44 protein-coding genes (1 of these 44 running past the window's edge) are annotated in these 57,671 nt (G+C 72.4%); 16 read left to right on the top strand and 28 right to left on the bottom strand.

The window, feature by feature from the left end:
* From ACFYZ4_RS22775 to ACFYZ4_RS22710, 14 genes are all read right to left on the bottom strand, one after another.
* Positions 1-141 carry the beginning of an FHA domain-containing protein gene (locus ACFYZ4_RS22775; RefSeq protein ID WP_351298930.1) on the bottom strand. 903 nt of this gene lie to the left of the window's left edge, so only the first 141 of its 1,044 coding nucleotides appear in the window; it begins with the start codon at positions 139-141; its stop codon lies off the left edge, out of view.
* Positions 142-185: 44 nt separating this feature from the next.
* Positions 186-1,511 (bottom strand): VWA domain-containing protein, encoded by a 1,326-nt coding sequence (locus ACFYZ4_RS22770; RefSeq protein ID WP_351298910.1) that lies wholly within the window; start codon positions 1,509-1,511, stop codon positions 186-188.
* A gap of 34 nt (positions 1,512-1,545) precedes the next feature.
* On the bottom strand, positions 1,546-3,018 hold the full coding sequence (locus tag ACFYZ4_RS22765) for a protein phosphatase 2C domain-containing protein (RefSeq protein ID WP_390784670.1): 1,473 nt from the start codon (positions 3,016-3,018) through the stop codon (positions 1,546-1,548).
* Positions 3,019-3,150: 132 nt separating this feature from the next.
* Positions 3,151-5,958 (bottom strand): tetratricopeptide repeat protein, encoded by a 2,808-nt coding sequence (locus ACFYZ4_RS22760; protein WP_390784669.1) that lies wholly within the window; start codon positions 5,956-5,958, stop codon positions 3,151-3,153.
* Positions 5,955-7,244, bottom strand: coding sequence for a hypothetical protein (locus ACFYZ4_RS22755; protein ID WP_351298902.1), 1,290 nt, complete (start codon positions 7,242-7,244; stop codon positions 5,955-5,957). The genes ACFYZ4_RS22760 and ACFYZ4_RS22755 overlap by 4 nt, the downstream gene beginning before the upstream one ends.
* 128 nt (positions 7,245-7,372) lie before the next feature.
* Positions 7,373-8,377 carry a glutamate ABC transporter substrate-binding protein gene (locus ACFYZ4_RS22750; RefSeq protein ID WP_351298927.1) on the bottom strand — a complete coding sequence of 335 codons (1,005 nt, stop codon included), beginning with the start codon at positions 8,375-8,377 and terminating at the stop codon, positions 7,373-7,375.
* A gap of 80 nt (positions 8,378-8,457) precedes the next feature.
* Positions 8,458-9,843, bottom strand: coding sequence for a hypothetical protein (locus ACFYZ4_RS22745; protein ID WP_384344843.1), 1,386 nt, complete (start codon positions 9,841-9,843; stop codon positions 8,458-8,460).
* A 207-nt stretch (positions 9,844-10,050) separates the two neighbouring features.
* Complete coding sequence (locus tag ACFYZ4_RS22740; RefSeq protein WP_390784668.1) at positions 10,051-11,046, bottom strand: N-acetylglucosamine kinase; 996 nt, start codon at positions 11,044-11,046, stop codon at positions 10,051-10,053.
* Positions 11,037-12,302: a 6-phospho-beta-glucosidase gene (locus ACFYZ4_RS22735; RefSeq protein ID WP_351591711.1), complete on the bottom strand. Its 1,266-nt coding sequence runs from the start codon at positions 12,300-12,302 to the stop codon at positions 11,037-11,039. The genes ACFYZ4_RS22740 and ACFYZ4_RS22735 overlap by 10 nt, the downstream gene beginning before the upstream one ends.
* A gap of 5 nt (positions 12,303-12,307) precedes the next feature.
* A complete protein-coding gene (locus ACFYZ4_RS22730; RefSeq protein ID WP_390784667.1) occupies positions 12,308-13,147 on the bottom strand; it encodes a carbohydrate ABC transporter permease in 840 nt (279 codons plus the stop codon).
* Positions 13,144-14,085, bottom strand: coding sequence for a carbohydrate ABC transporter permease (locus ACFYZ4_RS22725; RefSeq protein ID WP_390784666.1), 942 nt, complete (start codon positions 14,083-14,085; stop codon positions 13,144-13,146). The genes ACFYZ4_RS22730 and ACFYZ4_RS22725 overlap by 4 nt, the downstream gene beginning before the upstream one ends.
* Positions 14,086-14,127: 42 nt before the next feature.
* Positions 14,128-15,462, bottom strand: coding sequence for an ABC transporter substrate-binding protein (locus ACFYZ4_RS22720; RefSeq protein WP_390784665.1), 1,335 nt, complete (start codon positions 15,460-15,462; stop codon positions 14,128-14,130).
* Positions 15,463-15,593: 131 nt separating this feature from the next.
* Entirely contained in the window at positions 15,594-16,829 is a 1,236-nt protein-coding gene (locus tag ACFYZ4_RS22715; RefSeq protein ID WP_390784664.1) for an ROK family protein, read from the bottom strand.
* A 136-nt stretch (positions 16,830-16,965) separates the two neighbouring features.
* Positions 16,966-18,048 carry a mechanosensitive ion channel family protein gene (locus ACFYZ4_RS22710; RefSeq protein WP_384344823.1) on the bottom strand — a complete coding sequence of 361 codons (1,083 nt, stop codon included), beginning with the start codon at positions 18,046-18,048 and terminating at the stop codon, positions 16,966-16,968.
* A gap of 260 nt (positions 18,049-18,308) precedes the next feature.
* On the opposite strand from ACFYZ4_RS22710, the gene ACFYZ4_RS22705 reads away from it, so the two are divergent.
* Positions 18,309-18,845, top strand: a complete 537-nt coding sequence (locus ACFYZ4_RS22705; RefSeq protein ID WP_189737015.1) for an HNH endonuclease — start codon at positions 18,309-18,311, stop codon at positions 18,843-18,845.
* A gap of 174 nt (positions 18,846-19,019) precedes the next feature.
* Here ACFYZ4_RS22705 and ACFYZ4_RS22700 read toward each other — a convergent pair whose 3' ends face one another.
* A complete protein-coding gene (locus ACFYZ4_RS22700) occupies positions 19,020-22,046 on the bottom strand; it encodes a beta-N-acetylglucosaminidase domain-containing protein (RefSeq protein WP_390784663.1) in 3,027 nt (1,008 codons plus the stop codon).
* Positions 22,047-22,239: 193 nt separating this feature from the next.
* Here ACFYZ4_RS22700 and ACFYZ4_RS22695 point away from each other — a divergent pair, with 193 nt between their 5' ends.
* Together ACFYZ4_RS22695 and ACFYZ4_RS22690 are read left to right on the top strand one after the other, a co-directional pair.
* Entirely contained in the window at positions 22,240-24,264 is a 2,025-nt protein-coding gene (locus ACFYZ4_RS22695; protein ID WP_390784662.1) for a 4-alpha-glucanotransferase, read from the top strand.
* A 20-nt stretch (positions 24,265-24,284) separates the two neighbouring features.
* Positions 24,285-24,524 carry a hypothetical protein gene (locus ACFYZ4_RS22690; protein WP_351302508.1) on the top strand — a complete coding sequence of 80 codons (240 nt, stop codon included), beginning with the start codon at positions 24,285-24,287 and terminating at the stop codon, positions 24,522-24,524.
* A gap of 183 nt (positions 24,525-24,707) precedes the next feature.
* Here the strand turns inward: ACFYZ4_RS22690 and ACFYZ4_RS22685 are convergent, their stop codons facing one another.
* Positions 24,708-25,547 carry an SDR family oxidoreductase gene (locus tag ACFYZ4_RS22685; RefSeq protein WP_390784661.1) on the bottom strand — a complete coding sequence of 280 codons (840 nt, stop codon included), beginning with the start codon at positions 25,545-25,547 and terminating at the stop codon, positions 24,708-24,710.
* A 91-nt stretch (positions 25,548-25,638) separates the two neighbouring features.
* Between ACFYZ4_RS22685 and ACFYZ4_RS22680 the strand changes: the two genes are divergently transcribed.
* Positions 25,639-26,010, top strand: a complete 372-nt coding sequence (locus tag ACFYZ4_RS22680; protein ID WP_390784660.1) for a winged helix-turn-helix transcriptional regulator — start codon at positions 25,639-25,641, stop codon at positions 26,008-26,010.
* Between the two features lie 41 nt (positions 26,011-26,051).
* On the opposite strand, the gene ACFYZ4_RS22675 is transcribed toward ACFYZ4_RS22680, so the two are convergent.
* Positions 26,052-26,543 (bottom strand): MarR family transcriptional regulator, encoded by a 492-nt coding sequence (locus ACFYZ4_RS22675; protein WP_351597366.1) that lies wholly within the window; start codon positions 26,541-26,543, stop codon positions 26,052-26,054.
* Between the two features lie 108 nt (positions 26,544-26,651).
* Between ACFYZ4_RS22675 and ACFYZ4_RS22670 the strand changes: the two genes are divergently transcribed.
* Genes ACFYZ4_RS22670 through ACFYZ4_RS22655 form a run of 4 tightly spaced genes read left to right on the top strand, consistent with a single transcriptional unit; the run spans position 26,652 to position 30,894 of the window.
* Positions 26,652-27,971 (top strand): MFS transporter, encoded by a 1,320-nt coding sequence (locus ACFYZ4_RS22670; RefSeq protein WP_390784659.1) that lies wholly within the window; start codon positions 26,652-26,654, stop codon positions 27,969-27,971.
* A 52-nt stretch (positions 27,972-28,023) separates the two neighbouring features.
* A complete protein-coding gene (locus ACFYZ4_RS22665; RefSeq protein WP_351302523.1) occupies positions 28,024-28,959 on the top strand; it encodes an EamA family transporter in 936 nt (311 codons plus the stop codon).
* Between the two features lie 53 nt (positions 28,960-29,012).
* Positions 29,013-29,984, top strand: a complete 972-nt coding sequence (locus tag ACFYZ4_RS22660) for a DMT family transporter (protein WP_390784797.1) — start codon at positions 29,013-29,015, stop codon at positions 29,982-29,984.
* 10 nt (positions 29,985-29,994) lie between these two features.
* The gene (locus ACFYZ4_RS22655; protein WP_390784658.1) at positions 29,995-30,894 is read left to right on the top strand and encodes a LysR family transcriptional regulator; all 900 of its coding nucleotides are present in this window, start codon (positions 29,995-29,997) and stop codon (positions 30,892-30,894) included.
* 188 nt (positions 30,895-31,082) lie between these two features.
* Here ACFYZ4_RS22655 and pepN (ACFYZ4_RS22650) read toward each other — a convergent pair whose 3' ends face one another.
* Positions 31,083-33,668, bottom strand: a complete 2,586-nt coding sequence (gene pepN / locus ACFYZ4_RS22650) for an aminopeptidase N (protein WP_390784657.1) — start codon at positions 33,666-33,668, stop codon at positions 31,083-31,085.
* A 139-nt stretch (positions 33,669-33,807) separates the two neighbouring features.
* On the opposite strand from pepN (ACFYZ4_RS22650), the gene ACFYZ4_RS22645 reads away from it, so the two are divergent.
* A complete protein-coding gene (locus tag ACFYZ4_RS22645; protein WP_384344798.1) occupies positions 33,808-34,308 on the top strand; it encodes a DUF1203 domain-containing protein in 501 nt (166 codons plus the stop codon).
* Between the two features lie 58 nt (positions 34,309-34,366).
* Here ACFYZ4_RS22645 and ACFYZ4_RS22640 read toward each other — a convergent pair whose 3' ends face one another.
* The gene (locus ACFYZ4_RS22640) at positions 34,367-35,398 is read right to left on the bottom strand and encodes an aspartate-semialdehyde dehydrogenase (protein WP_351304853.1); all 1,032 of its coding nucleotides are present in this window, start codon (positions 35,396-35,398) and stop codon (positions 34,367-34,369) included.
* Positions 35,399-35,658: 260 nt separating this feature from the next.
* Between ACFYZ4_RS22640 and ACFYZ4_RS22635 the strand changes: the two genes are divergently transcribed.
* The gene (locus ACFYZ4_RS22635; protein ID WP_351304850.1) at positions 35,659-37,140 is read left to right on the top strand and encodes a M28 family metallopeptidase; all 1,482 of its coding nucleotides are present in this window, start codon (positions 35,659-35,661) and stop codon (positions 37,138-37,140) included.
* Positions 37,141-37,234: 94 nt separating this feature from the next.
* Here the strand turns inward: ACFYZ4_RS22635 and ACFYZ4_RS22630 are convergent, their stop codons facing one another.
* Entirely contained in the window at positions 37,235-40,558 is a 3,324-nt protein-coding gene (locus ACFYZ4_RS22630; RefSeq protein ID WP_390784656.1) for a S8 family serine peptidase, read from the bottom strand.
* A gap of 262 nt (positions 40,559-40,820) precedes the next feature.
* Positions 40,821-41,381, bottom strand: a complete 561-nt coding sequence (locus ACFYZ4_RS22625) for a CGNR zinc finger domain-containing protein (RefSeq protein ID WP_351304225.1) — start codon at positions 41,379-41,381, stop codon at positions 40,821-40,823.
* 133 nt (positions 41,382-41,514) lie between these two features.
* On the opposite strand from ACFYZ4_RS22625, the gene ACFYZ4_RS22620 reads away from it, so the two are divergent.
* A complete protein-coding gene (locus ACFYZ4_RS22620) occupies positions 41,515-42,396 on the top strand; it encodes a pyridoxamine 5'-phosphate oxidase family protein (RefSeq protein ID WP_384353191.1) in 882 nt (293 codons plus the stop codon).
* Here the strand turns inward: ACFYZ4_RS22620 and ACFYZ4_RS22615 are convergent.
* Together ACFYZ4_RS22615 and pepN (ACFYZ4_RS22610) are read right to left on the bottom strand one after the other, a co-directional pair.
* Positions 42,372-43,334 carry a hypothetical protein gene (locus ACFYZ4_RS22615; protein ID WP_351304219.1) on the bottom strand — a complete coding sequence of 321 codons (963 nt, stop codon included), beginning with the start codon at positions 43,332-43,334 and terminating at the stop codon, positions 42,372-42,374. The genes ACFYZ4_RS22620 and ACFYZ4_RS22615 overlap by 25 nt on opposite strands.
* A gap of 241 nt (positions 43,335-43,575) precedes the next feature.
* Positions 43,576-46,134: an aminopeptidase N gene (pepN, locus tag ACFYZ4_RS22610; protein ID WP_390784655.1), complete on the bottom strand. Its 2,559-nt coding sequence runs from the start codon at positions 46,132-46,134 to the stop codon at positions 43,576-43,578.
* 139 nt (positions 46,135-46,273) lie between these two features.
* Between pepN (ACFYZ4_RS22610) and ACFYZ4_RS22605 the strand changes: the two genes are divergently transcribed.
* On the top strand, positions 46,274-46,918 hold the full coding sequence (locus ACFYZ4_RS22605) for a DsbA family protein (protein ID WP_351303809.1): 645 nt from the start codon (positions 46,274-46,276) through the stop codon (positions 46,916-46,918).
* A 151-nt stretch (positions 46,919-47,069) separates the two neighbouring features.
* Here the strand turns inward: ACFYZ4_RS22605 and ACFYZ4_RS22600 are convergent, their stop codons facing one another.
* The 3 genes from ACFYZ4_RS22600 to ACFYZ4_RS22590 form a co-directional block, all read right to left on the bottom strand.
* Positions 47,070-47,726, bottom strand: a complete 657-nt coding sequence (locus ACFYZ4_RS22600) for a superoxide dismutase (RefSeq protein WP_351303812.1) — start codon at positions 47,724-47,726, stop codon at positions 47,070-47,072.
* 185 nt (positions 47,727-47,911) lie between these two features.
* Positions 47,912-49,333 carry an amino acid permease gene (locus tag ACFYZ4_RS22595; protein ID WP_390784654.1) on the bottom strand — a complete coding sequence of 474 codons (1,422 nt, stop codon included), beginning with the start codon at positions 49,331-49,333 and terminating at the stop codon, positions 47,912-47,914.
* Positions 49,334-49,588: 255 nt separating this feature from the next.
* Positions 49,589-50,980 carry an amino acid permease gene (locus ACFYZ4_RS22590; RefSeq protein WP_351303817.1) on the bottom strand — a complete coding sequence of 464 codons (1,392 nt, stop codon included), beginning with the start codon at positions 50,978-50,980 and terminating at the stop codon, positions 49,589-49,591.
* 285 nt (positions 50,981-51,265) lie between these two features.
* Here ACFYZ4_RS22590 and ACFYZ4_RS22585 point away from each other — a divergent pair, with 285 nt between their 5' ends.
* Positions 51,266-51,850 (top strand): biotin transporter BioY, encoded by a 585-nt coding sequence (locus ACFYZ4_RS22585; RefSeq protein ID WP_390784653.1) that lies wholly within the window; start codon positions 51,266-51,268, stop codon positions 51,848-51,850.
* A gap of 80 nt (positions 51,851-51,930) precedes the next feature.
* Here the strand turns inward: ACFYZ4_RS22585 and ACFYZ4_RS22580 are convergent, their stop codons facing one another.
* Positions 51,931-53,364 carry an amino acid permease gene (locus ACFYZ4_RS22580; protein WP_351304411.1) on the bottom strand — a complete coding sequence of 478 codons (1,434 nt, stop codon included), beginning with the start codon at positions 53,362-53,364 and terminating at the stop codon, positions 51,931-51,933.
* A 219-nt stretch (positions 53,365-53,583) separates the two neighbouring features.
* Between ACFYZ4_RS22580 and ACFYZ4_RS22575 the strand changes: the two genes are divergently transcribed.
* Both ACFYZ4_RS22575 and ACFYZ4_RS22570 read left to right on the top strand, forming a co-directional pair.
* Positions 53,584-54,069 (top strand): ribose-5-phosphate isomerase, encoded by a 486-nt coding sequence (locus ACFYZ4_RS22575; protein WP_351304408.1) that lies wholly within the window; start codon positions 53,584-53,586, stop codon positions 54,067-54,069.
* 68 nt (positions 54,070-54,137) lie between these two features.
* A complete protein-coding gene (locus tag ACFYZ4_RS22570) occupies positions 54,138-54,944 on the top strand; it encodes an Fpg/Nei family DNA glycosylase (RefSeq protein ID WP_390784652.1) in 807 nt (268 codons plus the stop codon).
* 13 nt (positions 54,945-54,957) lie between these two features.
* Here the strand turns inward: ACFYZ4_RS22570 and ACFYZ4_RS22565 are convergent, their stop codons facing one another.
* A complete protein-coding gene (locus ACFYZ4_RS22565) occupies positions 54,958-56,193 on the bottom strand; it encodes a GNAT family N-acetyltransferase (RefSeq protein ID WP_390784651.1) in 1,236 nt (411 codons plus the stop codon).
* 117 nt (positions 56,194-56,310) lie between these two features.
* Here ACFYZ4_RS22565 and ACFYZ4_RS22560 point away from each other — a divergent pair, with 117 nt between their 5' ends.
* Positions 56,311-57,453, top strand: a complete 1,143-nt coding sequence (locus tag ACFYZ4_RS22560) for a PP2C family protein-serine/threonine phosphatase (protein WP_384353213.1) — start codon at positions 56,311-56,313, stop codon at positions 57,451-57,453.
* Positions 57,454-57,671 lie beyond the last annotated feature (218 nt).

The raw sequence follows: 57,671 nt of genomic DNA, 5'->3' as shown, positions 1-57,671 counted from the left end.
GGTCGGCTCACCGGCGGTCGGGGGGAAACCGTAGCCGTAGGAGGGCACCGCGGGAGGCCCCTCCGGGGCACCCATGCGGTGGCCGCAGACCTCGCACCAGTCGTCGGAGGCGGACTGGTGCCCGTTCGGGCAGGTCGGCATGGCGGCGCTTCCCCCTTCTTCTCCCTGCGTCTTCACGTCAGGTCTCAGGACTTCTTCACTCGGACGGTCTGCGTCGATCGCGTTTCGAGAGTCATCTCGTCGGCATCGGCGACCCTGGCTTTCAGCCGCACAGTACCCGCCACGGCGTCCACGACATCCACCACCTTCGCCAGGAGTCTGGCTGTGTCGGCGTTGCCTGAGGCACTCGCCAGTTGTACGGCGCGCCCCAGTTTGGCCGTGGCCCCATCGACATCGCCCAGTTTGCGGGCTTCCAGGCCCTGTTGGATAGCCTGCGCCAGCTCCGCCTGCCCGGTGTAGTGGGCGACCTGCGGGCTGATGGCGGTGGACGCGGCCAGGTCGGTCGTCCACACCGCGCGCACCAGGCCCTGGGCGAGCACGGTCTCGGACCCGCCCGCCGACCCCGGCAGGACGAGCGTCGCGCGGGCGGCGAGCATCTCCTGGCCGACGGCCGCGCCCGGTACGCGCACGCACACGTGGTACTCGCGGGACTCGTCGCCCCATGAGCCGGTCGGGTAGTCGCCCGCGCGCGGGCCCGCCGTGACGCGGCGTTCGGTCAGGTCCTGCACCGTGGGCGCGACCTGCTTCACGTACTGGATCTCCGCGCCGACCGGGGTCCACAGGCGCAGGGCGACGTCCGCGACCTCCTTGCCCATGACGTTCTCCATCATGCGCGTGAAGTCCTCGGTGAGGTGCGCCGGGTCGGCCACGATGTCGGCGGTGCCGAGCAGCGCGTTCGCGATGCCCGTGACCTCCTTGACCTCCCAGTCGGTGCCCACCCCGCGGGCGTCGCAGGTGAAGCGGCCCGCGCAGGCGTCGAGGGTGGCCCGGAGCACGGCCGGCTCCTCGTGCTCGTTGCGGCCGTCGGTGAGCAGGATCCCGTGCCGGATGACGGCCGTCGAGCCGCGCAGCAGGCCGTCGGCGAGGCGCAGCCAGGTGCCGATGGCGGTGCCGCCGCCGGCAGTGAGCCCGCGCAGGGCCTCCTTGGCCTGGGCCCGGGTCGTCGGGTCGGCCACGGCGAGGCGGCCCTGGCCCGGGTAGACCTCCTTGGCCACGTGCGTACCGGCGACCACGGCGAAGGCGGTGCCGTCGCGCAGGGTGTCGACGGCCGCGGCCGTGGCCTCGCGGGCGCCCCGCATCTTCTCCGCCGGGTACTCCATGGACCCCGAGCAGTCGACCATGATCACGACGGCGGCCGTGCCGTCGGCGGTCGCCGTCCGGGTGGCGGCGGCGCCACCGGTGGCGGTGACGGTGACGATGGCATGGACGTCCCGCCCGCCCTCCGGGAGGAACTCGTTCTGGTACACCTCCACGGCGAAGTGCGGGGCGCTCGGTTTGGCGAAATTCGCCATGGGTGGGACTCCTCAGGGTGCTCGGGCAGGCGGGTCAGACCTGCGGGCGCGCTTCCGGTTCCGGTCGTGCTGCCGGGCCCGGCTCCGCATCGGGGCCCGGTTGCTGCTCGGGGTGCGTGGCGAACGGCACCACCGCCACGGTGACGTTGTCGTGGCCGCCGCCGTCGAGGGCGTGTCCGACCAGGACCTGCGCGCTGTGCAGCGGGCGGGTCGCGGCGTCGGCGGGCAGCACCTGGGCCATCTCCCGTGCGGACTCCGCGTAGTTCCACAGTCCGTCGGTGCAGACCACCACCACCCCGGGGTGGTCGGGCTTGAAGGTCGCGGTGTGCGGGTCGAGGTCGTACGCGTCGGCCCCCAGCCAGCCGGTGATGGCGTGCGCGCGGACGTCCGCGTACGCCTCGGCCTCGCCCATCAGACCGGCGGCGACCATCTGCGCGGCCCACGAGTCGTCCTCGGTGAGCCGGCGCGGCAGCGCGGCACGGTCGTCGGGCACCCAGTACGCACGGCTGTCGCCCACCCAGCCGATGGTCAGCAGGCCGCCGCTGACGACCGCGCCCACCAGGGTGCAGGCGGGGGCGTTCTGCGCGCCCGGGGTCTCCGGGGCCAGGGCGTTCACGGCGGCGGCGGCGGCCAGGATCGCCTCGTGCATGGCCTCCTGCGGGTGGGCGCCGCGGGGCAGCGCCTCCAGCAGCGCCTCGTTGGCGGCGGCGGCCGCGGCGGCCGAGGCCTCGTCGGGGCGGCTCGCGGAGGAGACGCCGTCGCAGACGATGGCCACGGTGGCGGCGGATCCGTCGGGCAGGGCGGTGGCCGCCACGGCGAAGGAGTCCTCGTTGCGGTGGTGGCGCAGCCCCCGGTCACTGACCGCGGCGACGCTCCCGAGCTCCTCCTCCAGGTGGTCGCGCTCGCGCGGCTGGGCGTGCCCGCAGTGCTCGCAGTACCCGTCGGTGTCCACGTGTCCGGCCCGGCAGGCGACGCAGGTCTTGCCGCCGGCCGCCGCACCCGGCTGGGACGCGTTTTCGTAGGAGGCCGCCTCGTAGGGCGCCGCCTCGTACGGGGCCGTCTCGTACGGGGCTTCGCCCGTGCCCCAGGGCGTCCCCTCCGGGGGCGTGTCGGGGCTGCCGCCGGGACGGTCGTGGCGGGTCTCGGGTCCGTCCGCGGCGCTGCCGCGGGGCCGGCCGACGTGCCCCTGCTCCGGGGCGGACCCGGGGGCGTACGGGCCGTCGCCCGATCCCCACACGGTCCCCTCCGGGGGCGTACCGGTGCCGTACGGGCCCTCGGCAGGGTCCGGACTCCCGTACGCGGCCGCGCCCGGCTGCGGCAGGAGCCCGGGCTCCGCCGCGGCGCTCCAGCCGGCCGGCTCGTCGATCAGCGTCGGCGCGGCCGCGGCCACGCTGCCCCAGCCGGGCGCCGGTTCGGCGGCGCCGTCGTGGTGCGCGCCGGGCGCCGGGGTCCCGTAGCCGCCCGCGGGGGCGGCCGACGGGGCCGGTGGAGCCGGTGGGATGGGCATGGTCGGATGGTCCGCCGAGGCAGCCGGGGGAGGAGCGGTCACGGCGTAACCGCAGACGCCGCAGAAACGGTCACCCTCCTCCAGGGGTTCCGCGCAGCTGGGGCAGCCCGACAGCCGATGCATCGACATCACTCACACCCACGTCCGGGGACGGAAACGGTTTGCCCGCTCCACCAGTTCGATCCTCTCCTCGCCACGCCGCGCCAGCCGTGCGAGGACGCGGTACGAGCGCTCCAGTCCGAAGCGCAGGCCCCGCTCGTCCAGTTGACTGCCGAGCAGCGAGGTCCGGCCGGGGTCGGAACCCCGGCTACCCGACAGTACCCAGTCCAGGGCCGAGCCCAGAACCTCCGTCGCGAGCCGCTCCTGCCGCTCCGGGTCCAGCCCAAACCGCCGCAGGGCCTCCACCTGGTCGGCTGCCGCCGCCAGGTCGGCCAGCAGCGCCTCCTCCGGGGACCTGTCGTGCAGACGTGCGCGTACCGCCGCCACCCGGGCGGCGGTGTAGTGGATGGACGCCTCCGGTACGGACTCCAGCGTCCGCACGGCCGCGTCCCGGTCGCCGGCGGCCAGCTGGACCCGGGCCAGCCCGAAGGCCGCGCTCACGAACCCCGGATCGGTGATCCACACGAGCCGGTAGTACTCGGCGGCGTTGTCCAGCTGGCCCAGCACCTCCGCGCACAGCCCGAGGGCCAGCTTCGGCGCGGGCTCGCCCGGGAAGGCGTCGTAGATCGCGTCGAAGGACAGGGCCGCGACCTCGTTGTCACCGGTGGCCAGCGAGGCGATGCCGCGGGCCCACACCACCCGCCAGTCGTCCGGATGCCGGGCCTCCAGCTCCACCAGGGTGCGCCCGGCCGAGGACAGCTCGCCCAGCTCCAGCCGGGCCCGCAGCTCGCGCAGCCGCAGCTCGGCCGAGTCGGAGGGCGCCGCGGCCAGCGCACCCAGCAGATCGCCGGGCGCGGAGGCCAACAGGCCCGTCAGGAAACCGGCGTTCGGATCGCCCGCGTCCACCAGCGGGACGGGCAGCGCCAGCGCGCTGTCCCGGGCGTCGAGGGTGGTCGTTCCCGCCGGGGCCGCCGCCGTGGCAGCGGCCGGGGACACCGGATCCGGTACGGGCCCCGGGACCGGAGCCTGACGGGGCCGGGGCACGGGTGCCGCCGCCACGCGCGTGGCGGTGGTCCCGAGCGCGGGCACGTGTGCCGCGCCCGGCAGGGCGGTTCCCGCCGGCCCGGCCGCGGCGCCGTACGCGGGCGAACCGGCAGCGCCGGAGAGCGCGTGACCCTGCGGGGCGAAGGCCCCGGCGGGCGCCGCCCCGGGCAGGGCCGCGCCGCCCGGCGCGTGCGTTCCCGTGGGCCGGGCCGGACCGCGGCCGAGCGCCCCGAGCAGCCCGCCAGCCCGCCGGGAGGCCGGCGGGCGGTGGCCCAGCCGGGACGCGACCGTGCCCGGGGCGTCGGCGAACAGCTGAGTGTCCGGAACGCGAAGTTCCGGGCCGAAGAGGGTCGACAGCTGCGGCCGCGGCCGGCCCGTCTGGAGCGCGACCACCTCGCGCAGCACGCCCGTCAGCTGGTCCGCCATCTCCTGCGCGGACGAGAACCGCCGCCCCGGGTCGGGGTCGGTCGCCCGGACGAGCAGCCGGTAGAAGGACTCGTACCGTCTGAACACCTCGATGTGCTCGGGATCCGGCAGCGAATCCACGAACACGTTGGTGTAGCCCTGGAAGTCGAAGGTCAGGACGGCCAGCGTCCGCGCCACCGTGTACAGGTCGGAGGCGACCGACGGGCCCAGCTCCGCGACCTCCGGCGCCTGGTAGCCCACCGTGCCGTAGATGGCCGACTCCTCGTCGTCCATCCGGCGCACCGCGCCCATGTCGATCAGCTTCAGCTGGTCCTGCTGCTGGATCGCGTTGTCGACCTTGAAGTCGCAGTACAGGAGGTTCCTGCTGTGCAGGTGGCCCAGCGCCTCCAGCGCCTCGATCCCGTACGCGCACGCCTGCTCCACCGGCAGCGGATCGCGCCGCCCGTCCGGCCGCCGCCGCTCGTTCGCGATCTCCTTCAGCGACTTGCCGCCGACGTACTCCATGACGATGTACCCGTCCAGCGAACCGGTCCGCTGGTCCAGGTGCTCCACGAAGTTGTAGATCCGCACGATGTTCGAGTGCTCGATCTCCGCGAGGAAGCGCCGCTCCGATATCGCGGCCTCCATCGCGTCCTGGTCGCCCGTGTCGAGCAGGCCCTTCAGGACCACCCACCGGTCCGCGACCGCCCGGTCCACCGCCAGATACACCCAGCCGAGACCGCCGTGCGCGAGGCAGCCCGCCACCTCGTACTGGCCGCGCACCACATCGCCCGAGTTCAGCTTCGGCACGAAGGAGTACGGGTGCCCGCACTTCGTGCAGAACCCTTCCGTCCGGCCCGGCCGGTCCCCACGGGAGCGGCCCACCGGAGCCCCGCAGTCCGAGCGCGAGCAGAACCGCTTGCGCTCCGGCACCTCCGGGTTCTCCAGCACCGCCGCCGAAGGATCCGGACGCGGCACCTCCGGAACGTTGACCAGCCCGGCTCCCAGCCGACTGCGCCCCGACGACGCCGCCGAGCCCGAACTGCGCACCGACACCGACCGGGTGGACGCCGTCCCCGACAGGGACCGCGACAACCGCCCCGACACCGAACGGCGCGAGGAGGAGGACCGGGAGGAGCGGGCCGAGGCCGAGGAACGCGCCGAGCCGTGCGAGCCCTGCGACCCCATCGACCCACGGGACCCGTTCGATCCCAGGGAACCCCGGGCCGCGCTCGTCATCCCCGTCGGAGGCGACACCAGTTCGTCCGCGCCCGCCGCGACCGAGCCGACCGGCGCCAGCCCGCAGGTGTCGCAGTACAGCTCGCCGCCGCCCATGTCCTCGTACGTCCCCGTGCAGCCGGGGCGAACGCACGCGGTTCCGACCAGACTCATGCCTCCTCCTTCCCCGGCCCCACGGGCCGGAACTGCTCGGGTCGATGATCTTCGTGCCTCGGCTGCTGCGGCACAAGTGATTCCGCCGCCGCCTGCTGGTAACGCAGCACGGCCTGCTCGGCGGCCCGCAGGTCACAGGGCGCGCTCCACAGCATCCGGCGGGCCGCGTCATACCGCTCGACCAGCACCGGATCCTCCGCCATCCCATGGCGGGCCACCTTCGCCTTGTACGCGTCGAGCCGCCCCCGCAGCTCGGCCCGCACCGCCAGTGGCGCCGTCACCGCTGTCAACGATTCACGGGCCCGTCGCAGTTCCTCCTCGGCCCGCACCTCCAGCGATTCCAGCAGCGGCGAGAGCCGGTGCCAGCGCGACTGGCGCCGGTGCTCGGCCGCCGCCGCCAGCTGCTCCTGCAGCACCGTCGGCGGGCCGCTCACCGCCGGCACCTCGGACGCGGCGATCTTCGCCAGCACCTCGCCGCGCGCCGTCCGCGCCTCCGCCAGCGTCCGATCGGCCCGCGACAGCACGTCCCGCAGGCTGATCAGCCGCTGCTCGGCGTCCTGCCGCACGTCCAGCACCGCCTCGACCTCCCGGCGTACGTCCTCCAGCGCGAGCGCCGCCCGGTCGTAGCGCCCGGTGTCCGGACGGCCACCGCCCGGCGCCGCGCTCCCCGCCGCCGGCAGCCAGAACGCCAGGGGGTCCGCGATCACCTGCGCCCGCAGCTGCGTCAGCTCCGCGGTGATGTCCTCCAGGTCGTCGCCCGACGGGTGCTCACCCGGGCGCACCCCCACCGAATGGGCCAGCGAGCGGGTCCGGTGCAGCTCCGCGGCCAGCAGGTCGATCCGGGCGGGCAACGCCGACCACACCGCGTCGGCGGCGACCACCACGTCCAGCGAACGCGCGTACAGATCGTTCATCCGGGCCACCAGCTCGGCGAGCGAGAGCCGCTCCGCCAGCGCCACACCCTCCGCCGCCGCCCCCGCGATCAGCACCCCGGGCCCGCGCAGCCGCTCCGTCAGCTCGATCAGGTCCTCGCGGTTCGGCCAGCGGCGCCGCTCCCGGACCTCCCGGGCAGCCGTCAGCGCCCCGCTGTAGGCGTCGAAATACGTCCACAGCCGGGTGATGTCCGCGTCGGCGGCCGTCCACCGGTCCTTGGTGATCCCGCTCAGCGCGGCACCCTCCAGCAGCCGGCGCCCCGCATGGTCCTGGAGGGCGAGCAGTGAGGTCTCGACTGCCTCGTGCTCCGCGCCCAGCCTGGCCAGGGCGCGGTCGACGCCGTCCCGGTCCATCACTGCCGAACCCGCCTCCACCGACTGTGCCTCCGCTTCCGATGTCGCCTCTGTGTCCCCCTCCGCGTGTTCCGCGTGCTCCGTGTCCGGGCCGACGCCCGGTCCCGTGCCCGAAACCGCCACCGGCCTCAGCCGTCCCGGTACTTGGGAGCCGGCGGCCCGGTCACGCCGGGCAGCACCGGCTGGAGGTGCTTGAGGTACGCCTTCATCCAGGGGCTGTCATTGCCGCCCGCGCGGTAGTTCTCCAGCACCCTGTTGACCCGGCGGACCAGGTCGGAGGCGTCCTTGTTCATCGCCACCCCGTAGAACTCCCGGGTGAAGGGCGAGCCCACCAGCTTCACCGACGGGTCCTGCGCGGCCTGCCCGGCCGCGAGGGCGTTGTCCGTGATGATGCCGTCGACCTCGCCCAGCTGGAGCCGCACCAGGCAGTCCAGCTGATTGGCCACGGTGACCGGGACCGAACCGTACGACTGCGACGCCAGCGCCGCCTCCGCCGTGGAACCGGCCGCGAAGCAGATCCGCTTGTCCTTCAGCGAGGTGTCGTACCCGGTGATCGCCGAACCCTTGGGGGCCAGCACCTGCTGCCCGGCCTCGAAGTACGCCGTCGAGAAGGCGACGTCCTCCAGCCGCTTGCAGTTGATGGTCATGGTCCGCACGACGATGTCGACACGGCCCTCCTGGAGGGCCGGGACGCGCTGACTGGTCGGGATGGCCCGGTAGATCACCGCGTTCTCGTCGCCGAGGATGTCCCGGGCGATGGCCTTGACCAGGTCGATGTCGAAACCGTCGAGACGGCTGCCCTCCGCGGTCTGATTGCGGTAGCCCCAGCGGAAGCTGTTCTGGTCGACGCCGGCGACGAGCTTGCCCGCCGCCTTGATCCGCGCGATGGCCGCCCCGTCCACATCGGACGGGCGCAGGCTCGCCTCCGGGTCCTGGCAGGTGTCCGTCAGGGCCCACGGCGCGGCCGGGGCCACCGCCATCGAGGCCGGCTTGCGGACCGCCGGCCCGCCGGTGTCGGGCGTCGCGTGGGCCAGCGGCAGCAGCACCACCGCGGCCGTCACCGCGCAGGCGACGGCCATCGCGCTCACACCGCCCCAGCCGCGCAGCCGGCCCGCGCCCCGCCTCAGCCGCATGCCGGACACGGCACCGCCCTCGTGGCTCCCGTACTCCTCGTGACCTTCGGCGGCCCGCCTCGCTCGTATCCGCATCGCCTTCACCTGTACTCCGAAAGCCTGCGCCCGATACCGAGCACCGCCGCCGCCGCGCCGATGACCACCAAGGCGGCCGAGCCCGTCACCAGACCGCCCAGCGCGCCGAGCCCGTCCCGCGCCGCCCGGGTGAACTCCCGCTGCTCGTGCGCCACGGCCTGGTCCAGGGAGGCGTCCACCGTGTCGAAGGCGGCCCCGCTGCTCTCCTTGTGCTGCGCGTCCCCGACGACCTGGGGCAGCGCGGCTTCGTAGTCGCCCTTCAAGTCCGCCTCCCTGGCCGCCGTGTGCCGCTGCTTCCACTGCCCCACGCCGTCCGCGGCGCGGCTCACCGGGCCCCGGCCGGCCTCGTCGTCGGCCAGCCGCAGCGCGGTCGCCAGCCCGGCGTCCAACTGCTTCATGTTGTTCGTGAAGTCCACGTCGTACTTGTCGGACTTCTTGTCCTCCGCCAGTACGGCGCCCCGCGCGATCAGGGTCAGGTTCTCACCGGCCCGCGCCTGCAAGGAGGCGATCCGCGCGTCGTTGAGCACCTTCATCGACTCCTGCCCGTCCGCCCGCGCTTCACTCAGCGAGGACCGCGCCACCGTGTGACCCACGGCCAGCCACAGCAGCACCACCACCGACGCGGCCGTCGCGGCCAGCAGCCCGTGGTTGAAGACCCGGTTCGTGTGCCGGTAGTTGCGCCGCTGCGCCCACACCAGGCCGGCGACCGCGAGCAGGCCCGCGCCGAGCGAGGCCAGCGGCCAGGACCGGGCGTCGTCGTAGTCCTCGTAGAGCCGGCCGGTCTCCGCCTCGTACAGCCGCTGCGCGGCGGGCAGCAGCTGCGTGGTCATCTGCTCGTTGGCGTACCGGAGATAGGCGCCGCCCAGCGGCAGCCCCTGCCGGTTGGTGGCGCGGGCCTGCTCGATCAGGCCGGTGTAGCGCGGCAACTGCTCGCTCAGCAGGGCGATCTGCTCGCGGGAGTCCTCGTTGCCGCCCGTGTTGGCGGCCGCGCTCACCAGCAGCTTGGAGGCGTTGGCGATGTCCCTCTCGTACCGCTGGCGGACCTCGCGCGGCTCCTGGGCGCCCAGCAGGAAGCCGCTGGAGGAGGTCGTGTCGGCGTCCGCGAGCGAGCGGTAGATGCTCGCCGCGTCGGCGCTCAGCGGCTGGCTGCGGCCCACCACGTCGTCGGCGGCGGTGGTCCGCTCGGACATCTCCCACACGCTCACCGTGCCGAACAGCACGATCAGGGCGGCCAGTGCGGCGCCGATGATCCGCAGCCGGCCCGGCTCGGTGGTCGCCGCCTCGCGCAGCCGTTCCACGCCCTCGGCCCAGGCGGTGCTCCGCCCGGGCGGCCCTTCGGGCGGCACGGCAACACCGCCCCCGGGCGCGGGCGCGCGTGATGTGATCGCCACCGTGACCTCCCCCTCGGTCCTGTCGTCCCCCAGCCAACGGCGGGAGACACCCCCTGCGCAGCAGTATGGACGTAGTGCCGGTCGACCACAGCACCCGGTGCCGCATCCGGGACGATCCCTCCCCGCGGGCGCCCTCCGTCACCCCTACACCGTGAATACGCGTCTACGAGCGCCACGGTTCCAGACCGGCGGCCTTGCGGGGCGGGTTCACCCGAAATGGGCACGGAGTTTTCCGTAGGCGAGGGGTGGGGAGCCGAGGGCGTCGAGGCCCAGGAGGCCGGCGCCGAGGACCGGGGGGGCCGTGACCACGTGGATCCGGGCGTGCGGGGCGCGTTCGGCGAGGCGCTCCGCGATCCGGTCGTTCAGCTGCGGGTGCCGGGCCGCCAGGACGCCGCCGCCCAGGACCACCGGCACCTCCTCGTGCAGCAGGCCCAGGCGGCCCAGTGCCACCGAGGCCATGGCCACGATCTCGTCCGCCTGCCGGTGCACCAGCGAGCGGGCCACGGGGTCCCCGGCCGCGGCCACCGCGAACAGCACCGGGGTCAGTTCGTGCCGCCGCCCCGCCGGGATCCGGCCCAGGTGCAGGGCCTCGATCAGCGCGGCCATCGAGTCGTGGCCCAGGTGCGCGGGCAGCGCCCGGGCCAGTTCCGTCGACTCGCCCCGCCCGTCCTCGGCCCGGGCCGCGAACCACAGGGCCTCCTCGGCCAGTCCGCCCCCGCCGCCCCAGTCGCCGGAGATCCGCCCGATCGCGGGGAAGCGCGCGGTCCGCCCGTCCGGGGTCATGCCGACGCAGTTGATGCCGGCCCCGCACACCACCGCGACGCCGCGCGGTTCGGCGCCCACGGGCAGGCCGGCGCGCAGCAGGGCGAAGGTGTCGTTGTGCACCTCGGTCACGCGCCCCCAGTTGCGGCGCTCGATCTCGCGTGCAAGCTGCCGCTCCTCCAGCGGGAAGTCCGCGTTGGCCAGGCAGGCCGACACGTGTTCGGCGCGGGGCCCGGGGCCGCGTCCCTCCTGCTGGTCCAGCCCGGCGTCGGCCATCGCCTCGGCCAGGACGTCGACGGCCGCGGCCACCCCCGTACGGGTCGGCTGGAAACCGCCGGCCTGCCCGGAGCACAGCACCGAGCCGTCCGGGCCGAGCAGGGCCACGTCGGTCTTGCTGTTGCCCGCGTCGATCGCCAGGACGGAACAGAGGTTCACGCCCATGCCAGGTGCTCCTTGTTGTGCGCGAGGAGCCGGTCGGTCAGCCCCTCGGCCAGGTCGTACTGGCCGACCAGCGGGTGCGCGAGCAGGGCCTTGAAGACCCGCTCGCGCCCGCCGCGCAGCGCCGCGTCCAGCGCGAGGTCCTCGTACGCGGTGACGTGCGAGACCAGCCCGGCGTAGAGCGGGTCCAGCCGCGCCGCCGCCAGCGGCCGCGGGCCCGAGGCGTCGACGTGTGCCTGCACCTCGATCACCGCGTCGTCCGCCAGGAAGGGCAGCGTGCCGTTGTTGTACGTGTTGACGACCTGCACGGCCGGACCGCCGTCGCCCAGCAGGGAGGCCGCGAGGTCCACGGCCGCCTCGGAGTAGAAGGCGCCGCCCCGCTTGGCGAGCAGCGCGGGCTTCTCGTCGAGCGCGGGGTCCCCGTACAGGGCGAGCAGTTCCCGTTCCATCGCGGCGACCTCGGCGGCCCGCGAGGGCTTCGTGCCGAGCTCCCGTACGACCTCGTCGTGTGCGTAGAAGTAGCGCAGGTAGTACGAGGGCACGACGCCGAGCCGGTCCAGCACCGCCCGCGGCAGGCGGAGGTCCCCGGCGATCGTCTCCCCGTGCGCGGCGAGCAGTCCCGGCAGCAGGTCCTCGCCGTCGGGGCCGCCGCGGCGCACGCCCAGTTCCCAGGTGAGGTGGTTGAGGCCCACGTGGTCCAGGTGGATGTCGCCGGGGGCCAGGTCCAGCAGGGCCGCGAACTTGCGCTGGAGGCCGATGGCGACGTTGCACAGCCCGACGGCCTTGTGCCCGGCCTGCAGGAGGGCGCGGGTGACGATCCCGACCGGGTTGGTGAAGTCGATGATCCACGCGTCCGGGTTGGCCCGCCGGACCCGCTCGGCGATGTCGAGGACCACGGGGACCGTGCGCAGCGCCTTGGCGAGGCCGCCGGCGCCGGTGGTCTCCTGGCCGACGCAGCCGCACTCCAGGGGCCAGGTCTCGTCCTGGAGGCGGGCGGCCTGTCCGCCGATGCGCAGCTGGAGCAGGACGGCGTCGGCCCCGTCGACCCCCGCGTCGAGGTCGGCGGTGGTGGTCACCTTCCCCGGGTGCCCCTGCCGGGCGAGGATCCGCCGGGCCAGGCCGCCGATGAGTTCGAGCCGGTCGGTGGCCGGGTCGATCAGGACGAGTTCGGTGACCGGCAGGGTGTCGCGCAGCCGTGCGAAGCCGTCGATGAGTTCGGGGGTGTAGGTGGAACCGCCGCCCACCACTGCGAGTTTCATTGCCGTCAGCCTTTCACGCCGGTCAGGGTGACTCCCTCGACGAACGCCTTCTGGGCGAAGAAGAAGAGGACGATCACCGGGGCCATGACCAGCACGGTCGCGGCCATGGTCAGGTTCCAGTTGGTGTGGTGCGCGCCCTTGAAGGACTCCAGTCCGTAACTGAGGGTCCAGGCGGCCGGGTTGTCGGAGGCGTAGATCTGCGGGCCGAAGTAGTCGTTCCAGGCGTAGAAGAACTGGAAGAGCGCGACGGCGGCGATCCCCGGTCTGGCCATGGGGAGGACCACGCGCAGCAGGGTGCGCACCTCGCCGCAGCCGTCGACGCGGGCCGCGTCCAGGTACTCGTCGGGGATGGTCAGCAGGAACTGGCGGAGCAGGAAGATGGAGAAGGCGTCGCCGAAGGCCATCGGGATGATCAGCGGCCACAGGGTGCCGGACAGGTCGAGCTGTTTGGCCCAGAAGAGGTACATGGGGATGACGACCACCTGTGGCGGCAGCATCATCATGGCGATCACGAGCAGCAGCGAGAGCCGCCGCCGGCGGAAGCGGAACTTGGCGAGGGCGTAGGCGACGGGCACGGAGGAGACCACGGTCAACAGGGTGCCGAGCCCGGCGTACAGCAGGGTGTTGCGCCACCAGGTCAGGAAGCCGGGCGTGTTCCACACCGTGGCGTAGTTGTCCCATTCCCAGGTGTCGGGCCACAGGTCGCGGGTCAGTGCCTGGCGGTCGCCCATGAGGGAGGTGAGCAGGAGGAAGACGAAGGGGAGGACGAAGAAGAGGGCGGCGGCCACGCCGAGCGTGTGGACGGCGATCCAGTGCAGTACGGCCTTGCGTCCGTGCGCGTTCACTCGCCGGCTCCGATCAGTCCGCCACGGCGCCGCATCAGGAGCGCGGTGAAGGTCATGGAGAGGGCGAACAGGACGAGCGCGACGACACACGCCGTGCCGTAGTCGAAGCGCTGGAATCCGAGGTTGTGGACGAGCTGCGGCAGGGTCAGGGTGGACTTGTCGGGGTAGCCCGGCTCGAACTGCTGGCCGGAGCCGCCGATCACCCCGGCCGCGACCTTTCCCGCGACCAGCGGCTGGGCGTAGTACTGCATGGCCTGGATGACGCCGGTGACCACGGCGAAGGCGATGATCGGCGCGATGTTGGGCAGGGTGATGTGCCGGAACCGTGCCCAGGCCCCGGCTCCGTCCAGCTCGGCGGCCTCGTACTGCTCCTTCGGTACGTCGAGCAGTGCGGCCATGAAGATGACCATCAGGTCGCCCACCCCCCACAGGGCGAGGGCGGTGAGCGCGGGCTTGGACCAGTCGGCGTCGGTGAACCAGCCCGGGGTGGGCAGGCCCACGGCGTCCAGCAGGGTGTTGGCGGGGCCGGTGCCGGGGTTGAGCAGGAAGACGAAGGCGAGGGTGGCGGCGACGGGCGGGGCGAGGTAGGGCAGGTAGAAGAGGGTCCGGAAGATCCCGACGCCCGTCTTGATCTTCGTGATGAGCAGGCCGATGCCGAGGCCGAAGAGGACCCGGCAGGTCACCATGACCAGCACGAGCCACAGGGTGTTGCGCATCGCCGGCCAGAAGAGCGGATAGTCGGTGAAGACGTAGCTCCAGTTGTCCGTGCCGTTGAAGGCGGGCGGGCGGAAGCCGTCGTACTTGGTGAAGGAGAAGTACAGGGTGGACAGCAGGGGGTAGGCGAAGAAGACGGCGAACCCGATGAGCCAGGGGGACATGAAGGCCGCGGTCCGCAGGGCGGAGCGGCGGCGCTTCGACCGCAGGGTGGGATTGGTCATCCGGGTCATCCGGGTTATCCGGGGCATCCCAGGCATTCCGGGCTACTTCGCCTTCGCGATGTCCGTGTCGATCTGCTGGTCGGCCTTGGCGAGGCCGGCCGGGATGTCGGTGACGTCGCCCTTCTCGACCGCGTACGCGAAGTCCTGGAAGGTCAGCTGGTAGGTGCCGCCGTCGGCCTGGGCCGGGGTGGTGCCGGACTTCGGGTGCCGGGCGATGTCGAGGAAGGTCTTGAACTCGGGGGTCACCCGGAGGTTCGGGGACTCCAGGGCGGCGAGCGTGGACGGCACGTTGTGGATGGCGTTGGCGAAGGCGACGACCGCCTCGGTGTCGGTGGTCATGTACTTGACCAGTTCCCAGGCGGCGTTCTGCTTCCTGCTGCCCGCGGCGATGCCCATGACCGTGCCGGAGAGGTAGCCCTTGCCGTAGTCGGCGGCCTGCTCGTCGGGTACGGGCAGCGGCGCGGTGCCGATCTCGAACGCGACCCCGGCTTCCTTGGCCATCGGGGCCCGCCATTCGCCGTCGATCTGCATGGCCACCTGGCCGGTGTGGAAGGGGTGTTCGGCGCTCCACTCGTCGCCGAAGGTGCTGCGGAACCGTTCCAGCTTCTCGTAGCCGCCGAGCTTGTCCACCAGGTCCTTCTGCGCGGTCAGCATCTTGGCGAAGCCGGGGTCCTCGGCCAGGTTGGACTTGCCGTCCGCGCCGAAGTAGGCGGGGCTCCACTGCGCGGCGAGCCGCATGGGGGTGGTCTCGTAGCCGTGGAAGGTGGGCATCAGGCCGACCTGCTCGTACGAGTCCCCCTTGGGCTTGGTCAGCTTCTGCGCGACCTCGGTGAACTGGCTCCATGTCCGCGGGGGTTCGGTGATGCCGGCGGCCGCGAAGGCGGTCTTGTTGTAGACGAGGCCGTACGCGTCGTGCAGCAGCGGCAGCGTGCACTGGTTGCCGTCGAACTGGGTGTACTCCAGCAGGGTCTTGGGGAAGACCTTCGTCTTGTCGACCCCGGACTTGCGCAGGAAGGGGTTGAGGTCGGCGAAGGCGCGGGAGTTGCAGAACTTGCCGACGCTGTCGGTGGTGAAGGAGGACACCACGTCGGGGGCCTTGTCCCCGCCGGCGCGCAGGGCCTGGTTGATCTTGTCGTCGGTCATGTTGCCGGTGACCTTGACCTTGATGTTGGGGTGCGCCTGTTCGAAGCGGGCGATGTTGTCCTCGATCGCCTTGGCCTCGCTCGGCGCGGACCAGCCGTGCCAGAAGGTGAGGGTGACGTCCGCCTTCGGGTCGTCGGAGGCGGTGTCGGCGCCCTGGCCGGTACAGGCCGTGGCGAGTGCGGATATCGCGACGAGGAGGGCTGCTGCGGTGGTCAGGCGTCCGGTTCTGGGCATGGCGGGGCTCGCTCTCTGCGGGAGACGAAACTTCCGGTGGGGGCCGTTCGGGGACGTTCGGCGTCGGCGGGGCCGGTGGGGTGCCTGTGGGGTCTGTGCGGGGGCGGGGCCGGTGGGGTGGGCGGGGCGGTTCAGCGGGAGGTGTCGAACACTTCGTCCCGGGTGGCGGCCAGCGCGCTCTCCAGCGCGCCGTGCAGGACCGGCCGTTCCCGTACCTCGCCGGGGACCAGCCGGGGCCGGGAGGGGGCCAGTTCGGCGAGCTCGGCCTCCAGCAGCGCGCGCAGCGGTTCGCCGCCCGCGCTGATCGCGGCCCCGGACAGGACCACGATCTCCGGGTCCAGTACGGCGACGAGCGAGGCCAGACCGGTGGCGAGCGCGGTGGCGTACGCCTGGAGGAAGCGCAGGTGCGCGCCCTCGGGCGCGGCCGCGGCCCGCCCGAGCAGGGCGACGGCGGCGGCGACCTCCGGGCTGTGCGGGGTGTCCGGGCCGTGCGGGGTGCCGGCGGCGGGCCCGGGCGCGGCCTCCACGCCCAGTTCCGCGGCGAGCCGGGGCAGTCCCTCGACGCCGGCCAGCTCCTGGTAGCCGCCGGAGTTGGCCCGGGTGACCTGCCGGACCAGGGGGCGGCCGGGCACGGGCAGGAAGCCCACCTCGCCCGCGCCGCCGGTCCAGCCGCGGTGCAGCCGGCCGCCGAGCACGAGGGCGGCGCCGAGGCCCTCCTCGTTCCAGAGCAGGACGAAGTCCTCGTGGCCGCGGGCCGCGCCGAGGCGCTGTTCGGCGACGGCGGCGAGGTTGACGTCGTTCTCGTACTCCACGGGCATCGGCAGGGCCGCCGCCAGGTCGTCGAGCAGGGTGGGGGAGTGCCAGCCCGGCAGGTGGCTGGCGTACCGCAGCCGGCCGCTCTGCGGGTCGAAGGCGCCGGGGGTGGCGATGACCACCCGGTGCAGGTCGGAGCGGTGCAGCCCGGCGGCCTTGACGGCGCCGCCGAGGGCCTCGGTCACCTGGTCCACGGCCTGGGCGCCCTCGGTGTACGGGACCTCGTGGGAGGCGATCACCGTGCCGGTGAGGTCGGCGACGGCCGCCAGCACGCGCCCCGGGGTGACGTCGAGCCCGCCGACGTACGCGGCCCGCGGGTTGAGCGAGTACAGCTGGGCGCTGGGGCCGGGGCGGCCGCCGTCGGTACCGGTGGCCAGGACGAGTCCGGCCGCTTCCAGGCGGGCCAGCAGCTGGGAGGCGGTGGGCTTGGACAGTCCGGTCAGGTGCCCGATGCGGGTCCGCGAGAGCGGGCCGTGCGTCAGCAGGAGTTCGAGCGCGGCCCGGTCGTTCATGGCGCGCAGCAGACTGGGCGTTCCGGGCGTGGAGGCGGGCATGGAGCGGTCTCTCCCTCACCGAGGCGATCTGTTAGGTAAGTTTCCTATCACTGTTTGATCCGTGTCAATGCCGCTGCCCCGCAGGTCATTCGCGAATGACCTGCGGGGCAGCGGGGACGGAAGGGGTGCGGGGCGGCTACTTGGTGATCCGCGGGCCGGCCGGCGGCGGGATCGGGGCCGTGGCCAGCGACTGCGGGGAGGCCGGGTTCGCCAGCGCGGACGGCGCGGCGACGGAGGCCGACGGGTCCGCCGGGGCCTCGTCCTCCTCGTCCCCGGCCGGCAGGCCGCCGATGATCCGGATGCCCGCGGCGTCGAAGGCCTCCTTGATCCGCCAGCGCAGCTCCCGCTCCACCGCGAACTGCTGGCCCGGCATCGTCTTCGCCGAGACGTTCACCGTCATCGAGGCGAGCAGCACCTCGCCCAGGCCCAGCACCTCGACCGGACCCCACAGGCGCTCGTCCCACGGGGACTCCTTCGCCAGGGTGTCGGCGACCCCCTGGACCACCTCGCGGATCCGCGGCAGGCTCTCCGTCGGCTTGACCTGGACGTCCACGCCCGCGGTCGCCCAGCCCTGGCTGAGGTTGCCGATCCGCTTGATCTCGCCGTTGCGCACGTACCAGATCTCGCCGTTGTCCCCGCGCAGCTTGGTCACGCGCAGCCCGACCTCGATGACCTCGCCCGAGGCCACGCCCGCGTCGATCTTGTCACCGACGCCGTACTGATCCTCCATGATCATGAAGACGCCGGACAGGAAGTCCGTGACCAGGTTCCGGGCGCCGAAACCGATGGCCACACCGGCCACACCGGCACTCGCCAGCAGCGGGGCCAGATCGATCTTCAGCGCGGCCAGGACCATCAGCGCGGCCGTGCCGAGGATCAGGAAGGAGGCCACCGAACGCAGGACCGAGCCGATCGCCTCCGAACGCTGGCGCCGCCGCTCCGCATTGACCAGCAGCCCGCCGAGCGCGGTGCCCTCGACCGCCTCCGCGCTGGTGTTCATCCGGGTTATCAGCTTGGTCAGCGCCTTGCGGACCACCGACCGTATGACCCCCGCGATCACCACGATCAGCAGGATCCGCAGGCCGATGCTCAGCCAGGTGGCCCAGTTCTGCTCGATGAAGCTCGCGGCCTCGGTGACGCTGGCCTGCGCCTCCTTGACCGAGGCGGGCGCGTCCGGAACGTCGGCTGCCAACGGCAGCAGAGCGGCGGGCCAGGGCACGACGGGAACCTCCAGGTGTAGCGGTCTGCCCGCGGAACGGGTTGTAGGGGCAGACCAACCACACTAACGGGGCAATCCCTTCACCTTGGTGCCGTGTTCGAGGGAGAGACCAGACTCACCTGGGGATGACTGACTGTGGTTGAAAACACCTCGGACCCGTTACGGGTGCGTGGTGGCGCTTCGACCAGCCGTAAGGAGAGACTGGAGAGCAGATCGTCCCGGCGCGAGCCACGCGCCGCCGACGTACAAGGAGGCAGTCCGTGCCGCACGTCCTGGTCCTCAATGCGTCGTACGAGCCCCTCGGCGTCGTACCGCTCCGCCGCGCGCTCGTCCTCGTCCTGGAGAACAAAGCGGTCTCCCTGGAGGAATCCGGCGCCTATCTGCACAGCGCGACGAGGGTCGTCCCCGCTCCCAGCGTGGTACGGCTCAAGCGCTTCGTGCGGGTCCCCTACCGGGGGCCCGTTCCACTCACCCGGCGCGCCCTGTTCGCGCGGGACGGCGGGCGCTGCATGTACTGCGGAGCCGTCGCCACCAGCGTGGACCACGTGATCCCGCGCAGCCGGGGCGGACAGCACGCCTGGGACAACGTCGTCGCCGCATGCCGGCGCTGCAACCACGTCAAGGCCGACCGGCACCTGCTGGAGCTGGGCTGGCGCCTGCGCCACCAGCCGGCGCCTCCTTCCGGGCTGGCCTGGCGGATCATCGGGACGGGGCACAGGGATCCGCGCTGGATGCCGTACCTCCAGCCGTACGGGGCCGAGGACGCGCTGGAGCGCATCGGGGTAGCGGCCTCCTGACCCGCGGGTCCGCCGCCCCAGTAGCCTGCGGCCCGGCTGCTGGGGCTCCGCCCCAGACCCCGCGCCTCAAACGCCGGCGGGGCTGGATTTGGCTGGCCTCAGCCCTGAAAATCAGCCCCGCCGGCGTTTGAGGCGCGGGGGTCCGGGGGCTGGCCCCCGTAGCGGCGCCGCACTCTAAGGCGTGACCGCGTACGCCTCCGCAGACCAGAGGGAGCAGCCGTAGCGGGTGGCGCGGCGGTCGCACGTGATGCGGAGGTAGCGGGTGTCGGGCGCGTCCAGGCGCAGGGATTCGCGGCCGCCCTTGGAGGCCGCGACCGTGATCGCCGGGCGCCAGGTGGTTCCGTCCGCCGAGGTCTCCACCCGGTAGGCCGACGGGTACGCGTCCTGCCAGTGCAGCTCCAGCCGGCCGATCCGGGCCGGGGCGGGCAGCTGCGCCTGCCACCACGCCCCGTCCACCGCCGGTGAGGACCAGCGGGTGGTCGGGGAGCCGTCCACGGCCGCCGAGGCCGGGAAGGCCCGGGTCTCGTCCGCCGAGGAGGTGGCCCGCGCGGTGCGCAGCAGGTCCGGGCCGCCGGTACGGGGCACGGCCCGTACCGTCAGGGTCCGGGTCTCGCCGTCGAAGGTCACCGGGACCTCGTACGTGCCGGGCGCGGTGCCCGGCGCCACCACGACCTCCAGCGGGATCGACACCTGCCCGCCGCGCGGCACCACCGCGACCCCCGGGAGGCGTACCTCTATACCCGCCGGCGGCCGCGCCGACAGCGGTCCGCGGACCTCGGCGGGGCCCGGCGCGGACAGCTGCGCCGAGATCCGCCGCGGGGCGCCGCCGATCTCGGCGTCGGCCGCGGCCCCGTCCGCCAGCTCGAAGCGGGCCCGCGGGTCGTCCCCGAACCAGGGCACCACCTGGTGCACCGCGGGCGCGGTGCCCGTTCCGGCCCAGGACAGCCGTACCGCGTCCGCGCGCAGTCCGGCCGTGTCCACCTGGGTCCAGCCGGAGGCCGAGGCGTCGGCGATCTTGCGCCAGCCCTCGCCCGGTACGTGCGCCTCCACCGCCGCGCCCCGCGCCCCCGCCGGGAACGGCTCCGTCATCACCGTCACCGCCGACAGCGGGCGCGCGGCGTCCAGCCGGACCGTCCAGGACTCCGGTTCCTTCGTCACCGTGCCCGTGGTGCGGGAGACCCCGGTCCAGGCGTCCGCCTCCGCCGCCGCCTGCTTCAGGAAGGGCTCCAGGACGGCCTCGTCCACCCGGGCCGTCCCCGGTTCCGCCAGTGCCTCGCGGACCTCGGCCAGGGCCCGGGAGGCCTGCCAGGCGGCGGCCCCGTCCCCGCGGGCCTGCGCCTGGAGGACGTCCACGGCCAGTTCGCCGGCCGTTCCGTAGCGCGCCAGCCGTTCCAGCCAGGGCCCCGCCTCGTCCGACAGGGCCGGCAGCCGGTCGGGGGCCTCGCGCAGGACCGTGAACGCCTTGCGCAGCTCGGCCCCGGCCGCCGGATCGCCCGCGGCGCGGGCCTTCCAGAACTGCTCGACCAGCGGCTTCAGATACGCCGACTCCTCCTGCTTCAGCCCCGACGACGCGGTGTTCCCGGCGAGCGCCGCCACCGCCGCGCGCTCGCGCGGGTCGGAGCCCGAGAGGTCGCGCACCGCCGCCTGCCAGGACTCTCCGGCCCGGTAGCCGCGCGGGTTCCAGGCGAAGTCCGCCGCCGTGAAGAGCGGGATCCGCGACAGGATGGGCTGCTGCATCGCGTTGGACAGCAGCGCCGCCGAGCCGCCCGCCACCGCGGGATCGCGGCCCGCGTACGGGCCGAGGAAGATGCGGCCCGGATCCCAGTCGTTGACCGGGTAGTTGTCCATGGTGATCAGGGGCTGCTGCCCCATGGCGGAGCGCGCCCCGGCCAGTTCCCTGCCCGTGATCGTGCGGGGCACCACGCCGACGCCCGTCCAGGCCACCTCCACCCGCGCGTCCAGCGCGCCCGCGAGGGCCGTCCGGTACGAGGTGGCGCCCTCCTGGTAGTACTCCGTCGGCAGCAGCGACAGGGCGGGCGCGCCCGGATACCGGGCGGCGAGGTGCGCGGCCAGCTCGTTCGCGACCTCCGCGTGCGCCTTCGCGGCCGCCGCCGCGCCCTTCCCGTACCGCTCCCGGTCCGCGCGGCAGCCCCATTCCGAGTAGCTGACGTCCTGGAACTGCACCTGGAAGGCGCGGAAGCCGAGGTCCCACATCGAGTCCAGCTTGCGCGCGAGGGCCGCCCGGTCGGCGGCCGAGGACAGGCACATCGACTGGCCGGGGGTGACCGCCCAGGCCAGGACCACCCGGTTGGCGCGGGCCCGTTCGGCCAGCGCGCGGAACTCCTCCTGCTGCGCCTGCGGGTAGTCCGTGCGCCAGCCCGTCGTCCGGTACGGGTCGTCCCCGGGCGCGACCAGCAGCCGGTTCTGCTTGGTGCGGCCCATGAAGTCCACCTGGGCGAGGCGCTGTTCACCGGTCCACGGCTGCCCGTAGAAGCCCTCGGTGATCCCGCGCACCGGCGCGGCCGGCCAGTCCCGCACCAGCACCCCGGGCACCTTCCCGCCGCCCGCCGCGAGCAGCTGGCGCAGCGTCTGCGCCGCGTGGAAGAGCCCCTCCTCGCCGACGCCGGCCAGGGCGACGGTGTCCCGCCCGCCGGGCCGTCCCACGGCCAGCCGGTAGCCGCCGGCCGGCAGATCGGTGGCGGCGGTCGCGCCCAGGGCCCGCAGCGCCTGCTCCGCAGCCGCGTCGTCGAGCCGTATGACGGTGCCCCGCTCGGGCACCGGCGTCCCCGGGGCCGGCTCGTGGAGGGTGCGTACGCCGGCCTTGCGCAGGGCGTCCCGCACCACCTGGAGCGCGTACGGATCGGTGTCGGCCGGAGCGACCAGCACGGCCTCCGTGCCCAGCGGCACCTCGCGCGCCGGATCGGCGGTCATCGACTGCGGCCGGGGCCACACGGCGGGCCCGTCCACGGCCGTCCGGGGGGTGTCGGCGCCCGGGTCGAGCACGGGGCCGACGGCGCCGTTGGCGCCGGCCGAGGCGCCGGCCGCGGAGGCGCCGCCACCGCCCGCTGCGAGGGGTGGCGAGTCCGGGGCGGAGGGCGCCGTGAGGGTGCCGGGCGGCCCGGCGGCCACGGCGCCGCCGAGCAGCGACCCGATCACCGCGATGGCGGCGGCCGTCGACCGTTTCCTGCCCCTGAGCTGCACAGAGCCTCCCCGTCCCGAGACGTCCCCCACTCGCACGAATGAGCCCGAGCCCACCACTCGTGCGGCTGGGGTGTCAATGCGGGTGGGTGATCTGACCCGGATATGACAGGAATGCGGTCCCTCCGAGTGGGTATGGCTGGCGTGTTCCCCCGCGGCGTCCCGCCCTTCTGCACCACGCTTCTGACTCACCCTCATGCCCGCACGCACGAAGGAGCGCCCGTTGATGGACGACCTGGCCCGGCTCGCTGCCCTGTACGGCATCGCCACCGCCTACCAGCCCGCCGCGAACGTCACCGTCCAGGTGCCGGAGGCCACCGTCAAGGCCGTCCTCGGCCTGCTCGGGGTGGTCACGGACGACCCCGAGAACATCCGGGTGTCCGCCGAGGAGGAGACGCGGGAGGCGGCCCGGCGGCTCCTGCCGCCGACGGTGGTGCTCTGGCAGGGGGAGCCCGTGCCGCCGCGGCCCGCCGTCCTCCCGCCGGACACCCGGGTCCGCGTGGTGGCCGAGGAGACGGGGGAGGAACTCGACTGGGGTCCCGGACTGCCCCTGGGCATCCACCGGCTCACCGCCCGGGCGTCCGACGGGCGGACCGCCGAGGCCACCCTGGTGGTGGCCCCGGAGCGGGCCCCGGCCGCGCCCGAGCGGGCCCACGGGCTGCTCGTCCAGCTCTACTCCCTGCTCTCCGAGCACTCCTGGGGCATGGGCGACCTCGGCGACCTCGCGGCGCTCGCCCGCTGGGCCGGCCGCACCCACGGCGCGGGCTTCATCCAGGTCAACCCGCTGCACGCGGCCGTACCCGGCACCCCGACCGACCCCTCCCCGTACCGGCCCTCCTCGCGCCGTTTCCCGGACCCGGTCCACCTGCGGATCGAGGACGTCCCGGAGTACGCCGACTGCCCCGACCGCACGGCCCTCGCCGAACTCGCCGGGCAGGGCGCGCAACTGCGCAGCGAGGTGCTGGAGAAGGGCGCGCACATCGACCGGGACGCCGTCTGGGCCCTCAAGCGACAGGCCCTGGAGCTGCTGTACGCCGTCCCGCGCACGCCCGGACGCGAGGCCGCCTACCGGGCGTTCTGCGCCGAGCAGGGCGCACCGCTGGACGTGCACGCCGCCTGGTGCGCCGGGCACGCCGGAGAGGACCCGAAGGAGCGCGCCGACTTCCACCGCTGGCTGGTCTGGCTGACGGACGGCCAGCTCGCCGCCGCCCAGCGGGCCGCCCGCGAGGCGGGCATGACGGTCGGCATCGTCCACGACCTCGCGGTCGGGGTGCACCCGCAGGGTTCCGACGTCTGGGGGTCGCCCTGCTACGCCCGGCACCTCTCGGTCGGCGCCCCGCCGGACGCCTTCAACGCGCGCGGCCAGGACTGGGGGCTGCCGCCGTGGCGCCCCGACGTGCTGGCCGCCACCGCCTACGCCCCCTTCCGGTCACTGCTGCGCGGGGTGTTCAGCTACGCCGGCGCGCTGCGGATCGACCACGTGATGGGCCTGTTCCGGCTGTGGTGGATCCCGGAGGGGACCCCGCCCGCCGAGGGCACGTACGTGGGCTACGACGGCGAGGCCATGCTGGCGATCCTGGTCCTGGAGGCCCACCGGGCCGGCGCCCTGGTCATCGGCGAGGACCTCGGGACGGTGGAGCCGCGGGTCCGCCGGGAACTGGCCCGGCGCGGGGTGCTCGGCACCTCGGTGCTCTGGTTCGAGCGGGATTGGGCCGGCACCGGGCACCCGCTCCCGCCGCAGGCCTGGCGGGCCGACTGCCTGGCCACCGCCACCACCCACGACCTGCCGCCCACGGCCGCCAAACTCGCCGGTGCGCATGTGGAACTGCGCGACCGGCTCGGCCTGCTGACCCGCCCGGCCGCGCAGGAACGGGCCGAGGACGCCGCCGACACCGCGGAGTGGCTGGAACTGCTGGACGGGCTCGGCCTGGAGACCAAGGGCGAGGAGGCCGCCGTACGGGCCCTGTACGAGTTCCTGCTGCGCACCCCGGCACGGCTGGTCGGCGTCTGGCTGCCGGACGCGGTGGGGGACCGGCGGCCGCAGAACCTGCCCGGCACCTGGGACCAGTACCCCAATTGGCGGCTTCCGGTCGCCGATGCCGCGGGGCGGCCGCTGACGCTGGAGGAGCTGGTCGCCTCGCCCCGCGCGAACGCCCTGTTGGGGGCGCTGGCGGAGGGCGTGCGACCTCGTACGGCACCCCCGGGCGCGCGCCCCGTTTAGGTGTTCGCTACGTTTGCACCGTGGACAAGAAGAACGCTCTGCGCGCCGGCGCCGTCACGGCCGGAACGACGCTGATGATGCTGCTGATGACGTCTCCCGCCCTCGCGGTGAGCCGCGACGACGGCGACGACCCGGGCCCGGGCCTGAGCATTGGCGAGACGCTCGGTCTGTACGTGGCCCTGCCGATCGTTCTGTTCCTGGTCATCGCGGGTCTCGTGATGGTCCTCGACAAGTCGGACAGGCCGCAGAAGCAGGCCTGAGCGGGTCCGGCCCCACGGGGTCGGGACCACGGGACTTTCCGGGCGCCGGGGGTCCGCACCGCCGATTCACCTCGGCCGTGCGGCGACCCCCGGCGCCTTGTCGTGTCCGTGGACACGGCGGACACGGCAGATGCGGCACATGCCGCGGATGTGCCAGACCGGTTCCGGCGGCGCTGACCGGTCTCAGCGGAACGCGGCGGCATGGCGGGCGGCCCAGTCGGCGAAGGGGCGCGGGGCGCGGCCGAGGACCCGCTGGACGTCCGGGCTGACACGCAGCTCGGACGGGTTCGGGGAACCAAGGATGTCCAGAGTGTCGTCGGCGAGCTCCCCCGGCATGCTCCGGGTCATGGCGGCCTTGGCCTCGTCGCGGGTGAGCTCGTGAAACCTCACCGGCGAGCCCAGCGCGGCGGCAATGGCCTCCGCCTGCTGGCGCGGAGTGATCACCTCCGGGCCGGTCAGCTCGTACACGCCGCCGGTGTGCCGGCCGTTCAGCAGGCAGGCCGCCGCTACCGCGGCGATGTCCGCCGGGTCGATGATCGGCACTCCGACGTCGCCGAAGGGCGCGGCGACGACCTGCTGCGCGCGGACGGACTCGGCCCACCACAGAGCGTTGGAGGCGAAGCCTCCCGGCCGCAGGATGGCCCACTCCAGGCCGGACTCCCGCAGCGTGTCCTCCAGGGCGCGCATCGCGATCCGCGTGGTGCCGAAGGGCCTGGTCACGACGCCCAGTGTGGAGAGCAGGACGACCCGGCGGACCCCGCTGGCCGCAGCTTCGCCGATGATGTCGGCAGGGCCGGCTCCGGTGGCGTGCAGGTCGCCGGACAGGAGCAGGAACAGCGCCTCCGCCCCGGCCAGCGCGGGCTTGAGGCCGGCCGGCCGGGCCAGGTCGGCCTCCACGTGGCGCACGCCGTCGGGCACTGCCGCCGTGTGCCGTGACACAGCCGTCACCTGCCGGCCCGCCTCGGCCAGCGCCTGCGTCAACGGCCGGCCGATATTTCCGGTAGCCCCGGTTACCACGATCATGATCAGCTCCTTGTGGGATGTCCTCTGTGGTCTTCACGCTAGGAGTGGGGCTAACTTTTGGTAAGGACATACCCCGAGGTAAGCTCATGGCATGGCGGGAGGCGCGCAGCACAGGCAGGGTGAGGCGGGGGCGCGGTATGACGTGCTTCACACCGACTGCCCCGCGCGCGATGTGGTCGACCACGTGACGAGCAGGTGGGGCGTCTGGGTGCTGATCTCCTTGCGGAGCAGCGACCTACGGTTCTACGAGCTGCGCCAGAGCATCCAGGGGATCAGCGAGAAGATGCTCGCCCAGACCCTGCGCGCGCTGGTCCAGGACGGCCTGGTCTGGCGGGAGGTCGAGCCGACGACGCCACCCCAGGTCACCTACGGGCTGACGGAGTTCGGCCGGGACATCGGCGAGCCGCTGACGGAGCTGTTCGACCGGATCACGCGGAGACTGCCGCCGCGCAGCGCGGGATAGCAAACCGGCACTGTTCCGGACGGCACCGCACCGCACATGCCTCAGATGCCGGCCAGTAGCTTGCGGAGCAGGCCGGTGAGTACGCCGACCTCCTCGTCGCTCAGCCCGGTCAGCGCGTCGCGCTGCACCTCCAGGCCGGCGGCGACCGCCTCGTCGATGAGCGCGAGGCCGCGGTCGGTGATCGTCACCTGGAGCCCCCGCCGGTCGTGCGGATCGGGCTTGCGGCACAGCAGCCCGGCCTTCTCCAGCTTGTCCAGCCGCCCGGTCATGCCGCCGGTGGTGAGCATGAGCGTCGCCGAGAGCTGGCGGGGCGAGAGCGTGTACGGGGCGCCCGAACGGCGCAGGGTGGCGACGACGTCGAACTCCCCGCGCGAGATGCCGAAGCGCGCGTAGCGCTCCTCCATCGCGTCGCCCATGGCCTTGGCGATCCGGTAGATGCGTCCGAAGACGGCCATGGGGGCGGTGTCCAGGTCGGGGCGCACGGCGAACCACTGGGCCGTGATCGCGTCGACGGCGTCCTTGTCCTCACTCATGAGCGCAGTATTTCGCTTCCCCGAGATCGTTCGCAAGAAAGTTGCTTGACGATAAGTAGCTTAATAGTAAGCTACTTACCAGCAACCGAATCTGGGGGAGAGGCCGTCATGGCAGTGTTCAGGAGCAAGGCAGCCGCCACCGGGGAGGCGAAGGTCGCGGGGGAGCGGTCGCTTCTCCTCGGCATCGGCATCAGCGCGGTCGGGATCGGCATGTACGTCCCGTTCTCGCTGGTCTTCTTCCACCACGTCACCGGCCTCTCCCTCACCCTCGTCGGCCTGGTCATGACGGCCACCGGACTGACCGGGCTGGCGTTCATGCCGCTGGCCGGCTCGGCCGTCGACCGGTTCGGCGCCAAGAGGGTCAACCTGGTGCTCTACGGCATACGGGCGCTCGGCTTCGCCCTCTACCCCTTCGCGAGCTCCCTGCCCGCCTTCGCGGCCGTCGCCCTCGTCACGGCGCTCGCCGACCGCTCCTTCGGCGTCGTCCAGCAGTCCCTCATCGGCGAGGTGGCGCGGGGCGCCGCCCGCGACCGGCTCCAGGCCTCCACCAGGGCCCTGCAGAACGCCGGGATGGGCGCGGGCGCCCTGCTCGTCACCGGGGTGCTGGCCCTGTGGGGCACCGGCGGGTTCACGTACACCGCCTGGGCCAACTCCCTCGCCTTCGCGCTCGCCGGACTGCTCGTCAGCCGGGTCCGCCCGGTCCGCGACGCCGTGGCCGGCCCCGCGAGGCGGGCTCCCGCCGGATACCGGATGGTCCTGCGCGACCGCCCCTTCCTCGGCCTGACCGCCGCCAACTTCCTCACCGCGCTGGGCTACTCCGCCCTCTCCGTGCTCTTCCCGCTCTACCTCTCCACCTGGCTGGCGGCCCCCGACTCCCTCACCGGAGCCGCCTTCACCGTCAACACCGTCCTGTGCGCAGGGATCGGCGTGCTGATCGCGGGCCGGGTCCGCCGCTCCGGCGCCCGCCGCACCCGCTCGGCCGCCCTCGGCGCCCTGCTCTTCGCCGCCGCCTTCGCCGGACAGATCGTGCTCGGCACGCTGCGCCCCGGCCAGACCGTGACCCTGGTCGCCCTGCTGGCCATCGTCGTTGTCTACACCCTCGGCGAACTGGTCCACAGCCCCTCCGGCGGCGCCCTGTCGGTCTCCGCCGCCCCCGAGGCCGTTCGCGGCCGCTACCTGGCCACCTACCAGCTGTCCTACTCGCTGGCCAGTGCGCTCGCCCCCTCCCTCTTCACCGCCCTGCTCGCCGTCGACGGCCGGCTGCCCTGGGCCGTCCTCACCGTCGCCGCACTCGGGGCCGCCCTCGCACTGGTCCGGCTGGAACCGCACCTGCCGGCCGGAGCCGTGCACGCCGAGCCGCCGGCCGTCGCCGTTGCCCTCGCTGATGGAACGGCCCCGGAACGCCGGCCGGCCACCGTCGCCGCCTGAACCACCCCGCCCGGCCCCGCCTTCCTCACCCACCGACAGGGAGCCACCCGCCATGAAGCGTGCAGCCACCGTCGCCCTGACCGCCCTCGCCCCCATCTCCTGGGGCTCCACCTACGCCGTGGCCACCGAACTGCTGCCGCCCGACCGGCCGCTGTTCACCGGGGTCATGCGGGCCCTGCCCGCCGGCCTGCTGCTGACCGCCCTGGCCCGCACCCTGCCCAAGGGCGTGTGGTGGTGGAAGTCCGCCGTCCTCGGCATCCTCAACATCGGCGCCTTCTTCCCGCTCCTCTTCCTCTCCGCCTACCGGCTCCCCGGCGGTGTCGCGGCCGTACTGGGCGCCGCCGGCCCGCTGTTCGTCGTAGGACTCGCCGCCCTCCTCCTCGGGGAGCGGGCGAGCCTGCGCACCGTACTGGCCGCCGTCGTGGGCGCGTTCGGCGTGAGCATGGTCGTCCTGACCGCCGAGGCGAAGCTCGACCTCGTCGGCGTCATCGCCGGTGTGGTCTCCTCCGCCTCCATGGGCGCCGGCACCGTGATGACCAAGCGCTGGGGCCGCCCCGAGGGCGTCGGCCCGCTGGCGATGACCGGCTGGCAGCTCACCGCCGGCGGGCTGTTCATCATCCCGGTGGCCGCCCTCGTCGAGGGAGCCCCGCCCGCGCTCGACGGCAGGGCCTTCCTCGGCTACGGCTACATGATGCTGATCAACACCGGGATCGCGTACTGGCTCTGGTTCCGCGGCATCGGACAGCTCACCGCCACCTCCGTCACCCTGCTCGGCCCGCTCTCCCCGCTCACCGCCGCCGTCATCGGCTGGGCCGCCCTCGGCCAGGCGCTGTCGCCCGTACAGCTCGTGGGCATGGCCATCGCCTTCGGAGCCACCGTCGCCGGCCAGCTTGCGGTCGCCGCCCGCAAGCCCCAACCTTTCAGTTCTACTGAACGAATCGATCGAAACATTTCGATGGACCTGACCGATGAGCAGGTGCGACGGTAGTCCGACGACAGAGAGCCCGACCGACTCCGAGGGGGAGACACCCAGTGGCCGTCATGGACCGCGACCGCGTCCGCACCGTTTCGCACGCCGAGCCCGGCAGCACGGGGAAGAAGGGTGCCGCCGGGCTCGGCGTCCTCCTCGCCCTGACCGCGACGGTCGTCTGGTCCGGCAGCTTCGTCGCCACCCGGGGAATGGCCGAGACCGTCCCGCCCGTCCAGGCGGTCTTCTGGCGCTGGATCATCGCCCTGATCGCCGTCGCCCCCTTCGCCGCCCGCCAGGCCTGGCAGCAGCGGGCCCTGATCCGGCGGCACTTCGGCTACATCGCCCTCGCCTCGCTGTTCGGCGTCGCCCTCTACAACACGCTCGTGCACCAGGCCGGACTGACCACCTCCGCCTCCAACATGGGCATGATCATGGCCGCCTCGCCCGTCATCATGGCGCTCTACGCCCGCCTCGGCGGCGAACGGCTCGGCGCCAGGCGGACCATCGGAATGCTGCTCGCCGCCCTCGGCGTGCTGCTGCTCGTCGGCGACGGCTCCCTCGGCTTCGACTTCGGCGCCGGCGACCTGTGGATGTTCGCCGCGGCCCTCTCCTTCGCCACGTACAGCGCACTGCTCCGGCGCAAGCCCGCCGAACTGGGCGGACTGGCCTTCCTGATCACCACCTTCGTGCTCGGCGCGCTGATGCTGGCACCCGTCTACGCCGTCTCCGTCTCCGTCCAGGGCGGCTTCGAGATCACCACCGGGACGGTCGGACCGCTGCTCTACGTCGGCGTCTTCTCCTCGGCCGTCGCCTTCTTCGCCTGGAACAAGGCGATCACGATCATCGGGGCGGCCCGCGCCGGAGTCGTCTACTACCTCCAGCCGGTGTGCGTGGCGGGGCTCGGCTTCCTGCTCCTGGGCGAGCAGACCGGACCGGCGCAACTGCTCTGCATGGCGCTGATCCTGGGCGGTGTGGGGTTGGGGAGCGTCGTGTCGGCGGGCCCGGCCTCACCGACACGACGTTCCCCCAGTGCGCGGAGATAGGTTCGGGCCCATGACGGAGTGGGACATCAAGAAGCTGCGGATCCTGCGGGCCCTCGCCGAACGGGGGACCGTGACCGCGACGGCCGAGGCGCTGCACATGACGCCCTCGGCGGTCTCGCAGCAGCTGACGAACCTCGCCCGGCAGCTCGGGGTGACCCTGCTGGAGGCCGAGGGCCGGCGGGTCCGCCTCACCGACGCGGCCCACCTCGTACTGCGGCACGCGGAGGCGGTGTTCGCGCAGCTGGAGGCGGCCGACGCGGAGCTGGCCGGATATCTGGCCGGGGACGCGGGCGAAGTACGCGTCGGCGCCTTCTCCACGGCCGTGCCGGCGCTCGTGGTCCCGGCGGTGGCGGCGCTGCGCACGACCCGGCCGGGCGTGGAGGTACGGGTCCGGGAGGCCGAGGCGGCGGAGTCGTACGAGCTCCTGTCGGCCGGGGGCGTGGACCTGGCGCTGTCGCTGGCCGCGCACGCGCCGACCGCGCGGGACGCCCGGTTCACCCGGGTGACGCTGCTGGAGGACCCGCTGGACGTGGCGCTCCCGCCGGGGCATCCGCTGGCGGGCGCGGCGGGGCTGCGGCTGGCGGACCTGTCCGGCGACCGGTGGATCTACGGGGGCAGCGGCCCCTGGTCGGAGATCACCCGCACCGCGTGCGAGGCGGCGGGCTTCGTCCCGGAACAGGCCCACTCGGCGTCCGGGTGGACGGCGATCCTGGCCATGGTCGAGGCGGGGATGGGGGTGGCGCTGGTGCCGCGGATGGTGTCGAGCCGGGCGTCGGGTGTGGCGGTGCGGGTCCTCGCGCACGATCGGCCGACGCGGCACGTGATCGCCGCGGTCCGGCGTGGCGCCGAGGCTGCGCCCGCCCTGTCCCACGTCCTGGCCGCGCTCCGCGCCGTAGCCGCGGGACGCTGACCCCGGGTGTGCCGCTGCGCGGAGCCGTCTCCCCGCCCCGCCCTTTCACCGTTTCCCGGGGCTCCGCCCCGGACCCCGTACGCGCGCTCCGCACCCGCGCCCTCAAACGCCGGGCGGGCTGGAAGATCCAGCCCCGCCGGCGTTTGAGGCGCGGGGTCTGGGGCGGAGCCCCAGGGGGGTGCGGCCCGCTAGGACTGCGCGGCGGCCGCGTCGGCCGCCTGGGCCTTCAGGGCGCGCTCGACGCCCGCGCGGGACTCCGAGACGAGGCGGCGCAGCGCAGCGTTCGGCTCGGCCGAGGCCAGCCACGCGTCCGTCGCGTCCAGCGTGTCCGCGGAGACCTGGAGCGTCGGGTACAGACCCACCGCGATCTGCTGGGCGATCTCGTGGCTGCGGGTGTCCCAGGCCTCCTTGACCGCCGCGAAGTACTTCGCGGTGTACGGGGCCAGCAGCTCGCGCTGGTCCGTCTGGACGAAGCCGCCGATCACGGCCTCCTGCACCGCGTTGGGGAGGTCCGCGGACTCCACCACCGAGGCCCACGCCTGAGCCTTGGCCTCCGCCGTCGGGCGCGCCGCCCGCGCGGTCGCCGCGTGGCGCTCACCGGCCGCGGTGGGGTCCCGCTCCAGCTCCGCCGCGATGGCGCCCTCCTCGGCGACGCCCGTCGCGGCGAGCCGCTCCAGGAACGACCAGCGCAGCTCGGTGTCGACGGCCAGGCCCTCGATCTCCGCCGCGCCGTCGAGCAGCGCCGACAGGTAGGTCAGCTGTCCCTCGGTGCGGGCCGTGGCCGCGAAGGCGCGGGCCCAGGCGAGCTGGTGGTCGCTGCCCGGGGCCGCCGCACGCAGGTGCTCCAGCGTGGCCTCGGTCCAGGCCGCCAGGCCCTGCTCCCGCCATGCCGGGTCGGCGTACAGGTCCACGGCCAGCTTCACCTGGCGGTGCAGCGACTGGACGACGCCGATGTCGGACTCCTTGCCGATGCCCGAGAGCACCAGCGCGAGGTAGTCGCGGGTGGGCAGCTCGCCGTCGCGCGTCATGTCCCAGGCGGAGGCCCAGCACAGGGCGCGCGGCAGGGACTCCGCGAAGTCGCCGATGTGCGCCGTGACCGTGGCGAGGGACTCCTCGTCGAGGCGGACCTTCGCGTACGACAGGTCGTCGTCGTTCAGCAGGACGACCGCCGGGCGGGCCCGGCCGGCGAGCTCCGGCACCGTGGTGAGCGCGCCGTCGATGTCCAGCTCGATCCGGTCGGTGCGCACGAGGGCGCCGTCCTGGAGCTCGTACAGGCCGACCGCGATGCGGTGCGGGCGCAGGGTGGACTCGCCCTTGGCGCCGGCGGGCAGCGCGGGCGCCTCCTGGCGGATGCCGAAGGCGGTGATCACGCCGTTCGCGTCGGTGGTGATCTCCGGGCGCAGGATGTTGATCCCGGCCGTCTCCAGCCACGCCTTCGACCAGGCGGTCAGGTCGCGGCCGGAGGTCTCCTCCAGGGCGCCCAGCAGGTCGGACAGGCGCGTGTTCCCGAAGGCGTGCGCCTTGAAGTACGCCTGCACGCCCTTGAAGAAGGCGTCCTGGCCGACGTAGGCCACGAGCTGCTTGAGCACCGAGGCGCCCTTGGCGTACGTGATGCCGTCGAAGTTGACGAGGACGTCGTCCAGGTCACGGATGTCGGCCATGATCGGGTGCGTGGACGGCAGCTGGTCCTGCCGGTACGCCCACGTCTTCATGGAGTTGGCGAAGGTGGTCCACGCGTGCGGCCACTTCGAGCCCTCGGCGTACGCCTGGCAGGCGATCGACGTGTACGTGGCGAACGACTCGTTCAGCCACAGGTCGTTCCACCACTCCATGGTGACCAGGTCGCCGAACCACATGTGCGCGAGCTCGTGGAGGATCGTCTCCGCGCGCACCTCGTAGGCCGCGTCCGTCACCTTGGAGCGGAAGACGTACTGGTCACGGATGGTGACCGCGCCCGCGTTCTCCATCGCGCCCGCGTTGAACTCCGGCACGAAGAGCTGGTCGTACTTGGCGAAGGGGTAGTCGTAGGCGAACTTCTCCTGGAACCAGTCGAAGCCCTGCCGGGTGACGTCGAAGATCGCGTCCGCGTCGAGGAACTCGGCGAGCGAGGGCCGGCAGTAGATGCCGAGCGGCACGGACTGGCCGTCCTTGCCCTCGTACGAGCTGTGCACCGCGTGGTACGGGCCGACGATGAGCGCCGTGATGTACGAGGAGATGCGCGGGGTCGGCTCGAAGCGCCAGACGTTGTCCTTGACGTCCGCGGCCTCGGGCGTCGGGGAGTTCGAGATGACCGTCCAGCCCTCGGGGGCCGTCACGGTGAACTGGAACGTGGCCTTCAGGTCGGGCTGCTCGAAGCTGGCGAAGACCCGCCGCGCGTCCGGCACCTCGAACTGGGTGTAGAGGTAGGCCTGCTCGTCGACAGGGTCCACGAAGCGGTGGAGGCCCTCGCCGGTGTTGGTGTAGGCGCAGTCCGCGACGACCCGGAGCTCGTTGGCCCCGGCCGCCAGGTGGGCCAGGGCGATGCGGGAGTCCCGGAAGACCGCCGCGACGTCCAGCGACCTGCCGTTGAGGACGACCTCGTGCACGGCCGGTGCGACCAGGTCGATGAAGGTCTCGGCCCCGGCCTCGGCCGACTGGAAGCGCACGGTGGTCACGGACGGGTAGGTCCCACCCTCCTGCGCCCCGCTGAGATCGAGTTCGATCTCGTACGAGTCGACGGTGAGCAGCTTTGCCCGCTGCTGAGCCTCTTCACGGGTGAGATTCGTGCCAGGCACGCGGTCATCTCCTTTGATGGTGACGTTGCCCCGTCATCCTTCCACGAGGGGGGCGTCACCGGCGCGGAGTAATCCACCGGCGAACACGAGGTCGGAAACCTGCCGGATTGCGACGGTCGGCTGCGCCATGCTGATGGGTATGAACAGCGCATACCGGGCGATGCCCATTCACGAGGCGGCGCTCAAGGAGCTCCGCGACCGCGACGACGCAGGGCGGGACTGCGTCCCGTTCACCGACGAGGAGGGCGGGGCGCCGCTGCGGTGCTGCCTGCGACCCGGCACGGCCGGTGAGCGGATCGCGCTCGTCTCGTACGCACCGCTGCGGCGCTGGGCCGCCGCCACGGGTGTGGATCCGGGGGCCTACGACGAGCAGGGGCCCGTCTTCGTCCACGCCGAGGACTGCGGCGGACCGTCGGACGGGCAGGGCCACCCCTTCGCCCGGCCCGGCGTGCGGCGCACCGTCCGGCGGTACGACGCCCGCGGGCACATTCTCGGCGGGCAGGTCCTGGAACTGGGCACGGATGCCGACGGGATGATCGAACGGGCCCTCGACGAGGCCTTCGCGGACCCCGCGGTGGTCCTCGCGCACGTGCGCGCCGCCGAGTTCGGCTGCTTCCTGTTCGAGGTCCGCAGGCCGTGACGTGCGGGAGGGGCGGGTGCCGTCCGGCATCCGCCCCTCAACCGTACGCGCGCCGGGATCAGCCCTGGCGGAGCTCCTCCGCGACGAGCTCCGCGATCTGGACCGCGTTCAGGGCCGCGCCCTTGCGGAGGTTGTCGTTCGAGAGGAACAGCGCGAGGCCGTTCTCCGCCGTCTCGTCGACGCGGATGCGGCCCACGTACGAGGCGTCCTTGCCGGCGGCCTGGAGGGGGGTCGGGATCTCCGACAGCTCGACGCCGGGGGCGTCCTTCAGCAGCTCGTAGGCGCGCTCGACGCTGATCGGGCGGTCGAAGCGGGCGTTGATCTGCAGGGAGTGGCCGGAGAAGACCGGCACGCGCACGCAGGTGCCCGCGACCTTGAGCTCCGGGATCTCCAGGATCTTGCGGGACTCGTTGCGGAGCTTCTGCTCCTCGTCGGTCTCGAAGGAGCCGTCGTCGACGATCGAGCCCGCGAGCGGGATCACGTTGAAGGCGATCGGCCGCTTGTAGACGCCCGGCTCGGGGAAGTCCACGGACCCGCCGTCGTGGACCAGCCCGGTCGCGTCCCCGGCGACGGCCTTGACCTGGCCGTCGAGCTCCGCGACACCCGCGAGGCCGGAACCGGACACGGCCTGGTAGGTGGTGGCGATCAGCGCGGACAGGCCGGCCTCGTCGTGCAGCGGGCGCAGCACCGGCATCGCGGCCATGGTGGTGCAGTTCGGGTTCGCGATGATGCCCTTGGGGCGGTTCTTGATCGCGTGCGGGTTGACCTCGGAGACGACGAGGGGGACCTCGGGGTCGCGGCGCCAGGCGGAGGAGTTGTCGATCACGACCGCGCCCTGGGAGGCGACCTTCTCGGCGAGGGCCTTGGAGGTGGAGCCGCCCGCGGAGAAGAGCACGATGTCCAGGCCCGAGTAGTCGGCCGTGGAGGCGTCCTCGATGGTGATCTCCTGGCCCTCCCACTCGAGGGTGGAGCCCGCGGAACGGGCCGAGGCGAACAGCCGCAGCTCGTCCACCGGGAACTTCCGCTCGGCGAGGATGCCGCGCATGACTCCGCCGACCTGTCCGGTGGCTCCGACGATTCCGACCCTCACGGTGACTCCTTTGGTACGTACGACGCGGGCGCGCGTGGAGCCATCATGCGTTCGACCCCACGAGCCTTGTCCAATCCATTGTCCGAGGAACGGACGGTGTCCTGAACGTGAACCCGTGTGACGAGTCCGTGGCGGGCGTGTTGCAGGGCCCCTGAACATCCGTTTTGCCAGGTCAGAGCCGGTTAGCGTCCGATCTGCCATGACCCGCATTCCGGACATGGCCGACCGCAGAACGAACATCCGACTCGGGGAGATCCACCGTGCGCGCCATCCGCCACCGCCGCCGGTCCATACCGGCGCTCGCCGCCCTCGCGGCCGCCGCCGTCGCCGCACCCGTCCTGCTGACCGCCACTCCGGCGGCGGCCCACCCGCGGGAGGGCAGGCTGGCCAAGGAGCTGGTGGAGGAGGTCACCGCCAAGGGCGCCTACCGCCACCTGAAGAAGTTCCAGCAGATCGCCGACGCCAACGGCGGCAACCGCGCCGCCGGCACGCCCGGCCACGCGGCCTCCGCCGCCTACGTGCACGACACGCTGAAGAAGGCCGGGTACCAGGTCTCGTACCAGGACTTCGACATCCACGAGGCGCACACGAAGACGGAGCGGACCACCGTCCTCGGCCAGAACTCCCGCGAGCTGGCCACGGCCGCCTTCACCTTCACCAGGTCCACCCCGGCCGGCGGCCTGGCCGCGCCGCTCGCCCTCGCCCGGGTCGACGAGACCCCCGGCTGCACCGCCGACGACTACCCGGCCGGTGCCTTCGCCGGGAAGATCGCCCTGGTCAAGCGCGGTGCCTGCACCTTCGTGGAGAAGCAGCGGGCGGCCGCCGCGGCCGGTGCCGTCGGCGTCATCGTCTACAACCACAGCGGCACCACCCCGGTGCGCGGCGGGTTCTCCTCGCCCGACGAGGGGATCATCCCGAGCGCCGGCATCACGCTGGCCGACGGCGAGGCGCTGACCGCGGCCGCCGCCCAGGGCGAGGTGAGCGTACGCCTGGACCTGGACCAGGAGCACGTGAAGAAGACCACCCGCAACGTGATCGCCGAGACCCGGGGCGGGCGTTCCGACCGGGTGGTGAGCCTCGGCGCGCACCTGGACTCGGTTCCCGAGGGCCCGGGCATCAACGACAACGGGTCCGGCTCGGCCGGTCTGCTGGAGGTGGCGCTGAAGCTGGCCGACGAGGGCGCCAACAAGAAGGGCAAGGGGCCCGCCAACAAGGTCCGCTTCGCCTGGTGGTCGGCGGAGGAGCTGGGCCTGCTGGGCTCGGAGCACTACGTCGCGCAGCTGTCGGAGAAGCAGAAGAAGGACATCGCGCTCTACCTGAACTTCGACATGATCGCCTCGCCGAACCCGGTGCAGTTCGTCTACGACGGCGACGACTCCGACAAGACGGGCGCGGGCGCCGGTCCGGCTGGCTCCGCGCAGATCGAGGCGCTGATCAACGGCTTCCTCGACAAGAAGGGCAAGCCGCACGAGGGCAGCGACTTCGACGGCCGCTCCGACTACGGCCCCTTCATCGCGAACGGCATCCCGGCCGGCGGCACCTTCACCGGCGCCGAGGGCGTCAAGACCGCCGAGCAGGCCAAGCGCCACGGCGGCACCGCGGGGGCCCCGTACGACCCGAACTACCACGGCGCGGGCGACGACCTGAAAAACCTGGACCTCAAGGTCTTCGACACCAACCTGGACGTGATCGCCCACGCGGTCGGCACCTACGCCGAGTCGCTGCGCACGCTGGGCAAGTAGGCCCGTAGCGCGGCCGGGGGAAACAGGCGGGGGCGGTGCTCGTACGAGCACCGCCCCCGCTGTCGTTACGGGTTCCTACCGGGTCCCCACCGGGTTACGGGAGGACCTTCTCGATCTGCACGCTGCCGGTGCCGGCGGCGGTGCCGCGGGCGTTGAGCAGCTGGACCTGGCCGAAGAACTGCCGGCCCTCGGGGGCCGCGCTGTTGACCAGGACGTTCGCCGAGACGGACGCCGAGGCGCCGTTGGCGAGGTTCACCGTGGCGCTCTCGTCGACCTGGACGGAGCCCAGGGCGGCCGAGAAGAACACGTCGCGGTAGTCGTACGTGGTGGTACCGGCCGGGATCGCGTAGCCGATGACCTTGATGCTGTAGGTGCCCGCGGCCGGGTTGACCAGGCTCACGGCCTCCTCGGAGTCGCCGTCGGCGGAGGTGCCGACCTTGACGCCGTCCTTGTAGACCTCGAGGTCGAGGTCCGCACCGGTGTCGGAGACCTTGCCGATGGCGACGTCGAGGCGGGAGACGCCCTCGCCGATGGTGACCTCGGAGGTCTGGGTCTCACCGTTCGCGATGGTCGGCTTGGCGACCTTCGCGGAGCCGAGCGGGCCGCCCTTGAGCTTGCCGCCGGAGATGGCCGCGGCGTCGTTCTTGACGGTCCACTGGACCGGCGCCGGGGTGCCCTGCTTGACCTCGGGGAGGACCTTGACCGCCGGGTCGAAGCCCGCGCCGAGGACGGAGACGTCCAGCTTGAACGGGTTGTCGAGCAGCGGCGACGTACGGCGCGACTCGACCTCGATCTCCCAGACGCCCGGCTGCGGTTCGGCGTACGAGCGCAGGTCGGGGCGGCAGGTGTTGGCCGGGTTGTCGTAGTTCGGGTAGCACTGGGTGGTCGCGCTGTCCTCGACGCCCACGCCGTACGGGTGGATCGAGATGAAGCGCGTCTGGCTGCCCGGCTTGAGACCGCCGAGGGCGACCTCCAGCGTCTTCGCGCCCTGCGGCACGGTGACGAAGTACGACTTGTGGCTGTTGCGCTGCACGGAGGAGGTGTCCGACAGCGTGTACTTCGGCGCGGTCAGCGGGCTGGCCGCGACGACGGTCGTCAGGATCTGCTTGTCGATGCCCTCGGTGGTCTCGTCGTCCAGCTGCAGGATGCCGCTGTGGACGCCGCCGGAGGTGGCCTTGGCCTCGACCTTGATGGTGACGGGCTTGTTCAGCGGCAGGGTGACGTAGTCGTAGCCGCCGATGACCTTGAAGGTGCCGTCGTTGTTGCGCCAGCTCAGGTTGTGCCGGGTGCCGTACTTGACGCCCGTGGTGCGGGTGACGACGACGTCGTAGACCTTCTTCTGGCCGACCTTGAGACCGCCCTCGCGGTCGTAGAGGCCGGTGCCGAAGCCCGGGGTCTTCAGGAACTGGTCGATCGCGGTGTCGACCGGCGCCTTGACGGTGAACTCGTTGGCCTTCGCGTCGCGCTGGATGGACTCCCACGCGCCGGGGACGTTGATCAGACCGGAGCCCTGGGCGTGCGCCGGGACGTCGTCGATCTTCTTCGCGGTGCTGGTGAGCGCCACGCGCAGGCTCGCCGGGGTCAGCTTGATGTTCTGCTGCTTGGCGGCCGAGATCAGCAGGGCGCTGGCGCCCGCCGCCTGCGGCGAGGACATCGAGGTGCCCTGGAGCATGCCGTAACCGGCCGGCAGGGTGTAGCCGGCCTCCTTCACGGGCGCGCCGGGCAGCCAGGTCTGGATGGTGTTGATGGCCGCGCCGGGGGCGGTGATGGTCGGCGTGAACCCGCCGTCCTCACGCGGACCGCGCGAGGAGAAGGGGAACATGTTGTACTTCTTGGTCACGCCGGAGCCGTAGTTGGCGGCCCAGGTCTCCTTGGAGACCGCGGCACCCACGGAGATGACCTTGTCCGCGAGACCGGGGTCGCCGATGGTGTTGACACCGGGGCCCTCGTTGCCCGCCGAGATGACGAGCTGGACACCGTAGGTGTCGATGAGGTTCTTGTAGAGCTCCGAGCGGGCGTTGTTGCCGTCGTTCAGCGCCGGCAGACCGCCGATGGACATGTTGACGATGTCCACGCCGCGGTTGACGACCAGGTCGATCATGCCCTCGGTCAGCGCGATGTTGGTGCAGCCGCCGGACCAGGAGCAGGCGCGCGAGGAGACGAGCTTCGCGCCGGGCGCCTCGCCGTTCATCTTGCCGCCGAAGAGGCTGTTGGCGGCGGTGATGCCGGCGACGTGCGTGCCGTGCTCGGACTCGATGATGCCGACGTTGACGAAGTCGGCCTTCTTGCCGATCCAGTCACCGCCCAGCGGGTCCATCGGGACGTCCTTGCGGATCTCGATCACGAACGGGATGCGCTCGGCGACGTCGGTCGCCGGGTTGTCCGTGCCGAAGTAGCCGATCTGGTAGCCGTCCTTGTACGGCTTCATCGGCTCGTTGTTCGTGAAGTCGCCGTCCTGGTCGGTGTCGACGCGGACGGTGCCGGCGGCGACGTCGTAGAGCAGGCCGAACCGGTCGGTGGTGTCCCCGTCCCGGTTGACGTCGCCCTTCATGTCGCCCGTGGCGGTGATCGACTCGCTGAACCGGCTCCACTGGAAGTTGCCCTCGGGGGCCTTCCAGCTCTGGCCGCCCGCGGTGAAGGCGCCGCCCGCGGAGGTGACCGGAGTGATCTGGGCGCGCCAGGTGGCGTCGCCGTCGGTGATCGGGTCGGTGGCCGTCACCCAGTCGACGATCTTGCGCTCGCCGGTGGTGGTCGTCTGCAGGGCCGGGTGGCCGAGGTCGACGCCCGAGTCCATGATGCCGATGGTCACGCCACGGCCGTCGGCCTGCGGGTTCTTCTTCACGAAGTCAACGGCACCCGTCTCGAAGGACGGGTTGTACGGGTTCTTCGCCGGGGTGTTCTTGTCCGGCGCCGGGTACGTCTCGGCGGCGGTCTTCTTGACCGCGCCCGACTCGCCCTTGGCGTCGGGACGGGGGTCCGGCAGCTGGATCTCGTGCCGCAGGTCGATTCCGTGCACCGAGGACAGCTTGGCGGCCGCCTTCAGCGCGGCCTCCGCCTTGCCGGTGGGCAGGGTGGCCCGCACGTAACCGAGGTTGTCGTACGTCTGGCCCACCGAGGCGCCCTGGACGGCACCCAGCTGGTCGGAGACCTGCTTGGTCTGCCCGGGGGCGGTCGCGACCATGACGGTGACGTTGGCGTCACCCTTGGCCTTGGCCTCCTGAAGCAGCTCGGCATCGGCCGAACCGAGCTTCTGGTCGGCGGACTTGACCGCGGGCGTGGTGCCCGGGGTGTCCGCGCCGGTCGCCGCGAACACGGGCGCGGCGCCGGTGGCCGCGAGGGCGGCGACCAGACCGGCCGCGGCCGCGACGCGCGCGACGCGTCTGGCCCCGGGTATGGAGCTGGGGGATTCGAGGGTCATCAGCATCCCTGGTAAGTGAAAGATACGGTCCGGAATTCGGTGCCGGATGACCGGTCAGCTTTCCTCACGCGACAGCTCTTTGGGGAGGGTTGTCATTGACCGAGACCTGCCATGGCGGACTCTCGCCAGTGCGGCGTATGCGCCAGCAGGGCCGTACCGGGGCACAGTGGTGCGAACCAAGGGTGCCGAAGAGTAGATTTGTAGACTTTCCCGCCTTGCCGTGATGAACGGTCCCAGAGCGGGTGTGACAGATTCCGGGCGCTCAGCGCTCGCGCGTGCGCGCGTAGTGGCGCGAGGCCTTCGCCCGGTTTCCGCAGGCGGCCATCGAGCACCAGCGCCGGGTGCCGTTGCGCGAGGTGTCGTGGAAGTGCAGGACGCAGGTCTCGGACGCGCACCTGCGGATCCGGCCGGGCGCGCCGGCGAGCAGTTCCAGGTAGTCCCGGGCCGCCGTCCACGCCGGACCCCAGGTCGGGTCGTCGAACTCGGTGCGCTCGCCCGGGCCTTCGGCGGTCAGGGTGGCACGGATCCGGCCGTGTTCCAGTACGGCGTCGACCAGCGTACGGGCGCTCTCGTCGGCCGGGTCCGCGACCGCGCGGGCCAGTGCCTCGCGTGCGGTCAGCAGGTGGACGAGGGTCGCCGCGTCGGCGCGGAAGCGCTCCGCGAGGCCGGTGCTCTCCAGCCAGACCGCGAGTCCCTGCACCCGGGTCAGCCCGGCCGCTCCGGCGAAGAGGTCCTGCGGCTCCCCCTCGGTCACCCAGCGGGTGTTGAGCAGATCGAGTGCGACCGGCTCCCCGGTCAGGGGGCGTGGGTCCGCTGCCGTCATGTCCCTCTCGCCCTTCTCGCCGGGTGGCTAACCCTTTAAGGGTACGTGAGCGGTTGACCCCACCCGACCTAACCTTTAATCTGGATATGGAAGGTTAGGTAGAGGGTGTGGGAATCCTGGGGAAGGAGCCGTCATGACCTACCACCGGGGCGCGCTGGCCGTGCAGGAGCGGGTCGGCGTACGGGAGCTCGCCGAGCACGTCGGCCGCTCGATCGGCGCGGGCGTCGGGGACGTCGCCGCGGCCTTCCTCGGGCTCCAGCCCCACCTGGTCGTCGGTGCGGCCGACGCCTCCGGGCGGATGTGGGCCTCCCTGCTCACCGGACCGCCGGGCTTCGTACGGGCCACCGGGCCGGACCGCGTCACGGTCACCGGCGGACTGCCGGCGGACGATCCGCTCGCCGACGCGCTGGCCACGGACGGGACCGGGGTCGGCACCCTCGCGCTCGACCCGCGCACCCGGCGCCGGATGCGGCTGAACGGGACCCTGGAGCCGACCGGTCGCGGATTCGCGGTCCGGGCCGAGCGGGTCTTCGCCAACTGCCCCAAGTACCTCCAGAAACGGCAGCCCCTGGAGCTCGCCGCGCAAGGAGCCGGTGTCGTGTGGCGCGGGCACGCCCTCACCCCCGACCAGGAACGGGCCGTCCGCGCCGCCGACACCTTCTTCGTCGCCACCGCCGCCGAGGCGGACGGGGTCGAGGCCAGTCACCGGGGCGGGCTGCCCGGCTTCGTCGAGGTGCTCTCGCCGACCGAACTGGCCTGGCCGGACTACGCGGGCAACGCCATGTTCCTGACCCTGGGGAACCTGACCGTCGATCCGCGGGCGGGGCTGCTCTTCCCGGACTGGGAGAGCGGGGCGGTCCTCCAGCTGAGCGGCCGGGCCGAGACAGAGTTCGGGGCCGACGGGAGCCGCCGCACCCGCTTCCGGGTGGAGTCGGTGGTGGAGGGTCTGCATCCGGGGCGGCTGCTCTGGAGCACCCCGGAGTACTCGCCTCACCTGGGGAGCACCACCAGATAGGCGGCGGGTTCGCGGTCGCCGGACGCCGTCAGGGCGGTACGGACCACCGCGGCCTGCTGCTCGGGCCAGTCGCGGAGCTTGCGCGGGGTGATGTGGATGACGGTCACCCCGAGCCGCTCCAGCGTCTCCCGCTTGCGGACGGACTCCGACCACTCCTCGTCCTCGCCCTGGCGCGGGGCGCGCGTGTCGATCTCCAGGGCCACGGACTGCTCGGGCCAGAACGCGTCCACCCCGCCGAGGTGCGGGCCGCCGGGCAGCCGCAGGTCCACGTTCCACACGGGCTCCGGCAGCTCGTAGCCCCGTACGAGGTGGTACAGCCGGTCCTCGGCGATGGCGCGGCCCTCGGCGAGGAGCGACTCGACCGCGTCGACCACGTGCGGCCGGTTCAGCAGCCGCGCCACCGTCAGCTCCCGTACGACGGCGGCCGGTTCGCAGTGCCCGCCGCGAACGGCCTCGCTGAGCAGGCGGCGTACGGTGCCGGCGTCGGAGAGCTGGGCGACCGCGTCGGCGACGGCCCGCGCGACGGGAGCCACCGGCAGGCCGGTCACCTCCTGGGAGCGGGGCGGGGTGTGCGCCCGCACGATCCGCACGTCACCGGTGGAGCGCAGCCGCCGGGTCCCGGGCACCAGCACGTCGATGTGCGAGAGGGCGAGCAGCGCGGGTGCGGAGGCGAACCGGTACAGGGCCAGCGCCGCCAGCCCGGTGATCATCGCCTCGCCCGCGCCGCGCCGACCCGCGTACAGCAGCGCGGCGTGCAGCCGCTCCTCGCTGGTCGCGGGGCCGGAGTGGAGCAGGAACACCCCCGGCAGGATCTGCTGCCAGGGCCGCTCGGCGGCGTCGGAGGCGGTGACGCCGTGCTCGCGCAGCTGGGCGAGGGTGAGCACGCGGGGGCGGCTGCCGGTGAGGTGGGCGAGGGGGAGGGGTGCGTTGTGGTTCATGACGCGGTGATTCCCTCAGGCCATGGCCTTGCTAACCCCTGTTACACGCTCGTCGACAAATCCGGACAAGCTGGGGCTAAAGTACGGGCGTTCGACTGCCGATGGGGTGCGCCGCCGCCCGCCGGCCGGGGCTCCGCCCCAGACCCCGGTCCTCAAACGCCGGACGGGCTGAAAATCCAGCCCCGCCGGCGTTTGAGGCGCGGGGGTTCGGGGGCGGAGCCCCCGACAGCGGTGCCGCAGGCTAGTTGGCGGCCGCCGCGTCGCAGGCCTGGGCGCGCAGGGCCCTGGCCAGGTCGTCGCGGGCCTCGACGACCAGGCGGCGCAGGGCCGGTGCGGCCGAGGCATGGGCCGACAGCCACGCGTCAGTGGCGTCGAGCGTGGCCGAGTCGCCCTGCAGCGACGGGTACAGCCCCTTCACCACATCCATCGCGATCTGGATCGACCGGTCCGCCCACACCCGCTCGATCACCTCGAAGTAGCGCCCCGCGTAAGCCGCCAGCAGGCCCCGCTGCGAGGACTGCTGCATGCCCGCGATCGTCGCCTCCACCAGCGCGTTGGACAGCGCGTCCGATTCGACGACCGCCGCCCACGCCTGGTCCTTGACGGCCTCCGACGGCCGCGCCGCCAGGCACCGCACCTGGTGCCGCTTGCCCGACGCCGTGTCGTCGCGCGCCAGTTCGGCGGCGAGCACCGCCTCGTCGACCGCCCCGTGCGCGGCCAGCGGCAGCAGGAAGTCCCAGCGCAGCTCCTGGTCCACGTCCAGCCCGTCGATCCGCGCCGAGCCCTCCAACAGCCCCAGCAGCAGCTGGAAGTCGCCCTCCGTGGCCGCGCTCGCCGCGAAGAAACGGGCCCAGGTCAGCTGGTGCTCCGACCCCGGCGCCGCCAGCCGCAGCTGGTGCAGCGCGCCCGCCGCCAGGTCGCGGCCGCCCTGCTCGCGCCAGTCCGGTGCCGCGTAGTGCGTGACCGAGGTGAGGGCCTGCGCGTGCAGCTGCTGCAGGACGCCGACGTCCGTCTCCCGGCCCGCGTGCGCCAGGACCAGCTGGACGAAGTCGCGCGCCGGCATCAGGCCGTCCCGCGTCAGGTTCCACAGCGCCGACCAGCTGAGCGCGCGGGCGAGCGGGTCGGTCAGGTCGCCCAGGTGGGCCCGCAGCGTGGCCAGCGAGCCCTCGTCGAAGCGGATCTTGCAGTAGGTGAGGTCCTCGTCGTTGACCAGGACCAGGTCGGGCCGCTCCGCGCCCGCCAGCTCGGCGATCACGGTCCGCGCGCCCGCGACGTCCGCGTCGGCCCGCGCGTAGCGGACCAGGGATCCGTCGGACTCCAGCCGGTACAGGCCCACCGCGATCCGGTGCGGCCGCAGCTCCTCGCCCTCCTGGACGACCGCCAGCTCCGTCACGCGCCCGCCGGCGTCGTACGTCACCACCGGGGCGAGCGCGTTCACGCCCGCCGTCTGCAGCCAGGCCCGCGACCACGTGGCCATGTCCCGCCCGGAGACCTCGGCGAGCACCGACAGCAGGTCGTCCAGGGTGGTGTTCCCGTACGCGTTGGCCTTGAAGTAGCGCCGCGCGCCCTCCAGGAACGCCTCCCGGCCCACGTACGCCACGAGCTGCTTCAGCACCGACGCGCCCTTGGCGTAGGTGATGCCGTCGAAGTTCAGCTTCGCGTCCTCCAGGTCACGGATGTCGGCCGTGATCGGGTGCGTGGACGGCAGCTGGTCGGCGCGGTAGGCCCACGCCTTGCGGTTGTTGGCGAAGGTGACCCACGCCTGGTCGAAGCGGGTGGCCTCGACGAGCCCGAAGGAGCCCATGAAGTCCGCGAAGGACTCCTTCAGCCACAGGTCGTCCCACCACTTCATGGTGACGAGGTCGCCGAACCACATGTGCGCCATCTCGTGCAGGATGACGTTCGCGCGCCGCTCGTACGAGGCCTGCGTGACCTTGCCGCGGAAGATGTACTCCTCCCGGAACGTCACCAGCCCCGGGTTCTCCATCGCGCCCAGGTTGTACTCCGGCACGAAGGCCTGGTCGTACTTCCCGAAGGGGTACGGGTAGTCGAAGATCTCGTGGAAGAGGTCGAAGCCCTGCTTGGTGACCAGGAAGACGTCGTCCGCGTCGAAGTGCTTCGCCAGGCCCTTGCGGCACATCGCGCCCAGCGGGATGGTCAGGTCCCCGCGCGTGTAGGTGTCCGTCACGTAGTGGTAGGGGCCCGCGACCACGCACGTGATGTACGTGGAGATCGGCGCGGTCTCGGCGAACCGCCACACGCCCGCCTCGCGGGACTCCTCCGCGCCGTTGCTCCACACCTGCCAGCCCTCGGGGGCGGTCACCTCGAAGCGGTACGGCGCCTTCAGGTCCGGCTGCTCGAAGTTCGCGTAGACCCGCCGCGCGTCGGCCGGCTCGTACTGGGTGTAGAGGTAGACCTCGCCGTCCTCCGGGTCCACGAAGCGGTGGAGGCCCTCGCCGGTCCGGCTGTACGCGCAGTTCGCGTCCACCACCAGGACGTTCTCGGCGGCCAGGCCGTCCAGGGCGATCCGCGCCCCGTCGAAGACGGCGGCCACGTCCAGCGCCCGCCCGTTCAGGGTGACGGAGTTCACCGAGGGGGCGATCAGGTCCGCGAAGGTGGAGCTGCCGGCGGCCGCGGACCGGAAGCGGATCGTCGTCACCGATCGGAACGTCCGCGGGCCCTCGGCCGGTTCGGCCTCGTCCACCGCGGACGTGATGTCGAGGACCACCTCGTACCCGTCGACGGACAGCAGTTCGGCCCGCTCACGGGCCTCGTCGCGGGACAGATTCTCACCGGGCACGTGCACTCCTTCGTGCGTGATCGCGTTCTTGTGTCGAATCCTCGCACGAGGGGAATGCGTGCGGCGGCGTCCTGGTTGGCCACGGTGAACATGCGCCAGCGATGACCTTTTTCCGACTGTGACGAGACCGAGGAGAGACATGACCGAGACCCAGGTGCGCGAGAAGACCCCGGTCGACTTCTGGTTCGACCCGCTCTGCCCTTGGGCCTGGATGACGTCCCGCTGGATGGTCGAGGTCGAGAAGGTCCGCGACGTCGAGGTCCGCTGGCACGTGATGAGCCTTGCCGTGCTGAACGAGAACAAGCTCGACGAGCTGCCCGAGACCTACCGCGAGCTGCTCGGCCCCAAGGGCTGGGCTCCGGTGCGCGTGGTGATAGCCGCCCAGCAGAAGCACGGTGACGAGATCACCGGCAAGCTCTACACCGCGCTCGGCACCCGCATCCACAACGACGAGAAGGGCCCGACCCGCGAGGTGATCGCCGAGGCGCTGGCCGAGGTCGGCCTGCCGGCCGAGCTGCTCGCGTACGCCGACTCGGACGAGTACGACGAGGTGCTGCGGGCCTCCCACAACGACGGCATCGACCGCGTGGGCCAGGAGGTCGGCACCCCGGTGATCTCCGTTCCGGGCGCCGAGGGCGACGTGGCCTTCTTCGGCCCGGTCGTCACCCCGACCCCGCGTGGCGACGCCGCCGCCCGGCTGTGGGACGGCACCCTGCTCGTCGCCTCCACCCCCGGCTTCTACGAGATCAAGCGGACCCGCACCAAGGGCCCGTCCTTCGAGTAGGACCTGCCGGCACGCACAGAAGACCCCCGCGAGTCACGTCCTCGCGGGGGTCTTCCGTTCTACATGCCCCGCCGGTGAAGGTTGAGAAGACGATCACGAGGCTGGGGGCACCTCCCGGCCGAAGGCTGGGGGAGGGCTCTGCGGTGTGCGATCAGCCCTTGACGGGGATCAGCAGCGGGGTGTTCGCCTTGGCGTCGGCGTAGCGCTTGGCCACGTCCTGCCAGTTGACGACATTCCACATCGCCTCGATGAAGTCCACCTTCTGGTTCTTGTACTGCAGGTAGAAGGCGTGCTCCCAGGCGTCGAAGACCAGGATCGGGGTGCTGGCCACGCCGATGTTGCCCTGGTGGTCGTAGACCTGCTCGACGACCAGGCGGCCGCTGACGGGCTCGTACGCGAGCACGCCCCAGCCGGAGCCCTGGGTGGCGGAGGAGGCGAAGGTCAGCTGCTTCCTGAACTTCGCGAAGGAGCCGAAGGACTCGGTGATCGCGTCGGTCAGGTCGCCCAGGCCGTCGGCCGCGGTGGGCTCGCCGCCGCCCTCGCCGGTCTTCGGGCTGGCCATGTTGTGCCAGTAGATGCTGTGCAGGATGTGGCCGGAGAGGTGGAACGCGAGGTTCTTCTCGAGGCCGTTGAGCGCGCCCCAGTTCTCCTTGTCGCGCGCCTCCGCCAGCTGCTCCAGCGTGTTGTTGGCGCCCGTGACGTAGGCCGCGTGGTGCTTGTCGTGGTGCAGCTCGATGATCTGCGGGTTGATCACCGGCTCCAGCGCCGCGTAGTCGTACGGAAGCTCAGGAAGCGTGTAGATGGCCATGCGTGTTATCCGGTCCCCTCAGCGTGCCAATCGCTAATTGCAATTAATGCGCAACTGCACGCTAGCAGTATCTATTCCTCTCCTCACGTAAGGGTTGCCTCTCTTGTCGGGACCTCCGGAACGCCGGAGGCCGGGCCCATGCGATCGCATGAGCCCGGCCTCTGACGTGCCGTTCGGTGCGGGTGTTACGCCGCTGCGCGCACCGCCGCGGCCCGGCGCTGCAGCACGTAGCCGGTCACCGCGAGGGCGACGGTCAGCTGGCCGGTGAAGATCACCTGGACCCGGGTGTCCTCGCCCAGCGCCATCAGGACCAGCACCCCGGCCACCCCGGCCAGGGCCACCCAGGTCAGGTACGGGAAGCCCCACATCTTCACGACGAGCTGCTCGGGGGCTTCCCGGTCCAGCCGCCGGCGCAGCACGAACTGCGAGACCGCGATGAAGCCCCAGACGATCAGGATGACCCCGCCGACCATGTTCAGCAGCCAGGCGAACAGGGTGTCCGGGTACCAGTACGAGAGCAGCACGGTGACGAAGCCGAAGCCGCAGGAGGCGAGCACCGCCCGGCGCGGCACCCCGCCGGAGACCTTGCCCAGCGCCTTGGGGCCCTGGCCGCGGGAGACGAGGGAGTAGGCCATGCGCGAGGAGCCGTAGATGTTGGCGTTCATCGCGGACATCAGGGCGATCAGGATGACCACGTTCATGATCTCGCCGGCGGCCGGGATGCCCAGGTGGTCCAGGGCGGCGGCGTAGGGGCCGTCCGCGGTGACGGCCGGGTCGTTCCACGGCAGCAGGGTGACGATGACCAGCATGGAGCCGACGTAGACGATCGCGATCCGCCACATGGTGGTCCGCACGGCCTTGGCCACGCCCGCCACGGGGTTCTCGGACTCGGCGGCGGCGATGGTCACCGTCTCCAGTCCGCCGTACGCGACGACCGAGGCCAGCAGTCCGACCAGCAGGCCGTCCATGCCGTTGGGCAGGAACCCGCCGTCGTGCAGCAGGTTGGCGGTGCCGGGGGAGGAGGTGCCGGGCAGCAGGCCGAGGACGGCCAGGACGCCCAGGCCCAGGAAGAGTCCGATCGCGCCGATCTTGAGGGCGGCGAACCAGAACTCGAACTCGCCGAAGTTGGAGACGGCGGCCAGGTTCGAGCCGCAGAACACCGCCATGAAGACGAGGACCCACATCCAGGAGGGGGTGCCCGGGAACCAGCCCGTCATGATGTGCGCCGCGCCGATGGCCTCGATGGCCACGCCCACGCAGAGCAGCGTCCAGAACATCCAGCCGGCGGTGAATCCCGCCCAGGGGCCGATCGCCCGCTCGGCGTGGACCGAGAAGGACCCGGAGGCGGGGTTGGCGGCGGACATCTCGCCGAGCATCCGCATCACGAACATCACGAGCAGCCCGGACGCGGCGTACGCGAGCACGATCGAGGGACCGGCGGCGGCGATGCCGGCTCCGGAGCCGACGAAGAGCCCGGCGCCGATGACCCCGCCGAGGGCGATCATCGAGAGGTGGCGCTGCTTGAGCCCGTTGCCGAGGGGGGATCCGGCGTCGGTGGCGTCGGCCTGCGGCGGTTCGGGGGGTGCGACGGTGCTGCTGTGGCTCATGGGGTGGGTGCCTGTCAGGTGCGGGGGTGGAGCAGGCCCCAGTGTGCCGAGTGTCCGATCACCGGACGTTTGGTGTCCGATATTCGGACGGCCGCTTCACGGATCGTGATCACATCCGCACGACCCGGGAACGGCAGGATCCGGGAACGGCAGGATCCGGGAACGGCAGGATCCGGGAACGGCAGGATCCGGGAACGGCAGGACCCCCGCGCCGGAGCGCGGGGGTCCTGTGATGCATCGGGGGTGGAGCCGGGGTCAGGCGGCCCGCCGCTCCCGTACGAAGGCCACCACGAGGACGAGGGCCGCCGCGCCCGTGGACCACAGGAGCTGCGGCCGGGCCGAGTCGTCGAACAGCATCAGGACCAGCACCGCCGCCATCCCGACCAGCGCCGCCCACGTCGCGTACGGGAACAGCCACATCGGCAGGGTCAGCCGCTCCGGCATGTCCCGCTCGATGATCCGCCGCAGCCTCAGCTGGGAGACCGCGATCAGCGCCCACACGAACAGCAGCACCGCCCCGACCGCGTTGAGCATGTAGAGGAAGATCGTGTCCGGCCACAGCAGGTTCAGCACCACCGACACGAAGCCGAAGGCCACCGAGGCGAACACCGCGCGCCGCGGCACGCCGCCGCCCGACACCTTCAGCAGCGACCTGGGCGCCTCGTTGCGCTCGGCCAGCGAGAACACCATGCGCGAGGACCCGTACAGGTTGGCGTTCAGCGCCGACAGCAGGGCCACGAACACCACGACGTTCATGATCTGGCCGGCCCCCGGGATGCCGATCGAGTCGAGGACGGCCACGTACGGGCTCTGGCCCGGCTCCAGCGAGTCCCACGGCAGCAGGGTCACGATGACCAGCATCGAGCCGACGTAGAAGAAGAGGATGCGCCACACCGCGCTGCGCACCGCCCGGGACACCGAGCGCGCCGGGTCGTCCGACTCGGCGGCCGCGATGGTGACGACCTCCAGGCCGCCGAAGGCGAAGATGACGGCGAGCATGCCGGCGACCACTCCGCCGAAGCCCGCGGGGAAGAAGCCGCCGTGGCCGGTGAGGTTGGCCATGCCGACCGGATCGGTGTCCGGGAGGACGCCGAAGATCGCGAGGGTGGCGAGGATCAGGAAGAGCACGATCGCGCCGACCTTGAGGGCCGCGAACCAGAACTCGAACTCGCCGAAGTTCTTCACCGCGGCCAGGTTGCTCACGGTGAAGACCACCATGAAGAGCAGCACCCAGACCCACTGGTCGACGGCGGGCACCCAGCCGTTGGCGATCTTCGCCGCGCCGGTGGCTTCCACGGCCAGCACCACGACCAGCAGGAACCAGTACAGCCAGCCCGCCGAGAAGCCGGCCCAGCGGCCGAGCGCCTTCTCCGCGTAGACCGAGAAGGAGCCGGAGGCGGGCATCGCGGCCGACATCTCGCCCAGTGCCCGCATCACGAGCATCGCGAGGACGCCCGCGAGCAGGTAGGAGCAGATGATCGCGGGACCGGCGATACCGATGCCGGCTCCGGAGCCGACGAACAGACCGGCGCCGATCACGCCGCCCAGACCCAGCATGGTCAGGTGGCGCTGCTTGAGGCTGTGGCTCAGCGGTTCCGCGGGCAGGTCGCCCGTCGTGGGAGGTGCGTCGTGCAGGGGCTCACGCATGAGGGGGTGCTCGTACTCTCGTTCGGCCCAGCGGTGGTGGGGGCTCCGCAACTGGATTGGCGGGACCCTACAGTCTCACTGAGCGGCGGCCATCCGTGCAAAACGGACGTGCGGTTGGATGTTCCTCGTGATGAGGATCACGCCGGCGTGATGGAGGGGGCCGGGCTTTGTCCGATCCCCACCAATCGAGGGAGTGGGGCTTTGTCCCGGGCAGCGGTGGGGCGGCGCGGGGCCGCGGACTAACGTCGGATCGTCCTGCCCCCACCCCCTCCCGCGGAGCCCCTCATGAGCACTGCTTCCGTCTCCCTCCGGCCCGGCGCCGTCCTCGCCGACCTGCTGCCCGCGAGCCGCGTCCGCGACATCGCGCTCGTCGCCGGCGGCGCCGCGCTGACCGGGCTGGCCGCCCAGGTCGCCGTCCACGTCGACGGCCTGGCCGCGCCGATCACCGGCCAGACCTTCGCCGCGCTGCTCGTCGGCACCGCGCTCGGCGCCGGCCGAGGCTTCCTCTCGCTCGCCCTCTACACCCTGGTCGGCATGGCGGGCGTGCCGTGGTTCGCGGACGGTGCCTCCGGCGCGGGCGGCGCGACCTTCGGGTACGTCCTCGGCATGCTGCTGGCCTCCACCCTCGTCGGCGCCCTCGCCCGGCGCGGCGCCGACCGCTCGGTCCTGCGCATGGCCGGCGCGATGGTGCTGGGCTCGGCCGTGATCTACGCGGTGGGCGTGCCGTACCTGATGGCCGCCACCGGGATGTCCCTCGGTGTCGCCGTCGCCAAGGGCCTGGTCCCGTTCCTGATCGGCGACGCCCTCAAGGCCGCGCTGGCCATGGGCGTCCTGCCGGCCGCCTGGAAGCTGGTCGGCCGCCGCGGCTGAGGCCGAGCGGTCCCCGAACGCGCCGGAGCCCGGCCCGCCTGATGAAGGCGGGCCGGGCTCCGGCGTATCTGCACGTGCGATCAGCCCTGCAGCGCCCGCTTGCGGCGGAAGTCCAGGACCACGCCGACGAGCACGACGACACCGGCGACCAGCGTGGACAGGGTGACGACCTCGCGGTTGGCGTCGTCCACGAACATGTAGCCGATCACGAACATGATCAGTGCGGCGGTGGCCCAGGTCAGCCACGGGAAGAGCCACATCTTCACGGTCAGCTTCTCCGGGGCCTCGCGGACCAGGATCCCGCGCATCCGCAGCTGGGTGAAGCAGATCACCAGCCAGACGAAGAGCGCGATGGCACCCGAGGAGTTGAGGAGGAAGTTGAAGACCGTGTCCTTGAAGGCGTAGTTGAAGTAGACGGCGACGAAGCCGAAGACCGTGGAGCCCAGGATCGCGGCGACCGGGACGCCCCGGGAGTTGACCTTGGCGAACGCCTTGGGGGCGTCGCCGCGCTCACCGAGCGAGAAGGCCATGCGGGAGGCGGTGTAGAGGCCCGAGTTCAGGCAGGAGAGCACGGCGGTCAGGACGATGACCTCCATGATCGTGCCGGCGTGCGCGATGCCGATCGAGTCCAGGGCGGCGACGTACGAGCCCTTCTCGGTGATCGACTTGTCGTTCCACGGGAGCAGCGTCAGCACGATGAAGATCGAGCCCAGGTAGAAGACGCCGATCCGCCAGATGACGGAGTTGGTGGCCCGGGTGACCGCCTTGCGGGGGTTCTCCGACTCGCCGGCCGCCAGGGTGACGATCTCGCTGCCCATGAAGGAGAAGACGACCATCAGCACACCGGTGAGGACCGCGCCGTAACCGTTGGGGAAGAAGCCGCCCGCGTCGGTCAGGTGCGCGAAGCCCGCGCCCGGGTTGTCCGAGCCCGGCAGCAGGCCGAAGACGGCCAGCATGCCGACGATCACGAAGGCGCCGATGGCGACGACCTTGATGCCCGCGAACCAGAACTCGAACTCACCGTAGGAGGCGACCGAGCCGAGGTTGGTGGCGGTCAGCACCGCCATCACGATCAGCGCCCAGCCCCACTGCGGGACGGCCGGGATCCAGCTCTCCAGGATGGCTGCACCGGCGGTGGCCTCCACCGCAAGCACGACGACCCAGAAGAACCAGTACAGCCAGCCGATGGAGAAGCCGGCCCAGCGGCCGAGCGCGCGGTCGGCGTAGGCGGAGAAGGAGCCCGAGTTCGGACTGGCGGCAGCCATCTCGCCCAGCATCCGCATCACGAAGACCACCATCGCGCCGACCAGCGCGTAGGAGATCAGGATGGCGGGACCGGCCTTGGCGATACCGCCACCGGAGCCGACGAAGAGGCCGGCGCCGATGACGCCGCCGATGGCGATCATGGAAAGGTGGCGGTTCTTGAGACCGGCCTTCAGACCGTCGGAGGGCCGGCCCTCACCGATGTTGTCGGTGGGGTCGCCTTCCTTCTGGAGGGTCGTCGTGGAGCTCATGGACGGATCCTTAGGTTCTCGGGTTGCGAGCCCCGGCATTCAAACCTGAGATGAACGCAGGACGGAAGACCTCAATCCGGATCGTTGCGTTTGGGCGAACGTCCCGGACCGGGGTCCTCCCGTGTCCCATCTGCGCTCTTTGGGTTTACTTGAGCTTTAGAAGTGACTTACGCGACACCCCCTGCGGGCCGTGGGACCCCTTCGTGCCACACTCGTCCCATGCGCGTGTACCTCGGATCCGACCATGCCGGCTTTGAGCTCAAGAACCACCTGGTGGACTGGCTCAAGAACAACGGCCACGAGCCCGTCGACTGCGGGCCCCACATCTACGACGAGGTGGACGACTACCCGCCGTTCTGCCTGCGTGCCGCCGAGCGGACCGCCGCGGACGAGGGCAGCCTCGGCATCGTGATCGGCGGCTCCGGCAACGGCGAGCAGATCGCCGCCAACAAGGTCAAGGGCATCCGCGCCATCCTCGCGTGGAGCGTCCAGACCGCCGAGCTGGGCCGCGAGCACAACAACGCCAACGTCATCTCCGTCGGCGGCCGCATGCACAGCCAGGAAGAGGTCGTCAGCTTCGTCGACACCTTCCTGAAGACCCCGTACTCCGGTGCGGAGCGGCACACCCGCCGCATCGACATGCTCACCGCCTACGAGCAGACCGGCGAGCTCCCCCCGATCCCGGCCCACCACCCGCAGGGCTGATCCCGCTTCCGGCCGTGCCGCTCCCTCCGGGGGTGGCACGGCCTTTTCATTCTTCTCAGGAGTCCGCCGTGCCCGAGGGGCATACGATCCACCGCCTCGCCCAGGACCACACCGAGCGGTTCGCCGCCCGCCCGGTCCGCGTGAGCAGCCCCCAGGGCCGCTTCGCCGAGAGCGCGGCCCTGCTCGACGGGCGCGCACTGGAGAGCGCGGAGGCGCACGGCAAGCACCTCTTCCTCGAACTGGGCGACGCCTGGATCCACATCCACCTCGGACTCTTCGGCAAGCTCGGCTTCGGCCCCGCCCCGGCGCCGCCCGCGACCGACACCGTCCGGCTGCGGCTGCTGAACGCGGAGCACTACGCCGACCTCCGCGGCCCCACCGCCTGCGCACTGATCGGCGAGGGCGAGAAGAAGGCGATACACGAACGGCTCGGCCCCGACCCGCTGCGGCCGGACGACGACCCGGACCGGGCCTGGAAGCGGATCTCCCGGTCCCGCACCACCGTCGCCGCCCTGCTGATGGACCAGAAGATCGTCGCGGGCATCGGCAACGTCTACCGCGCCGAGGTCCTCTTCCGGCACGGCATCGACCCGTACCGCGCGGGCAAGGACCTCACCCGCGCCGAATGGGACGCCATGTGGGCGGACCTGGCCGCCCTGATGCGCGAGGGCGTACGGAACAACCGCATCGACACCGTCCGCGACGAGCACCTGCCCGAGGCGATGGGCCGGCCGCCGCGGGTCGACGACCACGGCGGCGAGGTGTACGTCTACCGCAGGGCGAACCTGGCCTGCCACATCTGCGGGGGCGAGATCCGCACCGCCGATCTCGCCGCCCGCAACCTCTTCTGGTGCCCGGCCTGCCAGCAGCGCTAGCTTCTGCCCGGACCTAGAAGCCGTGGGGGAGCCACGGTGCCACGTCCCCGGCGAAGGCGCGCGAGGCCTCCGTCAGCGCGCCCGGGCGCAGCTCGCGCACGAAGCCGGCCGCGGCGAGCGAGGCGAGGGTGAACCCGCCCAGGTACGCCGAGCCGAGCTCCCGGACCGACAGCTCCAGGTCCGCCGGCTCCTCGGTCCGCGTGCAGCGGGCGGCGCCCTTGGCGTCGGCGACCAGCCGCCACCGCCCCGCGTTCCACGGGCAGAAGGCGTCCCCGACCTCCAGGACCACGTCCATCGGCGCCCCGTACGTCCGCGCCTCCAGCGCCGCCGCCAGGTCCACCAGCCGTACGTGCAGCGAGTCCCGGACCCGCGGCTGCGACCGCCGTACGTCCGTGACCAGGTGCAGCACCGGATCGTCCACCGGCCGCCGGGGCGCCCGTACGCTCCACGTCAGGTCGATCGAGAAGAGGAAGCGCCACAGCGCCGCGCACGCCGCCGGATCCAGCGCGTCGAGGTCGCTCACCTCGACCTTGCCGTCCGAGCCGGACCGGCTCCAGTCGGCCTTCACCCGGTAGCGCGCGTACCCGATCACCTCGCCGTCCGCCCGCTCGGCGACCACGCACTTCAGCGGTGACGCACCGGAGCGCATCCCCGGCGGGTCCAGCAGCGACTGCCCCTCCCAGCCCGGCTGCCGGGCCGTCATGCCCGGCCGCCGCGGGACCAGCGCCGCGTACACCCGCTCGCAGTCGGCCAGCGCCTCCGACGGGTCGGCGAGGCGCAGCCGCACCTCGTCCGTCCCCGGCGGCACGGACAGCCGTACCCGCGTCGTGTCGATGTCCACTTCGAGGGCGTACGTCGCGGTGCCGTAGCCGAACCGCCCGTAGATCGCCGGATCCGAGGCCGTCAGCACGGCGATCGGTTCGCCACCCGCCCGGATGTCGTCCAGTTGCCGCCGCATCAGGGAACTGAGCACCCCGCGCCGGCGGTGGGTGGGGGAGACGCCCACCATCGTGACCCCGGCCGCGGGGACGACCGCCCCGCCCGGCACGGAGAGACGGAAACTGAAGGCACCGGCCGAGCCGACGCACGCGGCGCCGTCCCAGACACCGAGCGAGCGCTCCGCTTCCGTCAGCGCCTTGTAGAGGTTCCGCTCTTCGGGGGATTCGGGCACACCACCGAACGCCAGTTCCAGGTGGTCGTACCAGACATCCCACTCATCAGCCTGCAATACGCGCATCTCAAGAGCCATACGGCCATCCCTATCAGGGCATTCCGTCCCGGTCGAAGTGTTTTCGGGCGCCGACGGGCTCCGGGTCCGGGGGTACCCCTGCGCATCCACAGCCAGGATGGATAGGGTCCCGAAGCAATGGCCGGAGCACGCGTGGAATCCCTCATGGCCCGGATGCGCATGCTGTCGCACCGGGGCCGCACCGCCCTGCGCAAATCCGCGGTCGACTACTTCCGCGGCGACGCCTCCGACTGGCTCGCCTTCGCCGGGCTGCTCCTGACCATCCCCGCCATCGCCTGCGGCACGATGATGCTGCCCGTCTGGTTCTCGCCCTCGGCGCTCGTCCTGCCGATCGTGGCCGGGGGACTGCTGCTGCGCCCCGCCAGCCTGCTCGGCCTGTACGCCGCCTCCGCGGCCGCGCTGATCGTCGAGGCCGTCGTGCTCGGCCCCTACACCCAGGGCCCGGCGCGCGTCACCCCCGGCACCGTCCTCGTCGTCGCCGCCTGCGGGTTCTTCGGACTGGTCATCGCCCAGTTCCGCAGCCGCGTCGGCGTGCCCTGGCGACGCGGCGGCACCATGCTCTTCGACCTGCGCGAGCGGATCCGCGTCCAGAGCAAACTGCCCGCCCTGCCGCGCGGCTGGCACCGCGAGATGGCCCTGCGGCCGGCCGGCGGACAGTCCTTCTCCGGCGACTTCGTCGTCGCCGCCCGCACCAACGGCGGCCGCACCCTGGAGATCGTCCTGACCGACGTCTCCGGCAAGGGCATGGAAGCAGGCTCCCGCGCCCTCCTGCTCTCAGGAGCTTTCGGCGGCCTGCTCGGCGCCCTGCCCCCGCACGGCTTCCTGCCCGCCGCCAACGGCTACCTGCTCCGCCAGGACTGGGACGAGGGCTTCGCCACCTCCATCCACCTCGTCCTCGACCTGGAGACCGGCGACTACGAACTCCTCTCGGCCGGCCACCTCCCCGCCCTCCAGCTCTCCGCGGGCACCGGCCGCTGGCAGGAGAAGTCCGGCGAGGGCCCGCTGCTCGGCGTCTACGACGGCGCCGAATTCACCCCCGCCCGCGGCAACCTCCGCCCCGGCGACGTCCTCATGCTCTTCACCGACGGCCTCGTCGAGACCTCCGACCGCGAGATCAGCGAGGGCATCGACCGCCTCACCGGCGAGGCCGACCGCTACGTCGCCGCCGGCTGGGACGGCGCCGCCTGGCACCTCATCGAGAAGGTCGCCAAGGACGTCAACGACGACCGCGCCCTCCTCCTCATCCGCCGCTCCGCCTGAACAAGCCGGCGCCCCCGCCGCGCCGGGGCTGCGCCGCTCGGGCGGGGTGTGGGGTGGGCCGGTTGTGCGGGGTGGCTGCGCCGCTCGGGCCGGGCTTCGTGTGGGGGCCGGTTGTGCCGGGGTCGGGCGCGCGCCGGGGTGTCTCCTCGGACGCCGAACGTGACGAGGGGTCGGAGAGATCGGCCCCGTTGCGTTCGGCGCCCTGCGGGGATCACCCC

Origin of the sequence: Streptomyces sp. NPDC001513, assembly GCF_042894695.1 — a bacterium.
GTDB lineage: Bacteria > Actinomycetota > Actinomycetes > Streptomycetales > Streptomycetaceae > Streptomyces.
The sequence above is the reverse complement of the archived record's forward strand: the minus strand, read 5'-3'. Positions and strand labels throughout refer to the sequence as shown.

Bases quoted from the DNA above. Each gene is read 5' to 3' on its own strand.
- ACFYZ4_RS22620 (WP_384353191.1), top strand. From the start codon at position 41,515: ATGACCTACCACCGGGGCGCGCTGGCCGTGCAGGAGCGGGTCGGCGTA.
- ACFYZ4_RS22765 (WP_390784670.1), bottom strand. From the start codon at position 3,018: ATGCCCATCCCACCGGCTCCACCGGCCCCGTCGGCCGCCCCCGCGGGC.
- ACFYZ4_RS22735 (WP_351591711.1), bottom strand. From the start codon at position 12,302: ATGAAACTCGCAGTGGTGGGCGGCGGTTCCACCTACACCCCCGAACTC.
- ACFYZ4_RS22755 (WP_351298902.1), bottom strand. From the start codon at position 7,244: ATGGACCGGGACGGCGTCGACCGCGCCCTGGCCAGGCTGGGCGCGGAG.
- ACFYZ4_RS22720 (WP_390784665.1), bottom strand. From the start codon at position 15,462: ATGCCCAGAACCGGACGCCTGACCACCGCAGCAGCCCTCCTCGTCGCG.
- ACFYZ4_RS22565 (WP_390784651.1), bottom strand. From the start codon at position 56,193: ATGGCTCTTGAGATGCGCGTATTGCAGGCTGATGAGTGGGATGTCTGG.
- ACFYZ4_RS22715 (WP_390784664.1), bottom strand. From the start codon at position 16,829: ATGCCCGCCTCCACGCCCGGAACGCCCAGTCTGCTGCGCGCCATGAAC.
- ACFYZ4_RS22645 (WP_384344798.1), top strand. From the start codon at position 33,808: ATGAACAGCGCATACCGGGCGATGCCCATTCACGAGGCGGCGCTCAAG.
- ACFYZ4_RS22590 (WP_351303817.1), bottom strand. From the start codon at position 50,980: ATGCGTGAGCCCCTGCACGACGCACCTCCCACGACGGGCGACCTGCCC.
- ACFYZ4_RS22750 (WP_351298927.1), bottom strand. From the start codon at position 8,377: ATGCGGCTGAGGCGGGGCGCGGGCCGGCTGCGCGGCTGGGGCGGTGTG.
- ACFYZ4_RS22770 (WP_351298910.1), bottom strand. From the start codon at position 1,511: ATGGCGAATTTCGCCAAACCGAGCGCCCCGCACTTCGCCGTGGAGGTG.
- ACFYZ4_RS22740 (WP_390784668.1), bottom strand. From the start codon at position 11,046: ATGGGCGTGAACCTCTGTTCCGTCCTGGCGATCGACGCGGGCAACAGC.
- ACFYZ4_RS22760 (WP_390784669.1), bottom strand. From the start codon at position 5,958: ATGAGTCTGGTCGGAACCGCGTGCGTTCGCCCCGGCTGCACGGGGACG.
- ACFYZ4_RS22675 (WP_351597366.1), bottom strand. From the start codon at position 26,543: ATGAGTGAGGACAAGGACGCCGTCGACGCGATCACGGCCCAGTGGTTC.
- ACFYZ4_RS22615 (WP_351304219.1), bottom strand. From the start codon at position 43,334: ATGAACCACAACGCACCCCTCCCCCTCGCCCACCTCACCGGCAGCCGC.
- ACFYZ4_RS22625 (WP_351304225.1), bottom strand. From the start codon at position 41,381: ATGACGGCAGCGGACCCACGCCCCCTGACCGGGGAGCCGGTCGCACTC.
- ACFYZ4_RS22560 (WP_384353213.1), top strand. From the start codon at position 56,311: ATGGCCGGAGCACGCGTGGAATCCCTCATGGCCCGGATGCGCATGCTG.
- ACFYZ4_RS22685 (WP_390784661.1), bottom strand. From the start codon at position 25,547: ATGATCGTGGTAACCGGGGCTACCGGAAATATCGGCCGGCCGTTGACG.
- ACFYZ4_RS22595 (WP_390784654.1), bottom strand. From the start codon at position 49,333: ATGAGCCACAGCAGCACCGTCGCACCCCCCGAACCGCCGCAGGCCGAC.
- ACFYZ4_RS22585 (WP_390784653.1), top strand. From the start codon at position 51,266: ATGAGCACTGCTTCCGTCTCCCTCCGGCCCGGCGCCGTCCTCGCCGAC.
- ACFYZ4_RS22665 (WP_351302523.1), top strand. From the start codon at position 28,024: ATGAAGCGTGCAGCCACCGTCGCCCTGACCGCCCTCGCCCCCATCTCC.
- ACFYZ4_RS22670 (WP_390784659.1), top strand. From the start codon at position 26,652: ATGGCAGTGTTCAGGAGCAAGGCAGCCGCCACCGGGGAGGCGAAGGTC.
- ACFYZ4_RS22655 (WP_390784658.1), top strand. From the start codon at position 29,995: ATGACGGAGTGGGACATCAAGAAGCTGCGGATCCTGCGGGCCCTCGCC.
- ACFYZ4_RS22600 (WP_351303812.1), bottom strand. From the start codon at position 47,726: ATGGCCATCTACACGCTTCCTGAGCTTCCGTACGACTACGCGGCGCTG.
- ACFYZ4_RS22580 (WP_351304411.1), bottom strand. From the start codon at position 53,364: ATGAGCTCCACGACGACCCTCCAGAAGGAAGGCGACCCCACCGACAAC.
- ACFYZ4_RS22605 (WP_351303809.1), top strand. From the start codon at position 46,274: ATGACCGAGACCCAGGTGCGCGAGAAGACCCCGGTCGACTTCTGGTTC.
- ACFYZ4_RS22630 (WP_390784656.1), bottom strand. From the start codon at position 40,558: ATGACCCTCGAATCCCCCAGCTCCATACCCGGGGCCAGACGCGTCGCG.
- ACFYZ4_RS22680 (WP_390784660.1), top strand. From the start codon at position 25,639: ATGGCGGGAGGCGCGCAGCACAGGCAGGGTGAGGCGGGGGCGCGGTAT.
- ACFYZ4_RS22725 (WP_390784666.1), bottom strand. From the start codon at position 14,085: ATGACCAATCCCACCCTGCGGTCGAAGCGCCGCCGCTCCGCCCTGCGG.
- ACFYZ4_RS22575 (WP_351304408.1), top strand. From the start codon at position 53,584: ATGCGCGTGTACCTCGGATCCGACCATGCCGGCTTTGAGCTCAAGAAC.
- ACFYZ4_RS22695 (WP_390784662.1), top strand. From the start codon at position 22,240: ATGCCCGCACGCACGAAGGAGCGCCCGTTGATGGACGACCTGGCCCGG.
- ACFYZ4_RS22660 (WP_390784797.1), top strand. From the start codon at position 29,013: ATGGACCGCGACCGCGTCCGCACCGTTTCGCACGCCGAGCCCGGCAGC.